The 57,400-nt window shown below is 65.0% G+C and carries 49 protein-coding genes, 1 tRNA gene and 1 pseudogene (2 of these 51 only partly in view); 20 read left to right on the top strand and 31 right to left on the bottom strand.

The features are described 5' to 3' along the window. Positions 1-487: the 3' portion of a LysR family transcriptional regulator gene (locus KHP16_RS23520; protein WP_109582494.1), read on the top strand. 458 nt of this gene lie to the left of the window's left edge; 487 of the gene's 945 nt are visible here — the last part of the coding sequence; the start codon falls outside the window, past its left edge; it ends in the stop codon at positions 485-487. Between the two features lie 10 nt (positions 488-497). Here KHP16_RS23520 and KHP16_RS23515 read toward each other — a convergent pair whose 3' ends face one another. The 4 genes from KHP16_RS23515 to KHP16_RS23500 form a co-directional block, all read right to left on the bottom strand. After that, positions 498-3,218: a DNA topoisomerase III gene (locus tag KHP16_RS23515; RefSeq protein ID WP_211961255.1), complete on the bottom strand. Its 2,721-nt coding sequence runs from the start codon at positions 3,216-3,218 to the stop codon at positions 498-500. Positions 3,219-3,391: 173 nt separating this feature from the next. Next, entirely contained in the window at positions 3,392-3,796 is a 405-nt protein-coding gene (locus tag KHP16_RS23510) for a thioredoxin family protein (RefSeq protein ID WP_211961254.1), read from the bottom strand. Between the two features lie 87 nt (positions 3,797-3,883). Then, positions 3,884-5,080, bottom strand: coding sequence for a DNA-processing protein DprA (gene dprA / locus KHP16_RS23505; RefSeq protein ID WP_415831280.1), 1,197 nt, complete (start codon positions 5,078-5,080; stop codon positions 3,884-3,886). Positions 5,081-5,189: 109 nt separating this feature from the next. Then, entirely contained in the window at positions 5,190-6,368 is a 1,179-nt protein-coding gene (locus KHP16_RS23500; RefSeq protein ID WP_109582496.1) for a LysM peptidoglycan-binding domain-containing protein, read from the bottom strand. A gap of 162 nt (positions 6,369-6,530) precedes the next feature. On the opposite strand from KHP16_RS23500, the gene def reads away from it, so the two are divergent. From def to KHP16_RS23455, 9 genes are all read left to right on the top strand, one after another. Further along, positions 6,531-7,037 (top strand): peptide deformylase, encoded by a 507-nt coding sequence (def, locus tag KHP16_RS23495; RefSeq protein WP_109582831.1) that lies wholly within the window; start codon positions 6,531-6,533, stop codon positions 7,035-7,037. Between the two features lie 11 nt (positions 7,038-7,048). Beyond that, complete coding sequence (fmt, locus tag KHP16_RS23490) at positions 7,049-8,053, top strand: methionyl-tRNA formyltransferase (RefSeq protein ID WP_115954108.1); 1,005 nt, start codon at positions 7,049-7,051, stop codon at positions 8,051-8,053. Positions 8,054-8,139: 86 nt separating this feature from the next. Then, a complete protein-coding gene (locus KHP16_RS23485) occupies positions 8,140-8,820 on the top strand; it encodes a LysE family translocator (RefSeq protein WP_211961253.1) in 681 nt (226 codons plus the stop codon). A gap of 108 nt (positions 8,821-8,928) precedes the next feature. Continuing rightward, on the top strand, positions 8,929-9,789 hold the full coding sequence (gene htpX / locus KHP16_RS23480) for a zinc metalloprotease HtpX (protein ID WP_211961252.1): 861 nt from the start codon (positions 8,929-8,931) through the stop codon (positions 9,787-9,789). Between the two features lie 166 nt (positions 9,790-9,955). Continuing rightward, complete coding sequence (gene rsmB, locus KHP16_RS23475) at positions 9,956-11,344, top strand: 16S rRNA (cytosine(967)-C(5))-methyltransferase RsmB (RefSeq protein ID WP_211961251.1); 1,389 nt, start codon at positions 9,956-9,958, stop codon at positions 11,342-11,344. A gap of 9 nt (positions 11,345-11,353) precedes the next feature. Beyond that, a complete protein-coding gene (locus tag KHP16_RS23470) occupies positions 11,354-12,277 on the top strand; it encodes a DUF4390 domain-containing protein (RefSeq protein ID WP_109582501.1) in 924 nt (307 codons plus the stop codon). After that, positions 12,274-14,736, top strand: a complete 2,463-nt coding sequence (locus KHP16_RS23465) for a sensor histidine kinase (protein WP_109582502.1) — start codon at positions 12,274-12,276, stop codon at positions 14,734-14,736. The genes KHP16_RS23470 and KHP16_RS23465 overlap by 4 nt, the downstream gene beginning before the upstream one ends. A 54-nt stretch (positions 14,737-14,790) precedes the next feature. After that, positions 14,791-15,504: a response regulator gene (locus KHP16_RS23460; RefSeq protein ID WP_211961250.1), complete on the top strand. Its 714-nt coding sequence runs from the start codon at positions 14,791-14,793 to the stop codon at positions 15,502-15,504. A gap of 52 nt (positions 15,505-15,556) precedes the next feature. Further along, positions 15,557-15,632 (top strand) — tRNA-Phe (locus KHP16_RS23455). Positions 15,633-15,704: 72 nt separating this feature from the next. On the opposite strand, the gene KHP16_RS23450 is transcribed toward KHP16_RS23455, so the two are convergent. Both KHP16_RS23450 and KHP16_RS23445 read right to left on the bottom strand, forming a co-directional pair. Further along, the gene (locus KHP16_RS23450) at positions 15,705-15,896 is read right to left on the bottom strand and encodes a hypothetical protein (protein ID WP_211961249.1); all 192 of its coding nucleotides are present in this window, start codon (positions 15,894-15,896) and stop codon (positions 15,705-15,707) included. Then, entirely contained in the window at positions 15,893-17,218 is a 1,326-nt protein-coding gene (locus KHP16_RS23445; RefSeq protein WP_211961248.1) for a hypothetical protein, read from the bottom strand. Before KHP16_RS23445 ends, KHP16_RS23450 begins: the two co-directional genes overlap by 4 nt. A gap of 409 nt (positions 17,219-17,627) precedes the next feature. Here KHP16_RS23445 and KHP16_RS23440 point away from each other — a divergent pair. Then, positions 17,628-18,589 (top strand): annotated as a pseudogene (locus KHP16_RS23440) (phage portal protein). Positions 18,590-18,625: 36 nt separating this feature from the next. On the opposite strand, the gene KHP16_RS23435 reads toward KHP16_RS23440, so the two are convergent. Then, positions 18,626-20,053, bottom strand: a complete 1,428-nt coding sequence (locus KHP16_RS23435) for an SEFIR domain-containing protein (RefSeq protein WP_211961247.1) — start codon at positions 20,051-20,053, stop codon at positions 18,626-18,628. Positions 20,054-20,905: 852 nt separating this feature from the next. Here KHP16_RS23435 and KHP16_RS23430 point away from each other — a divergent pair. Both KHP16_RS23430 and KHP16_RS23425 read left to right on the top strand, forming a co-directional pair. Next, complete coding sequence (locus KHP16_RS23430; protein ID WP_211961246.1) at positions 20,906-21,109, top strand: hypothetical protein; 204 nt, start codon at positions 20,906-20,908, stop codon at positions 21,107-21,109. A gap of 15 nt (positions 21,110-21,124) precedes the next feature. Then, positions 21,125-21,616 (top strand): SOS response-associated peptidase family protein, encoded by a 492-nt coding sequence (locus KHP16_RS23425; protein WP_211961245.1) that lies wholly within the window; start codon positions 21,125-21,127, stop codon positions 21,614-21,616. Positions 21,617-21,736: 120 nt separating this feature from the next. Here the strand turns inward: KHP16_RS23425 and KHP16_RS23420 are convergent, their stop codons facing one another. The 8 genes from KHP16_RS23420 to KHP16_RS23385 form a co-directional block, all read right to left on the bottom strand. Further along, positions 21,737-23,275 carry an HNH endonuclease family protein gene (locus tag KHP16_RS23420; protein ID WP_244835996.1) on the bottom strand — a complete coding sequence of 513 codons (1,539 nt, stop codon included), beginning with the start codon at positions 23,273-23,275 and terminating at the stop codon, positions 21,737-21,739. A gap of 303 nt (positions 23,276-23,578) precedes the next feature. Continuing rightward, positions 23,579-23,794, bottom strand: a complete 216-nt coding sequence (locus KHP16_RS23415; RefSeq protein ID WP_211961243.1) for a hypothetical protein — start codon at positions 23,792-23,794, stop codon at positions 23,579-23,581. An 83-nt stretch (positions 23,795-23,877) separates the two neighbouring features. Further along, complete coding sequence (locus tag KHP16_RS23410; protein WP_211961242.1) at positions 23,878-24,072, bottom strand: hypothetical protein; 195 nt, start codon at positions 24,070-24,072, stop codon at positions 23,878-23,880. A gap of 47 nt (positions 24,073-24,119) precedes the next feature. After that, positions 24,120-24,383 (bottom strand): hypothetical protein, encoded by a 264-nt coding sequence (locus KHP16_RS23405; protein WP_211961241.1) that lies wholly within the window; start codon positions 24,381-24,383, stop codon positions 24,120-24,122. Between the two features lie 155 nt (positions 24,384-24,538). After that, entirely contained in the window at positions 24,539-24,808 is a 270-nt protein-coding gene (locus KHP16_RS23400) for a hypothetical protein (protein ID WP_211961240.1), read from the bottom strand. A 644-nt stretch (positions 24,809-25,452) separates the two neighbouring features. After that, the gene (locus KHP16_RS23395; protein WP_211961239.1) at positions 25,453-26,808 is read right to left on the bottom strand and encodes a type II toxin-antitoxin system HipA family toxin; all 1,356 of its coding nucleotides are present in this window, start codon (positions 26,806-26,808) and stop codon (positions 25,453-25,455) included. A 4-nt stretch (positions 26,809-26,812) separates the two neighbouring features. Then, the gene (locus KHP16_RS23390; protein ID WP_179592615.1) at positions 26,813-27,088 is read right to left on the bottom strand and encodes a helix-turn-helix domain-containing protein; all 276 of its coding nucleotides are present in this window, start codon (positions 27,086-27,088) and stop codon (positions 26,813-26,815) included. A gap of 79 nt (positions 27,089-27,167) precedes the next feature. Beyond that, positions 27,168-28,127 carry a LysR family transcriptional regulator gene (locus KHP16_RS23385; protein WP_211961238.1) on the bottom strand — a complete coding sequence of 320 codons (960 nt, stop codon included), beginning with the start codon at positions 28,125-28,127 and terminating at the stop codon, positions 27,168-27,170. A gap of 162 nt (positions 28,128-28,289) precedes the next feature. Here KHP16_RS23385 and KHP16_RS23380 point away from each other — a divergent pair, with 162 nt between their 5' ends. Beyond that, complete coding sequence (locus tag KHP16_RS23380) at positions 28,290-29,423, top strand: alkene reductase (RefSeq protein WP_211961237.1); 1,134 nt, start codon at positions 28,290-28,292, stop codon at positions 29,421-29,423. A 39-nt stretch (positions 29,424-29,462) separates the two neighbouring features. On the opposite strand, the gene KHP16_RS23375 is transcribed toward KHP16_RS23380, so the two are convergent. From KHP16_RS23375 to KHP16_RS23350, 6 genes are all read right to left on the bottom strand, one after another. Beyond that, positions 29,463-30,374, bottom strand: coding sequence for a DMT family transporter (locus KHP16_RS23375; protein WP_211961236.1), 912 nt, complete (start codon positions 30,372-30,374; stop codon positions 29,463-29,465). Between the two features lie 117 nt (positions 30,375-30,491). Next, a complete protein-coding gene (locus tag KHP16_RS23370) occupies positions 30,492-31,961 on the bottom strand; it encodes a dihydrolipoyl dehydrogenase family protein (RefSeq protein WP_109582514.1) in 1,470 nt (489 codons plus the stop codon). Between the two features lie 28 nt (positions 31,962-31,989). Then, positions 31,990-32,919, bottom strand: coding sequence for a patatin-like phospholipase family protein (locus tag KHP16_RS23365; RefSeq protein WP_115954040.1), 930 nt, complete (start codon positions 32,917-32,919; stop codon positions 31,990-31,992). A gap of 100 nt (positions 32,920-33,019) precedes the next feature. Further along, complete coding sequence (locus KHP16_RS23360; RefSeq protein WP_109582516.1) at positions 33,020-34,534, bottom strand: tripartite tricarboxylate transporter permease; 1,515 nt, start codon at positions 34,532-34,534, stop codon at positions 33,020-33,022. Between the two features lie 18 nt (positions 34,535-34,552). Further along, positions 34,553-35,026, bottom strand: a complete 474-nt coding sequence (locus tag KHP16_RS23355; protein WP_109582517.1) for a tripartite tricarboxylate transporter TctB family protein — start codon at positions 35,024-35,026, stop codon at positions 34,553-34,555. 91 nt (positions 35,027-35,117) lie between these two features. Next, positions 35,118-36,116, bottom strand: a complete 999-nt coding sequence (locus KHP16_RS23350; RefSeq protein ID WP_115954041.1) for a Bug family tripartite tricarboxylate transporter substrate binding protein — start codon at positions 36,114-36,116, stop codon at positions 35,118-35,120. Between the two features lie 311 nt (positions 36,117-36,427). Here KHP16_RS23350 and KHP16_RS23345 point away from each other — a divergent pair, with 311 nt between their 5' ends. Further along, a complete protein-coding gene (locus tag KHP16_RS23345) occupies positions 36,428-36,934 on the top strand; it encodes a hypothetical protein (RefSeq protein ID WP_109582519.1) in 507 nt (168 codons plus the stop codon). 72 nt (positions 36,935-37,006) lie between these two features. On the opposite strand, the gene KHP16_RS23340 is transcribed toward KHP16_RS23345, so the two are convergent. From KHP16_RS23340 to KHP16_RS23330, 3 genes are all read right to left on the bottom strand, one after another. After that, positions 37,007-38,791, bottom strand: a complete 1,785-nt coding sequence (locus tag KHP16_RS23340; protein WP_211961235.1) for a diguanylate cyclase — start codon at positions 38,789-38,791, stop codon at positions 37,007-37,009. A 99-nt stretch (positions 38,792-38,890) separates the two neighbouring features. Next, entirely contained in the window at positions 38,891-40,123 is a 1,233-nt protein-coding gene (locus KHP16_RS23335; RefSeq protein WP_109582521.1) for an MFS transporter, read from the bottom strand. A 161-nt stretch (positions 40,124-40,284) separates the two neighbouring features. Next, a complete protein-coding gene (locus tag KHP16_RS23330) occupies positions 40,285-41,955 on the bottom strand; it encodes a carbohydrate porin (RefSeq protein ID WP_109582522.1) in 1,671 nt (556 codons plus the stop codon). Between the two features lie 328 nt (positions 41,956-42,283). Here KHP16_RS23330 and KHP16_RS23325 point away from each other — a divergent pair, with 328 nt between their 5' ends. From KHP16_RS23325 to dinB, 3 genes are all read left to right on the top strand, one after another. After that, positions 42,284-43,426, top strand: a complete 1,143-nt coding sequence (locus KHP16_RS23325; RefSeq protein WP_109582523.1) for a TRAP transporter substrate-binding protein — start codon at positions 42,284-42,286, stop codon at positions 43,424-43,426. Between the two features lie 133 nt (positions 43,427-43,559). Continuing rightward, positions 43,560-44,504: an EamA family transporter RarD gene (gene rarD / locus KHP16_RS23320; RefSeq protein WP_115954044.1), complete on the top strand. Its 945-nt coding sequence runs from the start codon at positions 43,560-43,562 to the stop codon at positions 44,502-44,504. A gap of 88 nt (positions 44,505-44,592) precedes the next feature. Further along, the gene (gene dinB / locus KHP16_RS23315) at positions 44,593-45,750 is read left to right on the top strand and encodes a DNA polymerase IV (protein ID WP_115954045.1); all 1,158 of its coding nucleotides are present in this window, start codon (positions 44,593-44,595) and stop codon (positions 45,748-45,750) included. An 18-nt stretch (positions 45,751-45,768) separates the two neighbouring features. Here the strand turns inward: dinB and KHP16_RS23310 are convergent, their stop codons facing one another. The 3 genes from KHP16_RS23310 to KHP16_RS23300 form a co-directional block, all read right to left on the bottom strand. Beyond that, positions 45,769-46,743 (bottom strand): 2-dehydropantoate 2-reductase, encoded by a 975-nt coding sequence (locus tag KHP16_RS23310; protein WP_211961234.1) that lies wholly within the window; start codon positions 46,741-46,743, stop codon positions 45,769-45,771. A gap of 88 nt (positions 46,744-46,831) precedes the next feature. Beyond that, positions 46,832-47,707: a DUF2272 domain-containing protein gene (locus KHP16_RS23305; protein WP_415831277.1), complete on the bottom strand. Its 876-nt coding sequence runs from the start codon at positions 47,705-47,707 to the stop codon at positions 46,832-46,834. A gap of 386 nt (positions 47,708-48,093) precedes the next feature. Further along, the gene (locus KHP16_RS23300) at positions 48,094-48,372 is read right to left on the bottom strand and encodes an HU family DNA-binding protein (protein ID WP_109582528.1); all 279 of its coding nucleotides are present in this window, start codon (positions 48,370-48,372) and stop codon (positions 48,094-48,096) included. 1,196 nt (positions 48,373-49,568) lie between these two features. On the opposite strand from KHP16_RS23300, the gene KHP16_RS23295 reads away from it, so the two are divergent. Beyond that, the gene (locus tag KHP16_RS23295; protein ID WP_211961232.1) at positions 49,569-53,192 is read left to right on the top strand and encodes an autotransporter outer membrane beta-barrel domain-containing protein; all 3,624 of its coding nucleotides are present in this window, start codon (positions 49,569-49,571) and stop codon (positions 53,190-53,192) included. 102 nt (positions 53,193-53,294) lie between these two features. Further along, positions 53,295-53,819 carry an SET domain-containing protein gene (locus KHP16_RS23290; protein WP_109582530.1) on the top strand — a complete coding sequence of 175 codons (525 nt, stop codon included), beginning with the start codon at positions 53,295-53,297 and terminating at the stop codon, positions 53,817-53,819. Between the two features lie 39 nt (positions 53,820-53,858). Here the strand turns inward: KHP16_RS23290 and KHP16_RS23285 are convergent, their stop codons facing one another. From KHP16_RS23285 to phhA, 4 genes are all read right to left on the bottom strand, one after another. Beyond that, positions 53,859-55,568: a sensor histidine kinase gene (locus KHP16_RS23285; protein ID WP_109582531.1), complete on the bottom strand. Its 1,710-nt coding sequence runs from the start codon at positions 55,566-55,568 to the stop codon at positions 53,859-53,861. 79 nt (positions 55,569-55,647) lie between these two features. Beyond that, entirely contained in the window at positions 55,648-56,352 is a 705-nt protein-coding gene (locus KHP16_RS23280; protein WP_109582532.1) for a response regulator transcription factor, read from the bottom strand. 87 nt (positions 56,353-56,439) lie between these two features. Then, a complete protein-coding gene (locus KHP16_RS23275) occupies positions 56,440-56,739 on the bottom strand; it encodes a 4a-hydroxytetrahydrobiopterin dehydratase (protein ID WP_211961231.1) in 300 nt (99 codons plus the stop codon). Between the two features lie 102 nt (positions 56,740-56,841). Continuing rightward, positions 56,842-57,400, bottom strand: partial view of a phenylalanine 4-monooxygenase gene (phhA, locus tag KHP16_RS23270; protein ID WP_211961230.1) — the 3' portion only. 332 nt of this gene lie beyond the right edge of the window; only the last 559 of its 891 coding nucleotides appear in the window; its start codon lies off the right edge, out of view; its stop codon occupies positions 56,842-56,844.

Raw genomic sequence — 57,400 nt, 5'->3', positions numbered from 1 at the left:
TCTCGTGGCGCGGCCGCTGATCTCCGCGGAAATCATCCTGTGCGCGTCGCCGGGTTACCTGCGCGAGCACGCGCCGCTACGGCACGCGCACGACCTCACTCATCACCGCTGCATCGCCATGCGCCTGCCCAACGCCGAGCACGAGTGGACATTGTCCGGTCCCGAAGGCGAGGTGACCGTGCCGATCCGCCCCGGCCTGCTGTGCAGCAACGCCGAACTGGCCCATCAGGCCGCGCTGGCCGACATGGGCATCGCGATGCTGTCGTCGTATCTGGCGCGCCCCAATATCGAGGCGGGCCTGCTGACCCATATCCTCCCGCAGTACCAGCTGCCGCGGCGCGATATCAGCGTGGTCTATCCCAGCCGCAAGTTCCTGCCGACGAAGGTCCGCGCGTTCATCGACTTCCTGCTCGAGGAAGGCAAGCAACGCGCGGTGGAAGCGGAAGCGCACAAGCGCGCTAGCGCGCTCTCCGGCGAGGGGCGATAAACCGTATCGCTTACTCGTCCACCTCGGCGGTGGCCTTGGCCTTCTTCGCGGCGGTCTTGGCGGGAGCCTTCTTGGCGGCGGTTTTAGGCGGGGCCTTCTTGGCGGCCGTCTTGGAAGCGGTCTTGCCCGCCGCCTTCACCGGTGCCTTCTCGGCGGGTGCCTCGTCATCGGTCTTCGCGGCGCTCTTGGCTGACGTCTTCGCGGCCGGTTTGGCCGCGGCACCCTTGGCACCCGCCTTCGGCTCGCGGGCCTCGAACTCGAAGCCGATCTTGCCGTCAGGCTGCTTGACGAGGAACGCCTTGAAGTTGCGGCCCGTGCGCGACGACTTGAAGCCCGTCAGCAGATCGGTGCGGCCGTCGGTCAGCAGCTTGCCGATCTGCTCGCGCGAGATCTCCTGCTGCAGGATGATCTTGCCGCTCGTGAAGTCGCAAGACTTTGCGCTGCCCACAGCGTTCTCGCACACGTACTTCATGCCGTGCTCGTAGACCGCGCCGGCGCACTTCGGGCAGGTGCCGACAGGCGTCTGCTCGCTGAAGTCGATCGGCTCGCCATCGCTGTCGTCGTCGTTCTGGCCGAAGTCGAATTCCATCTTCCAATGGCCTTCGTCGTCCTTCGCTAGCTTCAGGATGGCCGCGAACGGCCGGCCCATCTTGCTGCGGAATCCCTGCAGCGGACCAATCTCCTTCTTGAGCAGCAACTCCTCGACTTCTTCGATCTCGAACTGACGACCGCCGGGAATCTTGCTGATCGAGAAATCGCACGCGGTACATGCAAAGCGGCGATAGTTCTCCTTGACCTGGCCGCCGCACTGCGGGCATGGCGTGTCCAGCGTCGCGTAGTCGCCGGGGATCGTATCGCTGTCGTACTCCTTCGCGCGCTTGACGATCTGTTGCGTCATCTGCGCGATCTCGCGCATGAACTCATCGCGCTTGAGACGGCCGCGTTCGATCTGCGACAGCTTGTGTTCCCATTCGCCCGTCAGTTCGGCCTGCGTGAGTTCCTGCACGCCGAGGCCGCGTAGCAGCGTCATCAGCTGGAACGCCTTCGCGGTGGGGATCAACTCGCGGCCTTCGCGGACGAGGTATTTCTCCGTCAGCAGGCCTTCAATGATCGCCGCGCGCGTCGCCGGCGTGCCGAGGCCCTTGCCGGCCATGGCCTCGCGCAGCGCGTCGTCATCGACGAGCTTGCCCGCGCCTTCCATCGCCGACAGCAGCGTCGCTTCGTTGTAGCGCGCGGGCGGGCGCGTGGCCAGTCCCACGGACTCGACCTTGTCGGTACGGACCTTCTCGTCCTTGGCTACCGCCACCAGCGTCGCGTCCTTGCTGTCCTTCGCGTCGTCCTTGCCTTCCTTGCTGCCCTGCGCTTCGCGGCCGTAGATCTCGAGCCAGCCCGCGTTCACGAGCACCTTGCCCTCGGTCTTGAAGTGATGGCTCGCGACCTCGGTGACCCGCGTCGTCACCTGGAATTCGGCCGCCGGGAAGAACACCGCGAGGAAACGCCGCACGACGAGGTCGTACAGCTTCTGCTCGGGCTCCGACAGATTCTTCGGCGCCTGGAGCGTGGGGATGATGGCGAAGTGATCGCTGATCTTGCTGTTGTCGAAGATCTTCTTGTTCGGCTTGACCCAGCCGTTCTTCATGATCTTCTTGGCATGCGGGAAATAGTTCGGCGAACTCTCCGCGAGCATGTCCATGGTCTGCTTGACCGTATCGATATAGTCCTCGGGCAGCGCGCGCGCATCGGTACGCGGGTACGTCAGCACCTTGTGCTTCTCGTACAGCGCCTGCGCCAAACCCAGCGTGTTCTTGGCCGAGAAGCCGAAGCGTCCGTTCGCCTCACGCTGCAGCGTGGTCAGGTCGAACAGCGCGGGCGACTGCTGCGTGGACGGCCGGGATTCCTCGGTAACGGTGCCCGGCTTGTCGCGGCACGCGGCGACGATGCTCTTCGCCTCGGCCTCGCTCCACAGCCGCGACTCGCGCGCCTCCGGATCGAACTCGTTCTTCTTGAACTTGGGGTCGAACCAGCGGCCTTCGTACAGGCCCGCGGCGGCGATGAACTCCGCGTGGACTTCCCAGTAATCGCGCGACACGAAGTGTTTGATCTTCTCTTCGCGCTCCACGACGATGGACAGCGTCGGCGTCTGCACGCGGCCGACCGTCGTCAGGAAGAAGCCGCCGCCCTTGCTGTTGAATGCGGTCATCGCACGCGTGCCGTTGATGCCGACCAGCCAGTCCGCCTCGGACCGGCAACGGGCCGCATCGGCGAGCGGCATCATGTCGATGTCCTCGCGCAGGCTCGCAAACCCGTCGCGGATCGACTGCGGCGTCATCGACTGCAGCCACAGCCGGCGCACGGGCTGCTTCGCCTTGGCCTGCTGCGCGATCAGGCGGAAAATCAGTTCCCCTTCGCGCCCCGCGTCACAGGCGTTGATCAGCGCGGTCACGTCCTTGCGCTTGATCAGGCGGTTGAGCACCTTCAGGCGCGATTCGGTCTTGGGGATGGGGCGCAGGTCGAAATGGGGCGGAATCACCGGCAGATTGGTGAAACTCCACTTGCCGCGCTTGACTTCATACTCGTCGGGCGCTGCGATCTCGACCAGGTGACCCACGGCCGAGGACAGCACGTAGTCGTCGCTCTCGAAGTACTCGTCGTGCTTGGTAAAGCCCCCGAGGGCGCGCGCGATATCGGCGGCGACCGACGGCTTTTCCGCGATGATGAGGGCTTTTGACATTGAGCGGTCCTTGCGGGCATGGCCTCATGAATGAGAAGCCAGCACCTCTTGAAAATGCACTGCACACTATATATGTGGCGTGCCTGGGCTTTGAGGCGCCAATAATAAGCGCGACTCAGACGGCCGTGCAAGCCAGCCCAGGCCAGCCTCGAACACCCGTCGGGCCGCGCTTCCTAACGCGCGGCGTCCGTACCAAGCAACCACTCGAGCACTTCTGGCATGTCCGCGGCAGGGGCCGTCATGCGGGACCCGCGTGCGAGCATGCGCTCCAGAACTTCCAGGTGCGGCAGCACGGTACCGTAGAAATCCGGCTGCCCGCCTGCCACCCGCTGCACCAGCAGCGTCGGGAAATTCTCGATATCGACGTCTTCCCCCAGATAGTCCGCATGGGTTTCGATGTCGATCCAGACGAAACAGTCGGCCGGGTGGCGCGCGGCCAACGCCGCGAACCCAGCCTCGTACTCCTTGCAGGTGCCACACCACGCCGCGCACAGGCATGCGACGAGTCGTCCGTCCGGACGATCCTGAAGTGCCCGGCGAAGGGCGGCGGCATCCCGCTCGGGGAAGTAAACGGTCATGGCGATGTAAACATGAGCCTGCTGGCGCACACAATGCGAGACATTGTATCGGGGCTTGGCAAACTCGCTCCTTGATCCCGTCCCGCATCACCGTCCGATCTGGCTGCAACGCCGATAGCGATTTCCCGGTAGACGCTCCACGGCGCCCGCCAGTTCCAGTTCGAGCAGTGCGGTTGCCACGGTATCCGGGCGCATCCCGCTCCGGGCGCAGATGTCGTCCAGCGTCACCGGATCATAGGCCAGCGCGGCACCGAGCGTATCGCTGCACTGGGTACGCCCCGCCGCGTCACCTGCGGCCACTAGGGTGGTGCCAGCCGGGGGCAGATTCAAGTCGGTGAACTCTTCGAAGACGTCCGCCGGGGCCTCGACCAGCCGCGCGCCGTCGCGGATCAGGCGGTGCCCGCCGCGCGAAAGTGCCGAATGGATCGATCCGGGCACCGCCAGGACCTCGCGGCCAAGCTCGGCCGCTAGCCGCGCGGTGATGAGCGACCCCGACCGCTCGGCCGCTTCGATGACGAGCACGCCGCGCGACAGGGCGGCAATGATGCGGTTGCGCCGCGGAAAGTGATGACCCACTGCGCGCGTACCCAGCGGAAACTCGCTCACGATCACCCCGTGAGCGGCCACAGCGTGTGCGAGGTCGCGGTGCCGCGCCGGGTACACGATGTCCGCTCCCGTGCCGATGACCGCCACGGTACCGCCGGGGCCGCTCAAGCCGCCCGCGTGCGCGGCGGCATCCACGCCCAGCGCCAGCCCCGAGATTACCGCGAGCCCGACCCGCGAGAAGGCGGCCGCGAAGGACTCGGCGTCCTGGCGGCCTTGATCCGTGGCCTTGCGCGCGCCGACGATGGCCAGCGCGGGCCGTGCGAGGGTATCGAGGTGGCCGTTGACGTACAGCAGCGGCGGCGGATCGTTCAGATCGAACAGCCTTGCCGGGTACGCGGCATCGGCGAGCGTGAGCAGATGGTGGTGGGGCGCGTCGCGCCACGCGAGTGTGCGGTCGATCAGCACCGCCATCGCGTCGTCCGGCGGGGCCAGCAGCGCGCGCACGACGTCCGCGGGCACATGCGCCCCCAGGCGCGCGGCATCCTGCGCCAGCACGCGCTCGGGCAGACCGAAGGCGGCCAGAAGCCGCCGGGCCCCCACGGGACCGAGCCCCGGTGTCGCGGACAGTCGCAGCCACGCCGCGACCTCGGCGTCCGTCAGGGCGCCGGCGTCGGGATCGGGGGCGGAAGGTGCGAGAGGGGAGAGCGCGGGCAGGTCCGCGCGAAAGTCACGCGTCACGCAGGGGAGAAGCGGTTTACCGGTTGGCGGTCAATCCCGGCGGCGGTGTGCCCGCCGGGCGATCGCTGGGATGCTCATTGGGTGCTCAGCGAATGCTCAGCGGGGAGGCTCAGTGCGGTGTCTGTGCACGGTCGCCGACCATGATCGTGTTCGACGCGTCGGTGACCAGCGCATATGAAATGCCCGGGAACACACGGAACACGAAGGCGAGGCCGTAACGGTCGTCCGGGAGCGTGATCAGGCGGTTGTTCTCGGTCCTGTCCTTGACCTGGCCACCATCGCGCGACAGCGCCACCACGTGGCCGGGCTCGAGGCCGGCGTTGCCGCCGACGTTGAGCACCACCACCTGCTTGGCGCCGCCGTACTGCACGCCGCCATAGACCTTGGCCACGCGCGCGTCGATCTCGACCTCCGGCGCATGCGGGACATAGCGGACAAGCTCGCGCGGCGGCTGCGGGAGCATCAGCGTGCCGATGCCGATCTCCTGTTGCGCGGCCGTGGCCTCCACCGTCGTGACGGCATCGGGGCCTTGCGGACCCTGTGTCACGCGCAGGTTGCCCTGATACTCGGCTTCGTACCCGATGACCTTCTGCGTCACGGGATCCTTCACGGGCTGTACGGGACGAAAGGCCTGCCAGTCGCTGCCGACCCGGGCATCCTCGGCGCTGATGCCGCGTGCATAGGCCGAATCGCCGCGGCCCATGTAAACGCGCGACTCCGGCAATGCCACCAGGCGCGCGGACGTCGCGAGCGTGCCCTCGTCCACCACGAGCGGTCGAATCAGGAACGGCTCGATGTCCTTGGCCGCGATGGTCAGGATGGCGCCGCCCTCGGCGTCGTCGCCGCGCACGCGCGGGGACAGGCGCACGGTGTCGCTGTTCGCGCCGCCGGGTGCCGTCGTGGACAGGAACGCGCGGCCGTCGCGCTGAACCAGGTACAGGATCTGGCCCGGGAAGATCAGGTGGGGATTGCGAACCTGCTGCTTGTTCATCCCCCACAGCTCGGGCCAGCGCCACGGCTGGCGCAGGAAGCGGCCCGAGATGCCCCAGAGCGTGTCGCCGCGGCGTACCGTGTACTGCGACGGTGCGTCCTGTGCGAGTTCTGCGATGGGAATACCCTGTTGAGCGGTGCGGTCCGCTTCGGCCTGCTGCGTCGGCGTGACCGCGCGCTCGGCGGCGTTGACGCCCATGCTCGCTGTGGCTGTGACGCCCGCGGCACTCAGTATGGCGAAGGTGAACGCGTGCAGCCTGCGGCCGAACGCCGCCTGTTCTTTGGTAAGATCGCGCATTTTCCTGACCGGTCGGCGTGACGACCGGATTGACCCTGGATAGAGCGTGCCTGCTGCGGCGCGCCTTGAATTTTTGTACTAGCGCCCCGATTCTGCATGGAAACATCCGTCGCCGCAACGCGACGGCTCCGTTGCACGCAGCTGGCGTTGCGCCCGAGCATCATGGCAAAACTGGACATCCTGACCTACCCCGATCCCCGTCTCCACATCGTGGCAAAGCCCGTCGCAGTGGTAGACGATCGCATCCGCCAGCTCGTGAAAGACATGGCCGAAACCATGTACGAGGCCCCCGGTATCGGCCTCGCCGCGACGCAGGTGGACGTGCACGAGCAGGTGATCGTCATCGACCTGTCGGAGACGCGCGATGCGCTCCAGGTCTTCATCAATCCGGAGATCGTCTGGGCCAGCGATAACCGCAAGGTCTGGGAAGAGGGCTGCCTGTCGGTGCCCGAGGTCTACGACCGCGTGGAGCGGCCGGACCGCGTGCGCGTGCGCGCGCTGAACGAGAAGGGCGAAACCTTCGAACTCGATGCGGACGAACTGCTCGCTGTATGTATACAGCACGAGATGGACCACCTGAAGGGCAAGGTTTTCGTCGAGTACCTGTCGCCGCTCAAGCTCAACCGCATCAAGTCCAAGCTCCAGAAGCGCGGACGCGCGCGGATGTGAGCGCCGGCCGCATGACTCAGACCCAGCCCCTGCGCGTTGCCTTTGCGGGCACGCCCGAATTCGCACGCGTCGCCCTCGAGGCGATCCATGCCGCCGGCTTTCCGGTGGTGGCCGTGCTGACCCAGCCCGATCGTCCCGCCGGCCGGGGCATGCAGTTGCAGGCGAGCCCGGTCAAGCAGTTCGCCGTGGCCCACCAGCTTGGACCTGTCCTGCAGCCGCGTTCGCTCCGCCGTCAGGGCAAGTACCCCGAAGAAGCGGGCGCCGCGGTGAATACCCTCGCGGCGATCGCGCCCGACGTCATGGTCGTGGCCGCCTATGGCCTGATCCTGCCGGCCGAGGTGCTGGCGCTGCCGCGATACGGCTGCCTCAATATTCATGCGTCCTTGCTGCCGCGCTGGCGTGGCGCCGCGCCGATCCATCGTGCGATCGAGGCAGGCGATGCGGAGACGGGCATCACGCTGATGCAGATGGACGAAGGCCTCGACACGGGCGCGATGCTGTCGAGCGACACCGTGGCGATCGGGCCGCTGGACACGACGGGCACGCTGCACGACGCGCTGGCCGCGATGGGTGGCCGCCTGATCGTGGATGCCCTGCGCGAACTCGCCGCGGGACGCGCGCTCACCGCGACGCCGCAGCCCGAGGAAGGCATTACCTACGCCGAGAAGATCGGCAAGGACGAGGCGCCGCTCGATCTCACACGGCCAGCGGCCGCGCTGGCGCAACAGGTGCGCGCGTTCAACCCGTTCCCCGGCGCCACGGTGCAGGTGGGCGACACCGTGATCAAGTGCTGGCAGGCCGTGCCGCTTGCCGCGGGCGAGTCGCCGTCGCCGCATCCCCCCGGTACGGTGCTCTCCGCCGACGCGGCGGGCGTGATCATCGCCTGCGGCGATGGCACCGCGCTCCAGGTGACGGAGCTACAGAAGCCCGGCGGCCGCCGCCAGCCCGCGCAGCAGTTCCTGCAGGCGATGCCCCTTGTGCCCGGCACGCGCTGCGCGCTGCCTGCGCACGCCTAGAGGGTTCCGCCTAACCCGGCGCCACCCGCTCGCGGGCGGGACATAATCGCCGGACGCACCTTCATGGCCCACATGTAGCCTTCATCATGCTCGGCATCACTGACCTGCCGCTCTTCGTCGGCGCGGTATTCCTGCTCAATGTCACGCCCGGCCCGGATACCGCCTATATCGTCGGCCGCAGCGTCGCGCAAGGCCGCGCGGCCGGGGTGATGTCGTCGCTCGGTGTCAGCGCCGGCTGCTGCGTGCATGCCCTGGCGACGGCCTTCGGGCTCACCGCGCTGCTGGCCGCGTCACCGCTGGCGTTCTCCATCATCCAGTACGCCGGCGCTGCCTATCTGTGCTGGCTCGGCCTGCGCATGATCGCGGCCACATTTCGCGCCAATCGGGCCAATCTCGCCCAACGCGCGGCGGAGCACCCGGCACCCGCGACGGCCGGCGCCAGCCGCGCACGGGACGCTCGCAGCATGCGCGCGCTGTTCATGCAGGGCTTCCTGACCAACGTGCTGAACCCGAAGGTCATCCTGTTCTTCCTGTCGTTCTTCCCGCAGTTCGTGGACCCGAAAGCCGGGCATCAGGCGGCGGCGTTCCTCGTGCTCGGCGCGATCATGATCGTCATGAGCACAATCTGGAACACGCTCGTCGCCTGGCTCGCGGGCACCCTCACCCGGCGCGTCAGCGAGGCGCCACGTCTCAAGTGCTGGCTCGATCGCGTCGTGGGAGCCGCCTTTATCGGCCTGGGCGCGCGTCTCGCGCTGCTGCCCCGCTAAGCGGACGCGTAAAACCCTGCAAGGAACATTGAATTTCCCGGCGTCTGACCCTATCTAACGGGGGAACGCGTAATTGACGCGTTGACGATTTCCACGGAGCTCACTGCCATGTTCAACTGGGTCAAGACCTTCATGCTGATGGCCGCCATCACGGCGCTGTTCATCGTCATCGGCGGCATGATCGGCGGACGCAGCGGCATGATGATGGCGCTGCTGATCGCGCTGGGGATGAACTTCTTCTCGTACTGGTTTTCGGACAAGATGGTCCTGCGCATGTACAACGCGCAGGAAGTCGACGCGAGCACCGCCCCGCAGTTCTACGGCATGGTGCAGGACCTCGCGCAACGCGCGGGTTTGCCGATGCCGCGCGTGTACCTGATCAACGAGGACGCCCCCAATGCGTTCGCCACGGGCCGCAATCCCGAGAACGCCGCTGTGGCCGCCACGACGGGCATCCTGCGCGTACTGTCCGACCGCGAACTGCGCGGCGTGATGGCGCATGAGCTCGCGCACGTGCGTCACCGCGACATCCTGACGTCCACCATCGCCGCGACGATGGCCGGCGCGATTTCCGCGCTCGCCAACATGGCGATGTTCTTCGGCGGCCGCGACGAGCACGGCAACCGTACCAACCCGATCGCCAGCATCGCGGTGGCGATTCTCGCGCCGCTGGCCGCATCGCTGATCCAGATGGCGATCTCGCGCGCACGCGAGTTCGAGGCGGACCGTGGCGGTGCCGAGATCAGCGGCGATCCGCAGGCACTCGCGAGCGCGCTCGACAAGATCCATCGCTATGCGCAGGGCATTCCGTTCCAGGCGGCCGAGGAACATCCGGCCACCGCGCAGATGATGATCATGAACCCGCTGGCCGGCGGCGGCATCGCCAATCTGTTCTCGACGCACCCGGCGACGGAAGAGCGCATCGCGCGCCTGATGCAGATGGCGCAGACGGGGAGCTACCCCGCCTGATGCCAGCCCCGCTTCCGGGGCGTAAAATCCGGCGCATGCACGCCAACGGGTAAACTGCCCGCCGTGTTCCTTCGGACCGGCGGGCTTTTTGCCACCGGGCCCTCCGCTTTCACCCCGATCTCGCCGAGATGTCGCCGGGATTTCGCTTTTCAGAGTTTTCGTTCGTATGCGCCTGCAACCTGATTCACTCGCCTTCCAGATGCTTGGCGCCGCTGCCGCGGTACGCGGCGTCAACGAAGGCACCGCCTTGCCGCAGGCCATCGACGAGGCCGCCGCGCACCTGCGGCTCGACCGTGTGCGCGATGCCGCCACGCGCGGCGCCATTCAGGATCTTGCCTATCGCACGATGCGCCAGTTCGGTGCCACGCGCGCGCTGGTCACCCACCTCGTGACGCGGCCGCCCGGCGCGCTCGTCGATTCGCTGCTAGCCGTCGCGCTCGCGCTGCTGCTCGATGGCGAGCAGGCCGATGCCGATCAGCCGGGCCGCGGCTACAGCAATTTCACGGTAGTGGACCAGGCTGTGAGCGCGGCGGCCTCAGAACCCAAGACCGCGCACGCGCGGGGCCTTGTCAACGCGGTCCTGCGCCGATTCCTGCGCGAGCGCAAGCCCTTGCTCGCGCGCATCGCGCAGGAGGACGAAGCGCGCTGGAACCTGCCGGACTGGTGGCTCCGCATGCTGCGCGACGCGTATCCCGATCAATGGTCGTCGCTTGCGGCGGGCGTCAATGCGCGGCCGCCGATGACGTTGCGCGTGAACACCGCGCGCGGCACGGTCAGGGATTATCTGACGCGCCTCGCCAATGCGGGGCTCGCCGGGGTGCAGGTAGGCCCGCAGGCCGTGCGGCTCGTGCGCGCGTTTCCCGTCTCGCAGATTCCCGGGTTTGCGGAAGGCGACGTGTCGGTGCAGGACGCGGGCGCGCAGCTGGCCGCGCAGTTGCTCGAGGTCTCCGATGGCATGCGCGTGCTCGACGCCTGCGCGGCGCCCGGCGGCAAGACGGGCCATCTGCTGGAGCTCGCCGATATCGACCTGACGGCCGTGGAGAGCGACGGTCAGCGCGTCGCGCGCATCCACGACAACCTTGCCCGGCTCGGTCAGCAGGCCAACGTCATCACCGGCGATGCGAGCCGTCCGAAGGACTGGTGGGATGGCCAGCCGTTCGATCGCATTCTCGCGGATGTGCCATGTTCCGCGTCGGGCATCGTGCGCCGGCATCCCGATATTCGCTGGCTGCGGCGCGAATCAGATATCGGCAAGCTCGTCAACGAGCAACGTCGCATCGTTTCGCAGCTTTGGCCCCTGCTCAAGCCTGGCGGCATTCTCGTCTATGTAACCTGTTCGATTTTCCCAACGGAGGGTGAAGAGCAGGCGCTCTGGTTTGGTGCGCAGCTACCAGATGCGATACGATTGCAGGCGCCGGGGCAACTGCTGCCCGGCGTGAAGGCGCCTGAACCGGTCGGCGGCACCGCGGTGGATACCGCGACGGCTGCCGGCGAGGCAAGCCTGCCATCGGATCACGATGGCTTCTACTACGCCCGCTTCCAGAAACGCGCCTGACCCAGACCGATGCCGAGCTCGCCGCGCTTGTCCGTCCTCCGTGCCCATGGCGACGCAGCGCGCGAGCTTTCCGCGAGAGCGGGGGAGGCCGCCACGGCCACGTGTGCGCAGGCCCTGCGCTGGTGGCTCGTGGCGACGATGCTGCTGCTCGCCCTGCTGTGCCATCCCGGTCGTGGCGATGCGCAGCTGATCGAAACCACCGAGAATCGCATCGAATACCAGGACGGCGGCTTCGACCTCGCCGCGTCATTCGATTTCGATCTGCCCCCGGCACTCGAGGATGCGCTCCACAAGGGCATCTCGTTGTACTTCGTCGTCGAGTTCCAGCTCACGCGGCCTCGCTGGTACTGGTTCGACGACAAGCCCGTCAACACCACGCGCAGCGTGCGCCTGTCCTACCAGCCGCTGACGCGCCAGTACCGCGTCTCCACCGGCGGCCTGCAATTGCCGTTCACGCGGCTCAAGAGCGCGCTGCAGTTCATCCAGCAGGTGCGTGGATGGCGCGTGTTCGAACGCAATGCCGTGAAGCCGGGCGAAACCTATCAGGCGCAGGTGCGCATGCGTCTCGACCTGTCGCAATTGCCCAAGCCGTTCCAGATCAATGCGGTGAACACGCGCGAGTGGAACCTGTCGTCCGAATGGCGGCATTTCAACTACACCGTGCCGACGAATCCGGAGGCGCAGCCGGTAGTGCCCATCGCGCCGCCATCGCCGCCGCTTTCGCCACCGGCCTCGCCTCCCGCCTCTTCGGTGCCCCCGGCTTCGCTGCCGTCTTCGCCATCGCCGGGCTCGTCTCCGGCGCCCGCCTCGGTGCCGGCGTCGGCCTCCGCGCCGGCGGCCAGCAATAGCGATGCGCGCACGCCGTTCTCCCAAACCGTCTCCACCGTGCTGTCCCCGAGCCAGCTCGTCCAGCCGTCCGCGAGCCAGCCATGAAGGGGAGTCTCTGGGATAGCAAGTTCCGCCGCGTGCTGTATCGCATCGTGGCAAGCATCATCGTCTTTCTCGCGCTCGTGCTCGTGGGGCTGCTGGCTGGCGCGTCGGCCAACACCGAGTTCTTCGATCGCTATTTCACGCTGCTGTTCAAGATCAACCTCGTCGTCGGGGTGCTGCTGATCCTGACGATCGGCGCGCTCGCCTTCACGCTGTGGCTGCGCTATCGCCGGGGGAAGTTCGGCACCCGGCTGATGACCAAGCTCGCCGTGTTCTTTGGCGTGGTGGGGGTGCTGCCCGGCGTGCTGATCTACCTCGTCTCCCTGCAGTTCGTCTCGCGCAGTATCGAATCGTGGTTCGACGTGCGCGTGGAAACCGCGCTCGAAGCGGGGCTGAATCTGGGCCGCACCACCATCGACAGCACGCTCAGCGACGTGCAGAGCCGCGCGCGGTCGATGGCCGATCAGCTCACGGGCTCGTCGGGCATGGCCACGTCGCTCCAGCTCAACCGTCTGCGCGAGCAGTACGGCGTGCAGGAGGCCGCGATCTTCACCGGCAACGGCCGCGTGCTGGCCACCGCATCGAGCAGCTATGCGTCGCTGGTGCCGGACCTGCCGTCCGGTGCGCTGGCGGAGCAGGCGCGTCTCGCGGGCGGGTACGCGTCTGTGGAAGGCGGAACCGAGCCGGCCAGTGCGGGGACCCGTCACGTCGAAGGGACGCCGCTGTATCGGGTACGCGTGATCATTCCGCTCGGCGTCGCGCCGGTGCAGCAGCAGGATGCCTCCGGGACACAGGTCAACGGCGCGAGCGGCACGGCCGCGCAGCGGCCGCCGCGCGTCGCGCTCGGACCCACACGCGACAAGTGGGCCGGTTCGGGGCTGTCGGTCGAACGGCGGCCCGAGGATGCGCCGCCCGCGGGCTTCGGGCTCGTCGGCGACACCTTGCGCGAGGAGCGCTATCTGCAGGTCATCCAGCCTGTACCGGCCGCGCTCGCCCGCAATGCGGACGAAGTCCAGCGCGCCTATCAGGAGTATCAGGAGAAGGCGCTGGGCCGCACGGGCCTGCGCAAGATGTATATCGGCACGCTGACGCTCACGCTGTTCCTGGCCGTGTTCATCGCCGTGATGCTCGCACTGCTGCTCGGTGGGCAGCTCGCGCGGCCGCTGCTGATGCTGCTGCAGGGGACCAAGGAAGTGGCCGAGGGGGATCTGTCGCCGAAGCGCGAGCTCAAGAGCCGCGACGAACTCGGCATGCTCACGCAGCAGTTCAACCAGATGACGCGTCAGCTTGCCGATGCGCGGCTGGCGGTCGAGCAGAACCGCACCGCCCTGGAGCAATCGAAGGCGTACCTCGAAAGCGTATTGCAGAACCTGACGGCGGGGGTGCTCGTATTCGACCGCCGCTTCGTGCTGCTGACCGCGAACCCCGGCGCGGAACGCATCTTCCGGCAGCCTTTCGCGACCGTGCTCGGTCAGTGTTTCGATCAGATTCCAAATCTGGCTGAATTCGGCGAGATCGTCCGGCAGGCGTTTTCCGAGCAGAACACGAGCGAGGTGCTGGGCGGCGCGCAGCACTGGCAGAAGCAGATCGAGCTCCCGCAGGGCGACGAAGAGCAGCCGCTCACGCTGCTGGTGCGCGGCGCGCGGCTGCCCGCGGCCAATCGTGACGAACCTGGCTACGTGGTCGTCTTCGACGATATTTCCGACGTGATTTCGGCCCAGCGCTCGATCGCCTGGGGCGAGGTGGCCCGCCGGCTGGCGCACGAGATCAAGAATCCGCTGACGCCGATCCAGCTGTCCGCCGAGCGTCTCCAAATGAAATTGTCACCAAAACTTGCAGAAACCGACGCGGACGTCCTAAAGCGCGGGGCCGCGACGATCGTTAACCAGGTAGCGGCAATGAAACGCATGGTCGACGATTTCCGCGACTACGCGCGCACGCCGCCGGCCGTGGTGCAGTTGCTGCAGCTAAATGGGCTCGTGTCAGAGGTGCTGCATCTGTACGGCATCGACGATCCGGCCGTGCACGAACACCCCGTGATTCATCCGGCGCTGGGTCATGCATTACCTGAAATAAAGGGCGATCCGACACAACTGCGGCAGGTTATCCACAACCTGTTGCAGAATGCGCAGGATGCGGTCGCGGATAACGTCGCGGCGGGCAGGGCGGCGCCGTATATCACTCTCCGGACCGAGACTGTAGAATACAAAGATTCTGCCGGCGAAGACCGGCAGGCCGTCAAGCTCTCCATCGCGGACAACGGACCGGGTTTCGCGCCACGCATTTTGAGTCGCGCGTTCGAACCGTACGTGACCACCAAAGCCAAGGGCACTGGCCTTGGGCTTGCGATGGTGAAGAAGATCATTGACGAACATGGCGCCCGCATCGAGTTGCGGAACCGCATGGAAGGCGCCGAGATCGTCGGAGCACAGATCTCGATCCTGTTCGTTAAACTGGCATAGTCAATCAGGTTCCGCTCATCGTGGCGGCGCCATGGTGGGGTTAAGAGGGCAAGTATGGCAACCATCCTCGTAGTCGATGACGAAATGGGTATTCGGGAGTTGCTCTCGGAAATCCTGAGCGACGAAGGCCATGTGGTCGAACTGGCTGAGAACGCGCAACAGGCACGCGAGTATCGCGCGGGCAGCACGCCTGACCTCGTCCTGCTCGACATCTGGATGCCCGATACCGATGGCGTCAGCCTGCTCAAGGAGTGGTCGGCGCAGGGCTACCTCACGATGCCCGTCATCATGATGTCCGGGCACGCCACGATCGACACCGCCGTCGAGGCGACGAAGATCGGCGCGCTCAATTTCCTCGAGAAGCCGATCGCGCTGCAGAAGCTGCTGTCCGCCGTCGAGCAGGGCCTCGCCCGCGGCATCGAACGCCCGCGCGCGGCACCGGCCGCGGTCAGCGCCGCGCCCGCCACGACGGCAGCGCCCGACACCGCATCGCCTTCGGCCCCGGCTGAAGCGCCGACCGATGCCACGGCCAACGGCAACGCGACCCGCGTACCGGAAGCCGAGATGCACTTCTCGTTCGACATGCCCCTCCGCGAAGCCCGCGACCTCTTCGAGCGCGCCTACTTCGAATACCACCTGATGCGCGAACACGGCAGCATGACGCGCGTAGCCGAAAAAACCGGCCTCGAGCGAACCCACCTCTACCGCAAGCTCAAACAGCTCGGCGTCGAACTGGGCCGCAACAAGCCCGAGCCCACCGAACAGTGAAGCACGCAACGCTTGACCACCTCAAAAAGCGCTGATATAGTTTCGCTTCTTTGGCCCGGTAGCTCAGTCGGTAGAGCAGAGGATTGAAAATCCTTGTGTCGGCGGTTCGATTCCGTCCCAGGCCACCAGCATTAAAAAAACGGACGCTTCGGCGTCCGTTTTTGTTTTGGAAGTCTGGGGGCGTCTTGTGGCGTCTCGTATCACCACATCACGTAAGCGGGCTCCTCAGGCTCCACGCGAGTCGCGTCGTACTCGGCGATCCGTTGCTGGAAGTAGGCGCGCCGGCGCATCATTTCATCGTACTTCTCTGCTGGTGTTCTGGGTCTTCCCGGAGGGTTGGAAAGAGACTCGCCCGCGTTTTCCTGTTGATATGGGTTGTGGCCATAGCTCATGTCATCTGCTCCTCGAACTGTCGGTGGAAAAATCGGTAGTTGAGTGTGGAACCGAAGTAGTGTTTCCTCTTGATCCAGACCAAGCCCTCCGATCTTGTAATGACGGCAACGTCTACGGGACCTCCAACCGAATGAGTACGTCGCGTGGTACGTTCCTTGAACGCCTCGAGCATAACCAATGCCTCGGCCAGTTCGGCCAGCTGTTCCAGTGACATGCCCTCGACGACTGCGCGGAGTGGTTCGAGATTGCCACGAATCAGCTCTTCAGACCATTGGCGTTCGAAGTCGGCAGCGGAGCGGCCGACTAGTTCTTCAATATCGGAAGCGCCTCCGGTCGCATCCATGACCGCGTCGGCAAAACGGCCGACATGCTGGCGATATGCGCGACCAATAGTCTCCTTGATCTGATTGGTATAGCCTCCCACGAAGAATTCCACAGCGTCGGTCTGAGCGTATGCCTCTATGCAAACGCTATTTCGATGGTCCACTTTCTTCTTCACGCTTCCTCGACCAGCGGTGATGAGCTTGTCGAATCCAAGGCCGTAACATTGCAACTCCAGCACGCCAGGAAACGCATCTTCGTCGCCGAAACCTACCAGCACAACACCGGTCGGAGGCGCTCCAGATATGGTCCGGAAGTTGACATAAAGGTTTCGCACGGCTGCCTCGCATAGCTTGCCCAGAGGGAGCTCCCGCGCTACCAGCCGAAGCTCCTCGGTGTTCGCCGCCTCTTTTACGCAGTCTCCCGACAGCCACGCCATGTGGGTATCGATAGTCTTGCGCAAATCCATCTCCGAGCAACCGAACGGAAGCATGTGCCCCTGCAAGGTCTCCCTGATTTGAGCCAAGACCGCAGGTGGGCTGCTTCCGACCGCGCCTGTCTCCTGCTGACTTTGCACTTCGGCAAGAAGACTCCTGACAGATCTGACGGCCATCGCCCTGAACAACGCCAAGCGTTGTTCCGTCGGAAAGAGAGCGTCGTTACCCTCGACGAAGCGTACAAGGGCCGTCGCGTAGTCTTCAAGCGTGCACATCGTCGTGCGACGCAAGGAAGCTCTGAACGCTTTCACAATCAGTTCCCACGATACGCCGCATAGCTCAGCTGCTCCGAAGAACATGATGCCGACAGGCGCTACAAACGAGAGCTGTTGGATCTTGCACGCGCCAAAGGTGTACGTCTCCCTCCCCATCCCGTCCTGGTCCCTATCACTGAAAGTCGCCGCGCTATCCGCAGCCAGCGCAACACCCATCCGATTCGCCACCACCACTTCGCACGTCATGCTCACGCCCCACCAAAACAATTTCGGCGCATTGTGGAACATGAATTTTATAAAAGCAAAAGATGTGAAAATTGTGTGTCCGCATCGAGAAATTCATAGCACTTTCTATTGGATTTCGATGCGCGCGATAATTGCAAAGAGGCGGAGCAATCAATAGCAATGGCACGCGAGATCGATTGATTCGATAGGGTTCGCGGAGGGCTCCTCGCACGACGAGCGCTTCCCAGAGACCGGTCGAGCGGCATGCCTGAGAACGATGTTCTACGCAGAAGGAAAGAGGGCTGCGCCTCAGCATTTGTTGCCCTTGACACCATCGCATACGAACCGCTCGAAGGCGTGGCTACCGCCAATATCATGAGGGGGCTGTAGTGGCCCGCAAGAAGGGAGCAGCACGCCGGACGTGATCAGACACGCTCGGTCGGCGGCGACACCGGCCCCTGCTTCGGCACCGATGAGAGCGTTCAGCTTCGCCGCCTCCCGCGCGGTGCTCGATCGCCGCGAGCTGCCGGACGACACCGAGTCGTCAGCGTGGCGGCGAGCGATTGAAAACGGTCTGGCTGGCACCCTTTCCCGCCGCCTTGCATAACAGCTCGCCCATCTACGTAAAGCGCAACATCCTCGTGTCGACGTTCATAAGCGCAGTGGCTGCTGTCGCGCACGGCGTTCGCACGCTGGGTGCAGGACTTTATCGTCTTCGGCAGCGGGTATCTGGAGCGCCGTGACAATGCGCTAGGCCGACCGCTTTCGCTGGAGCCTGCCCTTGCAAAATACATGCGCCGTGGCATCGACCTCGATCGCTATTTCTTCGTGCAGAACTGGCAGGACACGCACGAGTTCAAGCGCGGCAGCGACTTTCATCTGATGGAGCCCGATATCAATCAGGAGGTGTACGGGCTGCCTGAATACCTTTCCGCCCTCCATGCGACGTGGCTCAACGAGTCGGCGACGCTGTTCCGCAGGCGCTACTACAAGAACGGCAGTCACGCCGGTTTCATCCTGTACATGACCAACGCCGCGCAGAAGCAGGAGTATGTCGATGCGCTTCGCGAGGCGTTGAAGAACAGCAAAGGTCCGAGCAATTCCGGCAACCTGTTCATGTACGCGCCTAACGGCAAGATGGAGGGCATTCAGCTGATTCCGGTGTCGGAAGTGGCAGCGAAGGACGACTTCTGGAACATCAAGAACGTGACGCGCGACGACCAGCTCGCCGCGCATCGTGTGCCGCCGCAGCTGATGGGCATCATCCCGCATAACACTGGTGGCTTCGGCGATGCAGCTCAGGCCGCACTAGCTTTTGCACGTAACGAAGTTAAGCCTCTTCAGGATCGTCTTATGGAACTGAACGACTGGCTTGGCGCACCAGTCGTTCGGTTCAGGAGCTACACCTTAAACGGCGCCGATGACAACCCGTAGTGTTGCTTGTCACCGCGGCACGTTCTTATAACGCTGCTATCGACTGGTACAGAGTTCATCGAAGCCGAGCAATGCAGATGGGTTGATCTCCGACCAGTCGAACCGAGGTAGGCGACGATCGCCTGTCTCGTATTTTTGAAGGAGGGCCTCGATATCCTGCTTCCGCGACACGCCTAAGATGACCTTCGCCCTATCAAAATAGGCGCTCGAGGCCGACCGAGCAAAGATCTCGAACGGGCCGTGGTGCCGCCCTAAGTAGACAAGCGTCACCGGCCACCAGCGCCTCCCGCCACCTACTATTTCGTTGCGCATGAATGCAACAAAGTCAGCTTGCATTAGATAGCGCAAGTCAAAGCCCGGCGCCACATGTTCCTGCAGCAGATCGGCGTGTAGTGAAATTCGATTGCTTTGCAGACGCCTCTTTCGATGCTCCAACGCTTCTACCGACTGATAAAACTCTGTGTACGAGTTCGCGGCACTCGCGGAGCGAAACTCGTCCGCGCGCAGATAGTACGGTTGCTCTAGAAGAACGTTTGCAAGGTGGAATCGCTCGTGACGAAGGAACACGGCCAGCGTATATAAGAACAGTTCGTGAATGATGTATTTATAATTTTGGAACTGCCAGGTGTTAAAGGCCACAGCACCAGCGGCTGGTTTCGTGTAGCTGTAGATACGTTCAAGAAATCGATGGACCTTCTCGCCGTTCGCATCGATTGGCGAGTACTGTGCGATCGTCTGAACGAGCGAAATATATTCATTCCTGTAAGGCATAAACTTCTCGATGCTTTCCACGACCGCATCATCTGTGCTATCACTCTCTAGTCGGATTCTCTCGAGGTTGACCGCGAAGATTTCAAAGTACTCGTCGATAGCTCCTGGCGCGAACGACTTTCCTTGCCTTAGCGCATCTAAGCATCTGCGGTAGACCGTAGTTGTACCCAGGCTTATTGAAGCAGGCTCGTCAATAAAGGACGGCCGGCTTCCTAGAGTTGGCTTGACGTAGAGTGGCTTATTAAAGACCCAGCGCAACAACTTTTCGAATTCGGATGCGTAGCGATCGTTATCACTTGGATCGATATAGATTCGCGAACTGTAATAAGTCGGGAGGTAGGGCTTCCCCTCCGCGTCCCGCGATGCGATTACCGCGACAAATTTCTCCTGCGTAGTCTTCTCATACACGCCTTTCGAAATAATTTGAGTCTCGGTGCCGACGCCCCCATCGCGCCCGTCCGCCTTCTGAGCATAAGTCTCGTCGCAAATGATCAGCACCTTTTGGATAGCAGGATCGGTGACCATTTGCTCCATGTATGCGATGGTGTCGTGTCCTTCGCGCAAGTCCCATTTGTCGAGCAGTACATCTACCCCAGACTCCACCAGGCTTTCAGCGAGTTGCACGACCCATTGCTCATGGAGAGCGTTAGACCAGCTGTATGAGATAAATAGCTTCGGCGCTGCGGTTGTCACTTCGGCATCTCCGGTGCAAGTTTGGTATTGGATATTATCGCCGGGCAAATGACTTCGCGGTATGCCCCGTCATGCGATATCGGAAACCGCACCGTTTCTCGAACGCAGGCGGGCATTGCACAAGTTGCCAGCGCTCAGCGCGGCGCTGTCAAAAGCTATGCAATCGGCTGCGAGAAGATCGCTAGAGCGCTAGGCGATGGCGCCCTAGCGGCTCGGCAAGTGACACCGTTCACCTAGTCGCCGATTGATCGTGCCGGAATCCCTCTAGAGGCGCTCAGAGCCCCTCTGTTCGTTTCCGCTTCCACAAGTCGCTCGGTCGCTGCCGCCACCTCCGCTAACTTTTCCGGCACGGCGCCCTGACCTTGACTCTCAGCGCGCGGTTGATACCCCGCCTCACCCGCCCGCTTCATTGAGTGGCGTTTATGCACCCGGCCAGACCCCCGTCCGGCCGCGCCAGTGCTGGTGCCGCGCCCGAAAAACGGAGCGCATGCATTTACGCGGATTTACGCACCGTGGAAGCACCTAGCAGGGGGTGGCAGCGCCCCTCGAGGCAACGCACGCGTCCAGCCGCTCTGTGACTCGCCGGGCTTCTATGGACGGGTGTCGGATCGGGAAAAAGGTAACTTCGGTAACCCGGCCTATAAATTCACTCTAAGCCGTTGATTTTAAGGGAAAAGGGAAGTTACCCCGCAAAGGTAATCTGAGGCTGGCCAGCAGGCCGATCCGCACTATCCGGCGCGGCCGTCGGCCGACGAGCTGCGCGCGCTGTACCGGCGCAATCGATCGCCCGAGGTGCGGGCGCTGTTGTGGGATATCGCGCGGCTACACAACATCGTTCGGCGCGCAGGTCGGTTGCTGTCATGCCTACCAGCGTCGGGCGGCAAGTCGACGGCGCTGGATATCGTGATTGGCGCGCTACGGCGCGAGCTGCGGGGCGAGCCTTGCCTCGAGGAAGAGCGGCGGCGGCGCGCGCAGAGTAACTCGCTGCCGACAAGGCTGGCCCTGCAGGATCCGTGGGCACTCAAGCGCGAAGCGCGGCGGCGCCGGAACAGCTGATGACAGGGAGAGACCATGTGCATGAACTACCGGCCCACGCAGCGGCAGCTGCTGCGCGACGTGTTTGGCGTCGAGCCGCCGCCTGACGTTGACTGGAAGCCGGAGACCTACCGCGACTACGCCGCGCCGACCGTGCGCGTGGATTCCACTGGCGCTCGAGAGAGCATTGTCGCCACATTCAGCATGGTGCCGCGCGCGCGCATTGTGGATAGCACGCCGGCCGGCACGAAGGCAAAGAACTTCGACACCATCAATGCTCGAGCTGAGACCGTGGGCGAGAAACGCAGCTTCAGCGGGGCGTGGAAGGCTGGCCAACTGTGCCTGGTGCCGGCGACGGCTGTCTATGAGCCGAACTACGAGGCGGAGCCAGCGAAGTCGATTCGTTACCGGATATGGGTTCGTGACGAGCCGGCGTTTGCCGTTGCCGGCTTATGGCGCGCATGGCCTGACGGGGCGTATTCAAAAGCCGCGCCCGCAGCCGATTTATTCGGCGTGGCCGACGCGTGAAGCGGGCAGGGGATAGCTCGCAAAAAGGGGCGGTACAACAGTTTGCGGACCGCTTTCAATGCGAATCAGAGCAAGCAGTCTTAGACGAAACGTACTGCCCGTAGACCCTATCGTTGACAACTAACCCTTAACGCTTTGGTTGCAATACGGATGAGTAAGCTGGCCGTTATCTGCATCTCCAAGACCGCCCTGTGCACGTCGGAGTTTGTGATCGTAAGAAACTGACTTGTTGGAATCCAGATATCCGTGACAGATCGGGCATTTGATTGCGCCTTGCAGCGCTGCTCGGAGGAATATCGCACTCTTGGTGTCGTCAGAGAAGCCGGCCGCTTTGGTCTTGGCATCGCCAATGAAGATTTTGCCGACACGCCCTGCGAATCGGACAATCTCCGCCTCGCCAACTGATTCGCCTCCGGCAATCGCATTAATGATTTGATCGAGGACATTCATGTATAGCGTGGCCCGCCCCCAGCTCACCGTTTTCTGCAACACCTGAGCGATCAGATCCTTATGCAACATCAACGTTTCTTCCAGCGTCTGGCGCACCCTCGTGAACTTTGGAAAAAACGACTGATCGTTATTGGTAAGCGCGCGGGCGAATAGCTCCGCCGTTCCCATGAATAGAGGAACATGGTGGCGACCAGTCGGCCCATAAAAGTAAATTGCCGGATGCAAGCCAAGACTTCCGTGCTCGTTCCCAGTGATGCGGCTGGCCAATCTCAATGCTCGCTCTAGCACGCCTTGTGTCGCAGTGCCGTCGATATCGTCATCCAATTCGCCTACCGTCTTCGGACTGCCTTGCTGGTTCCTGCTTGCGACAAGCATGAAGTCGATTAGAACTTGGAGCGCGGCGCGTACACCGGTCGAACCGCCGAGCGGGAGGTCCAGCGTCTTGACCGGGGAGCGCAGTTCTGGTTCGAACAGCGTCGCGTGTAGCGAATGAGCGTACAGCTCGATCAACGACGCAGTGTCTGCCGGAAACGCTGACCAATACTTATGCCCCATGCCGGCGCGGATGACCGCTCGTGCAGCGATAGGGATGGGCTTTCTACGATTTGATAGAAGCAATTCCTCAATATCATCAAGAGGAGTGCCCTTCATGTTGATACGGAAGAAGGAGTTCTCCGCCTTGTCGGCGTTTCCTTGGACCCATTGCACGGGCAGGGCCCGGGTTGCCATCGTATTGATCCGGCGTAGGTGCGCCTCACTTGCTACGCCGCTCGTGCCACCTCTGGTGTAATGCGCCCACGTTCCAATTTTCTCAGCTACGAGTTCCCGCGTCTGCTTTGCGATGCGCCTTTGCACATCCGAGATCGAGTAGCCGAAGTACTCTTGAGAAATAGGGCCGTCACCATAGTCATCCTCAATCCATGCCCGGAGCACGCTTAGTCGATGCCCCCCGTCAATGACGTAGAGGTGCATTGGCGAACGCCAGAGAATGACTGATGGAATCAGTTCCCCATTTATGAAGCACTCTAGAAGAGAGACAACCTGCTCGGGAGACCAGTGGTTTGTCTCGCGCTGAAAATCAGGCTTTCGGAGGCTAGATAGCAACAGGCTGCCGGGGGCGAGGTTGCTGAGGGATATGCCTTGAATCTGGTCGAAAGACTGTTGCTCTGTATCGTCGTCTTGGAGTGCGAAATCTGCCCGACGAATCATCGCGTCCAAGTTTACCAGTCTACGGCTCGCCATTTGTCCCTCCCGCTGTTAGTGCAACACATTCTAGCGTGATGGAACCTGCCTCCGTGCCGAAGATGTCCTCGGATGTGCCGTTGGTGTGACGGGTTGTGACGAGTCTTAGGCCGCCTTGCGTCTATTGATCAACCGCAAGGCCCTATCGGGCTTGGCCATTCGAATCAGCGGCACGTTCTGAAAATCCTTGTGTCGGCGGTTCGATTCCGTCCCAGGCCACCAGCACAAAAAAAAAAGACGCATCGGCGTCCGTTTTCGTTTTTAATGCCGTCAGAACCACGCGCCAATACCGGCGGAGCGCCGCAGGATTCTCTGGAGCAGCATCGCCTCTTCCATCTCTGCCACTTCCATCTGATCGGCCGCACGCTTCCGCGAGACTGGGAATTGCAGCACGACCGCGCTCTCCCTGTCGATGGTCGACACAAGGCCTTCCTCGCGGTCCGGGTGCAACGAAGGCTCCTGAGACATCCCGAAGTCCAGTGACATTTGGATCTGTTGGCTGAGCGGACGATTCGACATCCGCTCTTGTTCTCGGTGTCTCGCGTGCAGTGTCCCGCGGCGCCTGCTCGCTACCACATCGCGCAAGACTGCTCCTCAGGCTCTTCGCGACTCGCGTCGTACTCCGCAATCATTTGTCGAAAACATGCGCGGCGGCGCATCATCTCTTCATACTTCTCCTCCAATGTCGTGGGGACGGTCGGAGATTTCGGCACACCAAATGCGCTCACGTCATCCAGTTGGCGCGGGGTGTCGTAAAAGATCATGTCATCTGCTCTCGAACAGTGAACGAGATAAATGCGATGACGATGCATCATCGCATCCCATTCGCCGCCGCGACTTCTTCCGTCCATTTGATCGCATGATCAACGACACTCCGTGCCGCCTCAACCGTCGCCACGGCACGATGAGTTGGAATCGATTCTTGAAGGTAATAGTCCGAGTCTACGCGTGCTGCATAGGCCAGTCGCAGCGACTTCGACAATGCCACGGAGACCTTATATCGCTCGTTCTTCGTCGAAATGCCTGGATAAGCCAACTGGTTCAATAGCTGCTCGTGGCGGCCGCTGGCCGTCATGACACATCCGGGTGTGGCCAGGCTTTGGTGAAAGCGTCTGGCTGCATGATAGGCAGCATAGTAAGCCCGACTGATCGTAGCTCGGCGGACTGCGTCCTCGTCGCCAAGTGTGGCGATTCGCTGCGCACATGCAAGAAGTTGAGACGGCGTCGAGGTCATGCTGCAATGAACGTAATATCGAAGTAGGGATGCCGCTTGATGTTCGCGCGCACCTCGGCGTCCGCCAGTTCGCAGTTCATCTCAAAGACCTCATCTCGAGACTGGCGCACCGATAGCACGTACGTCACTGCCTTGAACAATCCGTCCACGCCATGCACGCACAGGCAAGGATGCCCGGACCACTTCAGCCGACGGTTGCGGAGGACCTCGCCTGCGAGGTCGAGATGCTTTGCTACATCCTCGTCGTCGAGCCCGGCCTCGGCCATCAATCTCGCAGCGATAGGAACATGACCGACATCGAGACCCCCTCACATCCAAACCGATCTCGGCAGCTCTCAAGAGGTGGGCGGCGACTGTCCGGAAGCCCCCCGCAACGATTAGCTCCGAGCAACGCTGTGTAAAGCGACCATACTCCGGGCTGCCTCGTTCCTTGCCTAGCTCAAGCGCATCGCTGAAGAATCCCAGAGCGATCTTGGACACCATGTAGTCCTCAATGATCGAGGGATCTGCGATGGCAAATGGCAGCGCGGCACGAAGAGCGCGATTTGTTTCTTCGATATCCCCTGCGAGCGTCATCACTGCAGCGTAGACGGACCATCCTACGCTCGGATCGACCTGTACGATTTTTTCGGCTTCACGCTTGAGCTTGCGCCATTGGAGTGTGTCGGTGTCAACGAATGCGCCGCCAGCCTGAGACAGCTGGTTGGTGGCTGCAAGAATTTCGTTGGCCTTCGTCAGAGGTAGAGCCTTCATTGATCGGCGGACATCGCTTGTCGCGGTGTAGTGGAGCGCGTGATAGTAGGTCTGCGAAGTGCACGGATAAACCGCAGATATCCTAAATCCGCCTTCTACGCCGTTGGTGGCGTGTCATGGCAACGTGCTGGTGCTCTCCCTCGCAACGCGGTCCACGTCAGCCGGCGAGCTTGTCGGCGGCCGCTGTTAATCCCTCGAGGATGCTGTTGGCCAACGTCGCAGGAAATCCCCTCGGCAATTTCCCACGCACGGCCCGCACCACCTCCGGTGTGCGCGCCACGAGTTCATCGAGTACGAACGATGCGCCTCGACCGTCGGAGGTCACGATGCCGTAGCGTTGGCCGATCGTCAGCCAATGTCGCCGTTGGATGTCCCGCATCCGCCAGTGCGCGTTCTTCGTGCCGACGGCCATGGCCAGTTTTGCTCTGAAGGGCGAAAGCTTACCCGGGCCTTCGCCGAGGAAGGGGTAGGCCGATAGCACATCGTACAGCGGCGTGAGTTCGTATGCGCCGCCGGGGCGAAGGAAGATGCTGAAGTTCTTCGCATGGCCATCGGGCGCGCAGAGCATCCAGAAGAGCACCTGTGCCTGGAAGAACGTGCGGCGATCGCGTTCGGGGGCGCGCGAAGTGGCGAGCAGGTCCATGATGCGGGACACGCCGGGGCCGCCGTCGGATTCGTATTTGAGATGCGGCGGGGTGGCCGTGGCCTGGCACATGTCTTCCTGCGGCCGACGAATGAGCCAGCGTCTGCCATCTTCGGCGTGCCACCACGCGCGATCGAATCGCTCGACGGCGAGCGCGCGGATGTCCTCGAAGCGTAGCGGCGCGGTACGGGCGACAGGCAGTCCGTATGCCGCCAGGATCTCCGCGCATAGCCACTCGTTCTCGATGGACTCGCTCAGGTCGAGCCGCATGTTGCCGACCAACCCCATTGGCAGCTTCAGGATGTGCGTGGTCGGCGTGGCGCCATGCGGCAGCCACCAGTTGCCATCGCGCCAGAGCAGGGCCGTCTTCTCCTGTGCGCCGGCAATCGAGAGCCGCAACTCGCCGTCGTCGCTCAGGTTGGCCCCAACCGGCGCGGGCGGGGCGACCGTACTGCGCAGAAGCTGGGCCACGTCCGCCTCGCTCAAAAGGCTGGCCTCGATGGATTGCACGTTCACGGGGATCTCGCCTGCAGGCAGTATCTGCAATGCGCCGACACAGTCGCGACCGACTTCGGTCAGCAGCGAGAACGCATCGGTCGATGCAGCATGGAAGCGACGCGCGACGCGATTGCGGATGTCCTTGCTGTCGGGCAACAGGTTTTCGAAGTACGCCCGCACAGCTTCGCCACGATGCGGGGCGTTGCCGGGCCTAAACGGCAGGGACAGCGACAGGGGACGTCCCTGCTCGCTCGCGATCCATTCGTCCGCATATTGCAGCATCTCGCCGGCATGAGGCTGAAGGCTCCACGTGCCGACGAAAGCGCCATTCATCCAGAGGCCGAGGGCCCGCGTGTGCGAACGTCGTCCCATGGGCTCACCACGTCGGACCGGACGACTCGTCTGGCGTCGGCCCGTTTTGCGCCGATTCGTCGGCGCGCGGACGCAGCACAAGCTCGACCCCGAGGATGCCGAGCAATTGCAGCAGCCTGTCGGCGCTGACCTTTTCGGCATTGCGCTCCAGCGAAGAGAGCGTCTGTTGCGTGACGCCCAGTCGCATGGCGGTGGCGGCCTGCGTCAGCCCTGCCTCTTTGCGAAAGGCCTGGAGCAACGCAGGAAGCTGCTCGGCCGTACGAACCGTAAATTCTGGCATACAAACCACAGGCTGTATTTTGGATTTACAAATCGTAGTTTGTAAAATGAGGATACGCAAGCTGGTCTGTATGCCTCGATTACTGACCGCCCCCGATACCATCCCCGATACCATCCCCGATACCATCCCAGTAAGGCGGCGCCCCAATGGCCTCGACGATGAATGCCGATACCTCGCGGACCTTTCGTGAGCGGAGGCGGTTTTCCGGGGAGAGCATCTGGATGTAGGTGGGGTCCGGAGACGCCGCGAACTCCCACTGGTCGAGCAGCGCGACGAGTTCGCCGGCCTTGAACATGTCGGCGCGATACACCCATGTCGGAAACACGACGATGCCGCGTCCGGCGACCGCCGCGGCGAGGAGGGCTTCGGCGTTGTTGCTGCGGAGCGGTCCGCTCACGTTCAGCGTCTGGAACGGATCGGCGTCCTGCATACGGTAGTACCACTTCTGCGCGCCGAGCTGGCCCTTGTAGACGAGGCAGCGGTGCGTGAGCAGGTCTCCCGGTGTCGCAGGTCTGCCGTGCGCGGCGATGTATGCAGGGCTCGCGGCGACGACGTGGCGTTGCGCGCCGATGACCTTGCCGATCAATCCGGAATCGAGCAACGGGCTCACGCGGATCGTGATGTCCGCGCCTTCCTGTACCGGGTCGATATACGCGTCCGTCAGCGTAAGCTCGACGATGAGCTCGGGATATCGCGCCTGCAAGGCATTGACGATGCCCGCGATATGCAAACGCCCGAGCGTCTCGGGCGCGTTGATGCGGACGAGGCCGTTGATGTCCGCATCGCGATGGACGAGTCCTTCGGCGGCTTGATCGAGGAGTTCCACCGCATCCCGCACCTGCAGAAAGAACTGCTCGCCCGCTTCGGTGAGGCGCACCGCGCGCGTATTCCGGTAGAGCAGTTGCTGGCCCAGCTCCTTCTCGAGCGCGGCCACGAAGCGCGAGACCGACGAGGCGGGCACCTGGAAGTGACGCGCGGTCGCCTGAAAGCTGCCCGTCGTCGAGACCATGAGGAAGTACCGGATCGCCTGCAGGTTCATGGAGGGCCTTATGGAGGGCCGTAAAGTGCCGCCAGGCACGCTTGATTGCGATTTGGACAAAATTGATTTGCCCGGCCGCTGGATTGTAGCGATTTTGGCATCTGCCTATGATGGTCCTCAATCAGTCGCCAAGACTGTCAACGATTGCAGCAAAGGATCCTCATGTCTCGCCTCTTCAAACCCTTCGACCTCGCCGGCCTGACGCTCAGCAACCGCGTCGTGATGGCACCCCTGACCCGCTCGCGCGCACCGGACGATGTGGCCGACGAACGCATCGCGCTCTATTACGCGCAGCGCGCCACCGCCGGCCTGATCGTGTCTGAAGGCACGCCCATCTCCCGCGAAGGGCAGGGCTATCTGTTCAACCCCGGCATCTTCACCGACGCGCAGATCGCCGGCTGGCGCCTGACGACCAACTCCGTGCACGCGGTTGGCGGCCACATGTTCGCCCAGATCTGGCACGTGGGCCGCGTCTCGCATCCGTCTATTCAGGAAGGTGGCAAGCTGCCCGTGAGCCCGAGCTCGAAGCAGCCCGTCGGGGCGCAGGCCTTCGGCTATGACACGGAGGGCGAACCCAACCTCGTCGCCCCGCCCGCGCCACGGCAACTCGCCACCGAAGAGATCCATCGCATCGTCGCAGAGTTCGCGCAGGCTGCGGACAACGCCATTGCAGCGGGGTTCGATGGCGTCGAGATCCACGGCGCGAATGGCTATCTGCACGAGCAGTTCCTGAACCCGCTCGTCAACGATCGCGACGACGAATTCTCCGCGCGTACCATGGAGAACCGCCTGCGATTCACGCTTGCCGTGATCGACGCCGTGGTCGCGCGCATCGGCGCATCCCGCGTGGGCATCCGCATCTCGCCCTACGGCCAGTTGTTCGACATGCCGCTGCATCCCGAGATCGACGCCACCTACACCGCGCTCGCGCAAGAGATCGGCAAGCGCAAGCTCGCCTACGTGCATCTGATGGATCAGTCGGGTTTCATTGTCGGCGAGACGAAAATCGACAGCGGCGCCGCATCGGGCTTTCAGGCGCTGCTCGGCAAGCTCAAAAGCTATCTGCCTGACACCGCGCTGATCCTCGCTGGCGGCATGACGCGCGAGCGCGCGGAACAACTGATCGAGGACGGCCTGATCGACCTCGCGGCGTTCGGCGCCAGCTTCATCAGCAACCCCGACCTCGTGGCGCGCCTCGAAAACGGCTGGGCGCTCACCCCTGCGGATCGCAGCACGTTCTATGGCGGCGGCGCGGAGGGGTATATCGATTACGCGCCGTACAAAGCGGCCGCGTAACGGTGTAGTTCGGCGTGGTTCGGCGGCGTGGTTGGATAGCTACCGACGCTGTGCGAACCAGATGCCCACGCCGATGGTCGCCATGCCGACAAAGTGATACCAGCGTGGCGGTTCCCCGAGCAGCAGCGAAGAGAGCAGGGCCGCGAAGATGGGCGTCAGGGTGATGAAAAACACCGGTAGCTGCGCGCCCGCGCGCGCGATGGCGCGGTCCCAGGCGAAGTAGGCCAGCAGGGATGGGACCGTGGCCACGTAGAGCAGGATGCCCGCCACCTTGGCGTTCCACGCGAGTTCGTGGTCCAGCATCGACAGCTCCCACCACGCGAACGGGATATTCACGATGACGCCGATGACGATCTGCGCGAAAAGCAGCGTCGGCAGCGGAATCTCCGGGCGGTGCTTGCGGAGGAGCCACGTGTAGCCGCTCCATGCGATGGTGGCGGTCAGCATGAAGAGATCGCCGGGCACGAAGTTCAGCTGGGCGAGGTGGACGATGTCGCCGCGCAGCAGCACGAAGGACACGCCCACGAGGCACAGCAGCGCGCCCGCGACGTGCCACGACTTGACGCGCTCGCGGAAGAACGTCGCGCCGATGATCAGCAGGAATAGCGGGGTCGAAGCACCGATCAGCGTCACGTTGATGGGTGTCGATGTCGTCAGCGCCAGATACTGGAACGAGTTGTAGCTCGCGATCGACAGCACACCCATCGCGCAGAGCACGCCCGCATGCCGGCGCAATGCGGCGCGATGCTCCACCACGCCGCGCCATGCATAAGGCGCGAGCAATAGTCCGGCGATGGCCCACCGCACCATGTTCAGCGTGATCGGTGGCACGACCCCTGATGCGATGCGTCCGACGATGGCGTTACCGGCCCAGGCGAGCGGCGGAAAGGTGAGCAGGAGCAGCGTAATCCCGTCGAGGCGTCTGGCACCGGCGCTGGCACTGGCTGGCATGAGGTCGAGAAGGGCGTGGGGGAGGTGGCATTATCCGGCAGATCGGCAACAGAAGAAGGTGTCCATATTGCCGACAATGCCATAGGGTCACAGCCATAGGGTCACGCCCGATAGGCTTTACCCGAACAACTCCTCCGCGACGGTCGGATGCAGCTGCAACGTCGTCTTCAGGTGCGATGCCTTGACCCCGAGCCGCATGGCGAGGGCAAACACCTGAATGATCTCGGGCGCCGCATTGTCCATCAGATGCGCGCCGAGCACGCGCCCGCTGCGCGCGTTGAACACCAGCTTGAACACGGACTGCCGCGCCACGCCCGCGAAGCGGTTCTCGAGCGAAACGAAGCGCCGGATCTCCGTGCGGATGCGTTCGGGCTTGCCCGCCGCCTCGATGGCCTCCGCTTCGGTCAGGCCCACCGCGCCAATGGCCGGTTCGCAGAACACCGCCGTCGGCACGACATCGAAGTCCGCCATGTCGCCACGCTTGCCGAACAGCCGATCGGCCAGCCACCGCCCCTGCGATACCGCAACCGGCGTCAACTGAATCCCCTCTGTGCAGTCGCCCACCGCATACACGCCGCGTACCGACGTGCGGAACTGCTTGTCCACGCGGATGCCGCGCTCCTCGCCGAGCGCCACGCCAACGTCTTGCAGACCGAGTCCATCGACATTGGGGTCGCGCCCGATGGCCGCGAGCACGGCTTGCGCACGCACGCTCTGCTTGCGCCCCTGCTGCGTGTAGCAGACCTCGTACGCGCCGTTGGCCTGAGACACCAGCGTGACGTCGGTGTTCAGGTGCACGCGCACGCCCTTGCTCGTAAGCGCGTCCGCAAGCGCGCGCGAAATGTCCGCGTCGAAGCGCTGCAGCAGGCGGTCTTCGCGCACGAGCAGATCCACCTTCACGCCGTAGCGCGACAGAATCGATGCCTGTTCCACCGCGATATAGCCGCCGCCGATCACCACGAGCGATCCCGGAAGCGACTGCCACGTGAACACGTCGTCGGACGTGCTCACGAGCTCGCCGCCGGGCACCGCCAGCGGGCGAGGATGCGCGCCTGTGGACAGCAGAATCTTGCGCGCGCGAATCGTCTCGTTGCCGATGCGGATTTCGCCGGGCGCCGACAGCTCGGCATCGCCATGCAGGATCTCGACACCGGACTCATGCAGCCGCTGCGAAAACGTCGTGGTCAGCCGCGCGACCTCTGCGTTGACGCGCACGATCGCGTCGCGCCAGTCTTCCTTGCCACCGGTGTTCGCGAGGCCCGTCGCCAGCATCGACGCCCATCCCGCACCGTACGACAGCATTTTCTTTGGCACGCAGCCGCGATGCACGCAGGTGCCGCCGATCGCATCGCGCTCCACCAGAATCGTGCGCGCGCCAAGCGATGCCGCGCGCCGCGCCGCCGCCACGCCGCCGGAGCCGCCGCCGATCACGACGAAGTCCACCTCTCGCGGCTTCGCGGGACGCCGCGCGCGCGTCCGGCGCGGCACGTTTTCGATCGGCGTTTCGGCACCGACCTCCCGTGCGCGGCGTTTCTCCCTGACGGGTGCGACGGCTGGCGTTTCAGCGGATGACTGACGCTTCGGCATGCATATCTCCCTGTTCTGATGGTTCGCTTCAGGACACCGGCAACAGCTCCTGTTCAACAATCGACGGCCAATCGCGCAGAAAAGTTTCCCCATCGCGACGACCGAGGTCATACGCCGCGCCCATCGCATCGGGGCGCGTGTAGTCCCAGCTAGAGATCGGCACGCGTTGCGACGGTTGCAGATACAGGCGGCGCTGCGTGCCACGTGCGACGGCATGATCGACCGTGAAACGTCGCGGACGCGGATACAGGCGCGTCACCAGTACGAGGACATTGCCCGGCGTGGCATCGAGCGCATCGACGGGGACGTTGTCCACAAGGCCGCCATCGAGCACCGCGCGGCCGTCCCGGCGCAGCACGGGCGTGAACGGTGGCGTGCAGGCCGATTGCAGCAGCAGATCGGCCAGCGCCTCCGGCGAAGGGCAATCCTGCGCGCGCACGAATTCCGGATGAAAACCGAGCTTGCGGCCGAGTCGCGGATGCAGCGTCTTGAAGACGTGTTTGTCCAGGTTGTATGCAAGCAGGCCCGCGGCGACGGCGAGGCGCGGCCCGCTCCAGCGCGGGATATGCGCGACGCCGATGCGAATCTCGGGCGCTTCGCGCAAGCGCGCGAAACGGTCCTCGCCAAGCAGCGACAGCAGCGCGCCGCGATAGATACCGTAATGAGGAAAGACACGCTCGCGGCCCAGCAGGTTCCCCCAATAGGCGTTGCGGCGATTGCCGGCGAGCACACGGCGGTAGTACGCCATGGTCTGATGCGAGTCGTGCGTGTAGACCATGCACGCGGTGGCCGCGCCGGCGGAGATGCCGGCGATGACGCGCGGCGCAAGCCGAAGTTCGGGCGCGACGACGTCCCACCATCCGGCCTGCCACCAGCAGCGGTTGCCGCCGCCGGCAAATACGATCTGATCGATCACGATCGGGTCAGGGGCGCCGCGGGATGCGGCGGTCGGTGTCATGGCGCGTCCTCGTCGGGAGCCGGGCTTGCGCCATCATACCGGAGTCTCCCAAAACGAACCGCCTAAACGAGCCCGAACCGCCGGGGGCTCGCAGGGTGCGTCACGCGGCGTTGTCGGCCTCCGCGCGTCCGGTCGTGCGGTTGGCATGCCAGCGGAGCAGACGCGGGATGACGACCACGGCCACCGTCATCGCGAGGATCGTCGCGGAGATCGGCTGCTTGATGAACAGGCTCCAGTCGCCCTGGCCGATCGACAGCGCATTGCGCAGCTGCTTCTCGGCAATCGGTCCGAGGATCAGGCCCACGATGACCGGTGCCGTCGGAAAGTCGAAGCGGCGCATCGCCATGCCGAGCAAGCCGATGACGAACAACAGCAGCAGGTCGAACCACGACTGGCGAATGCCATAGGCGCCGAGACCCGCGAAGATCAGGATGCCGCCATAGAGCAGCGGCGTCGGCACGCGCAGCATGCGGACCCACAGGCCGATTGCCGGCAGGTTCAGCACGAGCAGCATCACGTTGCCGATGTACAGCGACGCGAGCAGGCCCCACACGAGGTCGCCCGACGTCTGGAACAGCATCGGACCCGGCTGCAGGTTGTAGTTCTGGAACGCCGCAAGCAGGATGGCGGTGGTGTTCGAGGTCGGGATGCCGAGCGTGAGCAGCGGGGCGAGGGTCGCCGTCACGGCGGCGTTGTTCGCGGCTTCCGGACCCGCCACGCCTTCGATCGCGCCAACCTTGCCGAACTCTTCCTTGTGGTTCGACAGCTTCTTCTCGGTGGCATACGACAGGAACGTCGGAATCTCCGCGCCGCCCGCGGGAATCAGGCCGAACGGAAAACCGATGAGCGTGCCACGCAGCCAGGCCGGCACCGAACGGCGCCAGTCGGACTTGTTCATGTGGATCGAGCTCAGCTTGTTGAACGAGCCATCCGGCTGCGGGAAGAACGCGTTGAACAGCGCCTCGCCCACGGCGAACAGACCCACGGCGACCACGACGATGTCGACACCGTCGTACAGCTCCTGGACGTTCATCGAGTAACGCGTCTGGCCCGACAGCGAATCCATGCCGATGAGGCCGATACCGAGACCGAGGAACAGGCTCGTCATGCCGCGCAGCAGCGACGAACCGAGCACGGCCGACACTGTCGTGAACGCGAGCAGCATGATCATGAAGTACTCGCCGGGGCCGAACTGCAGCGCGACGTCCGCCGCCACGGGCGCGAACATCGACAGCAGCACCGTGGCGATCGTCCCGGCCACGAACGAGCCGATCGCGGCGGTGGCCAGCGCGGGACCCGCGCGGCCGTTCTTGGCCATGAGGTTGCCTTCCATCGCCGTGACCATCGTCGAGGACTCGCCCGGCGTGTTCATCAGGATGGACGTGGTGGAGCCGCCGTACATCGCGCCGTAGTAGATGCCCGCGAACATGATGAGCGCGGCCGTGGGTTCGACCTTCGCCGTCAGCGGCAGCAGCATCGCCACCGTCAACGCGGGCCCGATGCCCGGCAGCACGCCGATCGCGGTACCGAGGAAGCAGCCCACGAGGGCCCACAGCAGGTTGATGGGCGTGATCGCGACGGCAAAGCCGTGCATCAGCTGGTTCAGTGTGTCCATGTCAGTGTCCTCGTGCCCTCAGAAGCCGGCGACAGGCAGCAGCGGCAGGTTGATGCCGAGCAGGAAATCGAAAAGCGCCCACATGGGCAGCGTGATGAGGAGGCCGATCACCGCATCGCGCACGATGCGACGGCTGCCGTAGCCGCGCGCGACGCAGACCATCAGCAGCGTCGATGCGAGCACGAAGCCGAGCGTGCCGATCAGCGCCATGTTCAGCACGAGACCGGCCGACACCCACAGGAAGCCCTTGAAGTTGTGCGGCGCCGAGGGCAGCTCGGCATCTTCTTCCGGCATGTTGCGGAAGCCGCCGCGCACACCCTGCCAGGTCAGCAGCACGCCGCAGACGGCGAGGCCGATGCCGACCAGCGTGGGCACGAAGCGTGGGGAAAGGCCCGCGTAGCCTTCCTCGCCCGAGATGCCGGGAATGCCAGCAAAGAAGAACGCCGAGATGGCCAGCACGGCGATGCCGATGATGACGTGGGAGGGTTTCATGTGAGTTCCTGCGAAAGAGCGAGGAGAGCCCGGGAGCGAGGACAGCCCGGGCGATGCGGACGCCCGGGCTCGTACGACGGGGACGGACGAATTATTTGGCGACGCCCAGTTCGCGCAGCGTGGCGCCCAGGCGCGCGGACTCGGCGTCGACGAACTTGCCGAACTCGTCGCCGGTCAGCAGGAACGGCGTCCAGTCGTTCTTCTGCAGCGCGTCCTTCCACACGTTGTTCTCGGTGGCCTTGACCACCGCATCGATCAGCGCCTTGCGCTGGTCGGCCGTGATGCCCGGCGCGCCATACACACCGCGCCAGTTGTAGATTTCGACGTTGACGCCCTGTTCCTTCAGCGTCGGCAGGTCCGCCGTGCGATCCTTCGATGTCACGGCCAGCGCGCGCATCTTGCCGGTCTTGATGAACGGCAGGAATTCGGAAACGCCCGCGATGCCGACCGTCACGTGGCCGCCAAGAATCGACGCGGACGCTTCACCGCCGCCCGCGAACGGCACGTAATTGATTTTCTTCGGATCCACGCCGATGTCCTTCGCGATCAGACCCGCGAGGATGTGGTCGATCGAACCTTTGGAGCCGCCGCCCCAGCTCACGCTACCCGGGTTGGCCTTGAGCTGCGCCGTCAGGTCCTTGAGCGATTTGATCGGCGAATTGGCCGCGACGGTCAGCACCATCGTGTCCGCGAACAGACGCGCGACCGGCGTGGCGTTCTTGAGCGTGACCGGCGGATGGCTCGTTTCGATCGCGCCGACCATCACCGCCCCCGTCACCACGAGCGCGTTGGGGTTGCCCTTGTCGCTGTTCACGAACTGCGTGAGGCCGATGGTGCCGCCCGCTCCACCCTTGTTGTCATAGGACGCGCCCTTGGCCACGCCCGCGGCGATCATCGCCGCGCCGAGCGAACGGCCGGTCTGGTCGTAACCGCCGCCGGGGTTGGCGCCGATCATCACCTTGACGGTGTCGAGGGCGAATGCGGGAGACGCGGCGACGGCCATCGCGAACGTCGCGGAAGCGAGCGCGACATGGGCGATGCGTTTGAACGATTGCGGGAGGGAATGACGGTGATGCGGCGACTTTTCCATCGCGGTCTCCTGTGTCTTTTTTGATGGGGCGATTCGAATGGCCCGATTCTAGGAGGGGGTAACTGTCAAACACCTGTCAATTTGCTTGCAATGCGCTCGGGGTTTACCTGTGGTTGTCTCCTTTGTCTTGCCATGAACGCCACAGCGAGCGCTGGCAAGGCAGATCTAAACATCTTTGACTTGGCTACCGTTACACAAGTCACTACGATGGCTCGGTAGCTGGAACACTTGGTTACAGTTTCGGAACATCCGCAGCGCATGACAAAGCGGGTGGCCATCATGGATGTCATCGGATGTCATTAGGGGTCAATATGGATACGACGATCAGGGCCGCCGACGGCTGGCCGCCGGAGCTCGACGGGGCGGAGAGCGCGGACGGGGACCGTGGGATCTGGAAGAGCACGGTCGCCGCGGCGAGCCAGGCCATCGAGGCAGCCAAGGGGATGCACCAGACCGTCGGCCAGACGCTCAAGCTGCAGCGCAAGATCCTCGCGCTGCGCGAAGAGCTGCATCGCGCGGAAGCGGAACGCGACCTTTATCGCGATCTGCATGCGCGCACGGTCGACGAGCTGAACCAGACGCTCGACCTGAGCCCGGCCGAATGGCAGCGCCTGCGCGCCGAATCCGAAACGCTGCAGATTCGCCATCGTGCGTACAAGCTGCTAGTCCAGCATTACGCGCGGACCGGCGCGGTGATCGAACCCGCGCTATTCGCGGACCAGCGCAGCCGCGTGCAGCAGCACATCCTCTTTCAGCGGCGGAAGGGGATTCCCGTCGCCGTGATCACCGTCGACGATATCGCGTTCCTGCTGCGCTAATCTTCCTCGTTAAATCGCCACGCTGGTTAGCCACGGCGATATGCCGCGCCGGGCCGTTGCGATAGCCGTACTTCACGCCTGCGTCGCCATCGCATCGTCCGTGCTGACCGTCCGGTTGCGGCCGCTCGCCTTGGCCGCGTAGAGCCGGCGGTCGGCGTTCGCGAGCAACACGTCGAGCGTGGTGCCGTCTTCCGCGCCAGCCTCCACCACACCGATCGAAATCGTGAAATGGATCCGGCCGTCACCCTCGGCGCGCGCCGCCGCTGGCGCATCGGGCGCGGGCGCAACGGCCAATCCGGCAATGGCCACGCGCAGGCGCTCCGCCGCCTGCACGGCCTCCCGCAGCGTGGCGCCGGGCAGCAGCACCGCGAACTCCTCGCCACCGAGCCGCGCCGGCACGTCGATCGTGCGCAGCTGTTCGCGCATCAACGTCGCCATGCCAGCGAGCACGCGGTCGCCGCTCGCATGTCCCCACTTGTCGTTGACGCGCTTGAAGAAATCGATATCGACCATCATCAGCGCAAGCGGCCGCGCATGCCGCAGGCGCCGTTCGGTTTCCTGATCGAATAGCAGCTTGAAGTGACGCCGGTTGGCGAGTCCCGTGAGCGGATCGTACTCGGCAAGCTCCTGCAGCTTCTCGCCGAGCGCAAGGTAGTGGTCGAACACGTGCGTCACCACGAACAGCGTCACCCACAACAGCAGCGGCAGCAATAGCCATACCGCGACGAGGATCGGACTCATGCGCGCGATGGCGGCGTCGAACAACCGCTTCGGCGACACCGCTTCGAAGAGCACCCAGTTGCCATTCGCGCTCTGCTGGTACAGCAACGTATAGGCGCCCTGGCGCACCGTGCCGGCGCGGTCCTCGAACAGCCGCGCGGGCGGTATATCCCGCCAGTCTCCCGGTAGATCGGCGGGCCATCGCTGGCCGCTGGCCACCGCCCCCTGCGACGCGGAGACGAGCCTGCCGTCGCGCGTCATGAGGTACACCGTCTCGTCGGGTGCATTGCCCGCGTTGAGCAGCGCCTGCAGCCGCGTCTGCGCGACATCCACCGCGATCACGCCGCGAAACTCGCCTCTCACATGGATCGGAATGCTGAGCGTGCTGATCAGCTGTCCATCGCCAAACTGCGTGTAGTTGGCGATCCATCGCGGCTCGTCATTGGCAACCTCGCCAGCCCGGTCGGGCAGCAGGTCGCGGTAGTAAGGCATCGTGTCGAAGCGCTGCACGAGCGACGGGGCGAGTTCGCGATCCTTCTCCGGGTAGACCACGAACAAGCCGTTGCGCGAGATGAAGAGCACGTTGAGGTGCAGCTTGTCGGTACGTACGAGCAAGCCGAGCAGCGGGCTCAACGCGCGCGCCATGCGCAGGTCTTCGCGAAGCGTTTCGTCGCGACGCGCAAACCCGGCCAGCCCCGCAAGCCGCCGCGCGCCGACGCCGATGACGGGCGCGTTGTCCGGGCCTGTCGCGAGCGTCCACGTATCGTCGTTGCGCGCGGCGAATGCGGCTTCGATCTGTGCGTCGTTCTGTGCGTCGTTCTGTGCGTCGTTTTGTGCGTCGTTCTGTGCGAAGTCCTGCCCCACGCGGCCCGCGTAGAACGCCACCGCGTAATCGCGCAGGTAGGCGAGCCGCTGCCGCTCGGTCGCGAATACCGTGCCCACGCCGAGCGCGCGTAGCGCCAGGCTGTGCTGGTGCTGCTCCACGACGCGGTCATGGATTTTCCACACTTCGCGGACGCCGATGACGACCGTCAGCAGCATCACGATGGCGAAGCAGACGACGACGACGCGCTGCGGATACATGATCGCCGCGCGCGGCAGCCAGCGCGGCCGCGGCAGAAGCTTGCGCCAGACCATCGAGCGGACTCCCGATGCGGGCATCCCCGATGGACGCCCTGTGCGGATGCAACAAGCGCCGCGGGCGTCGGCGTTAGCGGCGCCGCCGGCGAGATCCGGTCAGCGCGTGCCCGTCGGCGTAGTGTAGGACACCGCACGCTCCGTGCGGAAGTAGAGGAGGGCAAGCATCGGCGGCACAAAGCCGATCCAGGCCGCGAGCGGCCAGCCGCCGTGCGCGAACGCCCATGCGCCGGCCCATGAGCCGATGGCGCCGCCGATGAAGAAGATCGCCATGAACAGGCCATTCAAACGGCTGCGATGTTCGGGGCTCAGCGAGAAGATCGCGCGCTGGCTGATGACGAGGTTCGACGACACGCCGAAGTCGAGCAGCACCGCGGCGGCCGTCAGCGCGAGCAGCGAGAGCAGCGAGCCTTCCGCGCCGACCAGGCTCAGCAGGAACGATCCACCTCCGATGGCCAGCGCAAGCGCGGTCATCTGCCGGCCATGCCCGCGATCCGCGTAACGGCCCGCCATCGGCGCGACGATCGCGCCGGCCACGCCCACGAGCGCGAACACCGCGATACCCGTTTGCGACATATGGAATGCGGGGCCCGCTAAATAAAGCGGCGCGGTCGTCCAGAAGAGGCTGAAGACCCCGAACAGGCTGGCCTGGTACAGCGCGCGACGGCGCAGCACGGGCTGCGTCCGTACGAGCGCCCACATCGACGCGAGCGTCGGCAGGTAGCCCGCCGAGGGCGGCGGCTGTCGGCGCGGCAGCTTGCGCGCCAGCACGATGGCGAGCAGCACCATGGCGACGGCCGACACGGCGAAGATCGCATGCCATCCGAAGGCATCGGCGAACAGGCTCGAGATGGGACGCGCCAGCATGATGCCCATCAGCAGGCCGCTCGTGACCTTACCCACCGCGTGGCCGCGCGCATGGTCGGGCGCGAGATGCGCGGCAAATGGCACAAGTACCTGCGCGGCCACCGAGCAGAGCCCGATCGCGGCGCCCGCCAGCAGGAAGACGCTAGCGTGCGTGGCGAACGCCGCGGCCACGAGCGCCACCGCATTCCCGCCGATCAGCGCGACGATCAGCTTGCGGTTCTCGACGATGTCGCCGAGCGGCACAAGCAGCAACAGGCCCGCGCAGTAGCCAATCTGTATCAGGGTCACGATCAGGCCCGCAATCTCGGGCGACAGCGCGAGCGCGTGCGCGATGGGACCGACCAGCGGCTGCGGGTAATAGAGATTGGCTACGACCATGCCGCATGCGACGGCAAGCAATGGCGTGATCCAGGCGGGCTGCGGGCCCGTGGCGGCAGCAGCGGTATGAGGCGTGGCGGTGGTCATCGACGACGTTGCGGAGAGAATTCCGGGCGATCTGTCGTCGCGCATCGGTACGGCCGCATCGGGAAGGGACTTGGAGCCGCGATTCTACGCGCGGACGACGTCCCGTGCTGAAGGGGGTTCCAAGGGGGGTTATTCGGCCCCCCCTGCGTGCCATGCGCGGGTTACCAGCGGCGGTTGAGCTGCACGCCGAAGATCGAGCCGCTGGCCTGCGAGGCCCACGCGTCCGCCGGCGCCGCGAAGGTGATGCCATCGACGTCGCTGGCCCGGCTGTACGTGTAAAACGCGCGCAGGTTCGCATTGCCCGCCGACTTGCCCAGCGTGAGTGTCGGTGCCACGGTCAGCGCGGTGCGCTGGCCGCCCACGCCGAACCCTGACGAGATCTGGTCGTGCGCGACCTCGAACGTCAGCTTGAACTGGTCGCTGGCCGTATAGGTCGGACGCAGGCGCGTGGCGGCCCACTGCAGCGTCCCCACGGCGGAACGGTCGAGCTGCACGCTCGACTCCACCTGGCCGCCGATACCCGACGCGGACTTCCATTCCATGGACTCGGCCAGCCGCACGCGCGACAGGTCGTTACCCATGCCGGTATAGCCCGTCATGGCCGAGCGCGAACCCTGCCCGTACTGCACCCCGAAGCGGTTGGTGCCGTACAGCACGCCCTTCTGTTCGTGCATGGCCGAGGCCCACCACGCGCTGCCCGTGTTCTCCATCGCGGAGAGTGGCTCGACGCGCGTGAAACCCACCTGCACCGCGCCCTTGTCGTTGGTACCGATCGGCGCCGTGCGCACCGTGTGATAACTCGGCAGGTTGGCGCCGTTGAAGTCGCTCCGCGCGGTGTACTGATAATTGAGGCCGAAGTCGCCGACCTTCGCGTTGTCCACGCCGAAACGCATGGACGGCGAGCTCGGCGGCAGCAGACCCGAGGACATCAGGAACGGGTTCGTGTCGCGCCGGCCAGCCCACACGCTGGCATCGTCGAGCACACGCAGGCCCCCGCGCGAGAAACCGCTGACGGACGTGTACACCTGCGGCAACAGCGCGTACGGATCCACGGCGGCGGGACGGCCGTTGACCGACGTCGCGTCGGTGCCTTTGGCCTGCGCAACCAGTTGCACCTGCGCGCCGCCGTCGAGATCGACGAGCGACTCGCGCACCTTGACTTCGCCGGTGCTGCTGCATGCGAGGCCGCCGTTGAGACCGGTGGAGGGCGTGCCGCCTCCGCTACAGGCGCGCGCGCTGCGCGGCTGATCCACTGCCGCCACGCGGCCGCTATAGCCGAGTCGCCAGACAGAATCGCCGGCTGGATCGTCGGCGGGCAGCTGGGAACGCAGTACGGGCGGTTTGTCCGAAGGCGTGGCGCTGGCTTCGCCCTCCGCGACGGTGGTGCCTGCCGCGGCGCTGTCGGCGTTGGCGGGAAATTCGCCAAGCCGGTTCGGGAACAGCACGAGCGGCGGCGGCGGGGGAGGCGGCGGCGCGAGTTCGTCCGGCGGACCGATAAAGTCGGGGTTGCCCACGTTGGCGATCGCGGGCGCAGCACTGGGTACGCTGCCGTCGGCCGCGGGGTCCGCCGCAGGGTGCTCTTCCTGCGATCCAATCAGCGCGCCCAGCGGGTCGGCGGTCGCGTCCATGTTGCCTGCGGGCAACGGCGGCTCGGCGGCCACCGACACCGAGGAAGCAGTCGCCACCGAAGGCACCGCCGATTGCACGACCTGTGGCGGCCGCGCGACTTCCGTGCCGGTCTGCGCGCACGCACCGACGCTCCACGCGGCCAGGATGGCCAACGTGAGGCGATTGGATCGCAAACGAGAGGGGAAACGTGCCGGATGCTGCATGAATTCGATGGGCGCCGCGCCCAGAACGTCAGGGCGGGGCTCAGTTTTTAACAGGCGACCGATTGGACCGCAAGCCGGGTTACAAAATCCATCGTTTGCCCGCCTTCTCACGATACGAAACCTTTGCGCGGTCGTGTGCGGCCGGTGCCCGGAAACGGTGCGCTGACGCGCGTCCCGGCGTGTGCCATGTAAGCGAAAACCCCCATCGTTACGGCGCTCCGTGCCCAAAAAGCCACCGCTATAATCGGCAGGCCCTGCCCGTCACGTGCCTTGGATGTCTCGTGCTGCGGACAGTCAGTCATACAGATCTATAACGAGGAGATATCTGATGGAACGTCGTTCCTTCCTTTTGAAGGCGGGCGCTGTTGCCGCCACCGGGGCCGGTCTTGCCGCATGCGGCAAAGAAGAAAAAGCGGTAGCGCCGGCAGCCGCGGCCAGCGGCCCGGCCGCACCGGCCGTCGTCGGCAGCAATCCGGCCGTGGAATGGCGCCTGGCTTCGAGCTTTCCGAAGTCGCTGGACACGATTTACGGCGCCTCCGAGACGCTGTCCGCGCGTGTGAAGGAGCTGACGGACGGCAAGTTCAACATCAAGGTCTTCGCCGCGGGCGAAATCGTGCCGGGCCTGCAGGTGCTGGATGCCGTGCAGAACCAGACCGTGCAGATCGGCCACACGGCCGGTTACTACTACTTCGGCAAGAATCCGACGCTGTGCTTCGACACGACGATCCCGTTCGGCCTGACCGCGCGCCAGCAGACAGCCTGGATGATGCAGGGCAACGGCATGAAGCTGATGCGGGAGTTCTTCAAGGAATACAACATCGTCAATTTCATGGGCGGCAACACCTGTGCCCAGATGGGCGGCTGGTTCCGCAAGGAGATCAAGTCGGTCGCGGACCTCCAGGGCCTGAAGTACCGCGTGGCCGGCTTCGCGGGCGTGGTGCTCTCGCGCCTGGGCGTGGTGCCGCAGCAGATCGCCGGCGGCGACATCTATCCGGCGCTGGAAAAGGGCACGATCGACGCGGCCGAATGGGTGGGCCCGTACGACGACGAAAAGCTCGGCTTCTACAAGGTTGCGCCGTACTACTACTACCCGGGCTGGTGGGAAGGCAGCGCGCAGCTGTCGTTCTACGTGTCGTCGCCCGAGTACGAGAAGCTGCCGAAGCTGTACAAGGCCGCGCTGGAAACCGCGACCATCGAAGCCCATACCTCGATGCAGGCCAAGTACGACACGGTGAACCCGCAGGCGCTCGCGCGTTTGCTGGAAAACGGCGTGAAGCTGCGTCCGTTCTCGCGCGAGATCCTGGAAGCCTGCTTCAAGGCCACGCAGGCCGCCTACGCCGACGAAACCGCCAAGAACCCGTCGTTCAAGAAGATCTACGACGACTGGCGCGTGTTCCGCAACAACGAGGCCCAGTGGTTCAACGTGGCCGAGCAGGCCTTCGCGCAGTTCAGCTTCAGCCACAAGCTGTAATCGGAGGCACGGGCTCCGCGGGTTAGGGGATGGCAAGACGGTGCACGCCTGCACCGTTTCTGGGCGACAATCGGGGCCGCACAGATACCATCCCCTCCACGACCTCGCGGGAGGGGAGAAAGCCCACCCCTCCATGCAACTCGGCATCCTTTACGCGCTGCTCGCGTACATCATCTGGGGCCTGCTGCCCCTCTACATCAAATCCGTTCACGGCGTGGCGCCGGTCGAGATCCTGCTGCACCGGATGGTGTGGTCGCTCGTCTTCATCGGCGCGATCCTGCTGTGGCGCCGGCACTTCGGCTGGCTGCGCGACGTCGCGCGCAACCCGAAGCTCATCCTCGGCTTTGCCGCGAGCGCGGCCCTGCTGTGCGGCAACTGGTTTATCTATATCTGGGCGGTCTCGGCGAATCGTGTCGTCGATGCCAGTCTGGGCTACTTCATCAACCCGCTGTTCAGCGTGCTGCTGGGCGTGATGTTCCTGCACGAGCGGCTGCGCCCCATTCAGTGGCTGTCCATCGCCGTGGCGGCCGCCGGCGTGCTGTGGCTGACCGTGAGCGCGGGCCAGTTGCCCTGGATCGCGCTCGCACTGGCGGGCACATTCGGCGGGTACGGGCTGCTGCGCAAGACCGGCGCGCTGGGGGCGCTTGAAGGCCTGTCGCTCGAGACGCTGATTCTCTTCCCGGTGGCCGCGATCGCGCTCGGCTATCTGATCCTGACCGGACAGGACACGACGGTAGCCGCCTCCCCGGGCACCAAATTCCTGCTGCTGATGGCGGGGCCGGTCACCGCCGTGCCGCTGCTGTTCTTCGCGGCCGGCGCGCGCCGCATTCCGTTGTCCCTGCTCGGCCTGCTGCAATACACGGGGCCGACGCTGCAACTGCTCCTCGGCATCTGGCTCTGGCACGAGCCGTTCCCCGCGCAGAAGCAGCTTGGGTACGCCCTCATCTGGATCTCGCTGGCAATCTACGCGGCGGAGAGCTTCTGGATGGCGCGACGGGGGTCCGCGGCCCCCGACAGCGTCGCTGGGGCAGCAGGGACCGCTGTGGCCGCAGACGCGGAATATCGACCGAAGGAATGACGCCGCGCGCGTCGGTTGCAAACCGATAGATCCCGGCGATATCATCGCGCCGACACTGTACACACATACAGTATTGGACGACTTGGTCATGACCCTTGGCAACCGGCGCATCGCACATCTCGACATGGACGCGTTCTACGCATCCGTCGAGCTGCTGCGCTATCCGGAACTCCGTGGCCAGCCCGTCGTCATCGGCGGCGGCCGCAATGCCGTGCCCGTGGACCTGCCTGACGGCTCTCGACGCTATGCGCGACTGCGCGACTATGTGGGCCGCGGCGTGGTGACGACGTCCACGTACGAAGCGCGCGCGCTGGGTGTGTTCTCGGCCATGGGAATGATGAAGGCGGCGCGCCTCGCACCCGATGCCATCCTGCTGCCGACCGACTTCGACGCCTACCGGCACTACTCCGGCCGGTTCAAGGCCGCCGTCCGAACATTTACGCAAGAAATCGAAGACAGGGGAATCGATGAGATCTATATCGATCTGACGAATATACCGGGCCAGGCGCGCGACGTCGCCGCGCAAATCAAAGCGGCGGTCCATGCCGCCACGGGCCTCACCTGCTCGATCTGCGTCGCGCCGAACAAGCTGCTGGCCAAAATCGGGTCCGAACTCGACAAGCCCGATGGCCTGACCATCCTCACGGCCGAGGATGTGCCCACGCGCATCTGGCCGCTCGCGGCGCGCAAGGTCAACGGCATCGGACCCAAGGCCGCGGATCGGCTGAGCGCGCTCGGCATCCACACGGTCGGCGATGTTGCGCAGGCTGACCCGAGCCTGCTGCAAACCCACTTTGGCCGCAATTACGCGGAATGGCTCGCCCGCGTGGCTCAGGGACACGACGAGCGGCTCGTGGTCGTACGGTCGGAACCCAAGTCGATGAGCCGCGAAACGACGTTCGAGCGCGACCTGCATCCCAGGCAAGACCGCCCGGCGTTATCGGAAGCCTTTACGAAGCTGTGTTTGCGCGTGGCCGACGATCTGCGACGCAAGGGGTACGTCGGCCGCACGGTCGGCATCAAGCTGCGCTTCGACGATTTCCAGACCGTGACGCGCGACCTCACGCTCCCCTCGCATACCGCGGACGGGGCGGCGATCCGGCGCGGCGCGACGGAATGCCTGAAGCGCATTGCGCTCGACCGGCGCATCCGGCTGCTCGGCGTGCGTGTCAGCGCGCTGTTGCCGGCAGGCACCGCCGGTCAGCAGCCGATACAGGAAGAATTGCCGTTCACCGCAGAGGATTGAACGGCCATCCGGGCTCGGCTAAACGAGCCCGTGAGTCTGCGCATGCATACGCACCAGCCCGAGCAGCGCATCGAGATTCGGCGTACGAATATCAACATGGCCGCCGATCTCGCGCACCGACGCGACGAGGGCATCGATCTCCAACCCGCGGCCAGCCTCCGCATCCTGCAGCATCGACGTCTTGAACGCGCCCAGCTTGCGCGTGACCGCCATGCGATCTTCGCCGCTCTGCGCGATGGGGCAGCCGATCGCCGCGCCGATCTGTCCCGCTTCCGCCATCACGTCGAGGCAGAAGCGGCTGACTAGCGGATCGTCGAGAATGCGGTCGCACGTGGCGCCCGTGAGCACGGAGACCGGGTTCATCGTCATGTTGCCCCACAGCTTGAACCAGGCGTCGCGCTGGATCGATGCGCTGCGCTCGATATCGAGCCCGCTCTGCGCCAACAGGTCGCCGACGCGGTCGACACGCGAATCGGTCCCTCCGGCGGGCGCGCCAAGAATCAGCTTCTGGCCGAACGCATGCCGCACCACGCCCGGCTCGGGGCTCGAGGCGGACAGGTGCACGACGGCGCCAATGACCTGCCGCGTGGGCAATGCCTCGGCGAGGCGGCCGTCGGGATCCACCGTCTTGAGGCGCAGCCCCGATAGCGGTCCTGGGCGTTCAAAGAACCACCAGGGCACGCCATTCATGGCAGGCACGATCACCGTCTCCGGACCGATCAGCGGCCCAAGGCGCGCGGCGAGGTCCGCCAGCGCGGGCGCCTTCACCGCGATGATCAGGATGTCCTGTACGCCAAGCCGCGCGGGGTCGGCTTCCGCATGGACGGGAAACGAGGCCTCGCCATCCTGATCGATCAGCGTGATACCCCGCGCCTGCAGGGCTTCCAGCGTCTTGCCACGGGCGACCACGTTGACAGTGTGGCCGGCGCGCGCGACACGGGCCGCGATGAATCCGCCGATGGCGCCGGCGCCGACGATGCAGAGGGATGCCATGGACGTTTTCCTCTCCAGGTGAGTATTCATGGGAATAATCGAACAGCGCGGTCAATACGCAGGGCGATTACTCAGGCGAATCTGGACCTCATTGCAAATCGTTCCGCATGATCAGCAGCCACGGCATATGCGAGTTGGTGAACGCATCGAGCTTGCCCGAATCGCCGAGCTCGACCACGTCCATCGACACCGACTGCTGCACGTTGCCACCAATCGCGCGGACCTCGCGCCCGGCGGGATCGACCTCCACCACGATATCGCAATGCATCGGCGTCGTGCCGAAACCGATCTCGGCGGGATTCTCGAGGTATTTGTCGCGGCCGCGCGCGGCGCAGATGATGTCGCCGGGGCGGGGCAGGGCGGGCACCGGCTCGATATGGAACGCGGGCGCGGGCAGGATGCCGTCGCGCGCGTCCACCACATACATCGAGTGCGACTGGCCGGTCAGGAACTGGCGCTCGTCGAGCCCGGCCTTGCGCATGACCCACGAGATGAAGACGGCCGACCAGGCCCAGGATCCCTGCGTGATCTGCCGGCAGTCCGGCGACTGGCCGACGATGTGCCAGTAGCGTTGCGCGAGCGCGCAGCCCTGCGCGGTGGCTTCCATGCCGGTTCCATCGGGAAAGCGCACGCAACTCGCATCGCCGGAGCCGTCGGCCTCCGTATCGGCCGAGACCTGGCCTGCGCCATCGCCACCGTTGCCCGATGCATCCGTCTGCGGCGGCACCGGTGGAGGCAGGGGACTGCGGGTCACGCAGGCCGTGTCGTCGCGGCCGATGCGCACGACCTGTCCTCCCCAGCGTTGCCACTCCTGCCGGGCAATCTCGACGATCCGCTCGCGCTGCGTCGCGCCGGGCGTGGTGGCCACGCGTTCGGTGTCCGGCAGTGCCGCGGCTTGCGGACGCGCGGGCTTGATTTCGGTGGCGCAGCCGGCAAGCACCGCGATCGCCAGCACGATGGTCATGCCCCGCAGAATGCCACGCGTACGGGGTGGCGGAAAGGCGCGAATCTGCGTCTGCCGAGCCTGTGGAGAAAGTTGTGGAAGGCGATGTGGAAAGCGCTGTGAATAACGCTGTGGAAATGTGGCTGTGGGACGGCGCGGGAGCATGGGAGGCACTTCTGGCGCGGCCCCCGGCTAGGCGTGTGCTGGCCTTGTCCGAGCGCCGTTTTCCGGCAATCTTTGGCAGCCATTCCAGCGCTGCTGCCACCTGTGCGGTAATCCTCGTGCGACGCACGGGCCACCACTGTGGATAACGTTCCCCCGCCTGGCGCGCACCCGCGCCGGAGACGCGTCCGGTGGCGGCATGGCGGGGTCAAGCGAATGGGCATGCCACGGCAGCCCAGACGCGATTACTGATTGACGGCGTCCTTGAACTTCTGGCCAGCCTTGAACTTCACGGTCTTTGCAGCTTCGACCTTGATTTCCTCGCCAGTACGCGGGTTGCGGGCCATGCGCTCGGCGCGCTCGCCCTGGCTGAACGTGCCAAAGCCAATCAGGCTCAGCGTATCGCCCTTGGCCACGGCTTCCATGATGGAGTTCAGGGTTACGTTCAGGGCCTGCTCGGCCTTGGCCTTGGTCAGACCGTCCACGCCTGCTGCGATTGCGTCGATCAGTTCGGTTTTCGTCATGCTTCACTCCGTATCGAGTTGAAAAAACACAGACGTCCCCGCGTGGGCGGATCCGGCTGGAACCCGCCTCGGCAAAGACGCCGCGGGCCACATCATACCGTGTCGGGCAAGGCGCACCGGGACGAGAATGTTACCGATTGGTATCGGGTGGTCGGATTTGGCGCGAAATTGGAGGGTGGGGAAGCCGTCTGAAGCGCCGTATACGCACCCGAGCGCACCCGAGCGCACCCAAGCGCCCCCTAGCGCCCCCCAAGCGCCCCACAGCGTCCCTGAGCACCCCTGACCGCTCCTGAGGCAATGGCGAGGGCGCTGGGGCACGGTAAGGGATGCTGGGACGTCTGGGGACGTATACGGGCCTATGAAGCTGTCCGCAGTGCTCTCCGGGCCGCTGATGTCCCTCGGCGCTGTGTCCCGCACTCCTCAGGACACCCAACGGGTATACGCGGCCCGTGGCCTCGCGAAGCGAAGTCCCGGGGCGGGCTTCCCAATTCCGCCGGCGCGACGCCCATGCCTTCGGGTTTACATCTTTCTTTCATGTATACAGATAGTAGTGATAGGTAAACGACCCCCTTTTCTGTGGATAACCACGTATACGTCAATTGAATCAGAGAGTTAGGTATACAGAAACCACAGGGATGAAGTGTTGGCGCGTGGGGATGACTCAACCTTTTGCATGAGGGCCCCCGACGTATACCTCCAACTTGTTCCGTATACGTCCCCATGTCAGCCCCAGCAAACCCACACCGTAAACGCAGCCTTATCCACCGCTGGAGGCGGGGTTATCCACAAAAGGCGGTCCGCGGCGCCATGTGCATCGTAAATATCTGAGAAATATGCATTGAATATCTGCTGATATTGGCGCGCATTACGATGGCACATCGAAACGGATTTCGTATTTAATATCTTCACGCCCCTGACGATTTTTCCGGTTACATCCCAATCGTGAAATCTCCGCGCGGGAGGTAGTGATGCGTATCAACGGTATGAGTGCAGGCATGATGCCGTGCCTTGGCGCCTGCCTGCTGGCTTCCACGGCATCCGCACAAGTCGCGATCCCGGTGGGGGAAGATATTGGCGGCTATTTGAATAGCGCTGTGGGCAGTATCCCGAATTGGAATGCCACACGATTCAGTTTCTCGTTGCAAAACGATGCGACATGGCAAATGGCGGTGCAATCAAATTCGGGCGAACGTCAGATGCTCGATATTCGGGGAAACGGTCATACGGTGACACGGGGATCGACTGCCGCGTTCTACTACGACGGCACCACCGTCGCGGGCAGCGTCGTGTCGTGGTCCGGTCTGCGGCTCACACAGGCCGGCGGGCCCGGGGATGCGGTGTTCCACGATCTTGGCAGCGGCCGGACCTCCGAGGTCCGGCTTGCCGACGTCACGTTTTCCGGATTGACCGGCGCCAACGGTACGGCATTCGCCCTGGCCGGCGCCATCGACGGCACCGCCATGCGCATCACCGCCGGCGCGGGCGGTGTCATGTTCTCTGGCAATACCGCCACGGGACGAGGGGGCGCGGCCTTCGTGCGCGCGGGGACGCTCGAGCTCGACGCGCAGGGCGGAAGCATCGCGTTCAGCGGCAACCAGGACCGCGCAGCCTCGGGTTCAGCCCAGCCGAATGCCATCCATTTCGCCGGGAATGCGAACCTGACGCTGCGTGCCGCGGCGGGGCAGCGCATCGTGTTTCGGGATCCGATCGATTCGGCCGACACCGCGCTCGTCACCGTGACCAAGACCGGGGCCGGCGAGGTCGTCTTCCATGGCAACGCAGGGCAGCCGGCGTTCGACTCGGCGATCCATGCAGATACTTCGGTGGTTGGCGGCACCTTCACGCTGGCCGACGGCGCCCGCTATGGAAGACACTACGGTCCAGGCGTTGCCGCCGGCGGAGCGTTCACGGTGAATCCGTCGGCGACGCTGCGCGCGGGCGCCGACGCAGCGTTGCGCGCGCGGCAATTGATCGTTCGGGATGGCGGCACGCTCGCGGTATCCGGCGGGCGGTTCGCCCTCGACGCGCTCGGCACCGAACTGCAAGGCGGTGCCCACATCGCGGGAGAGGGCACCCTGGCGTCGGCCCGCAATGTCGCACTGACGGGCGCGGTAACCGCCGATATCGCCTCCGGTGCCACGCTCGAGCTGGCGAGTCCAATGACGGGGAGCGGATCGCTGCAGAAGAGCGGGGCGGGCACGCTGGCCATCACGCGCGCGGCGGGCTACAGCGGTGGCACCACGATCTCGGCGGGCACCTTGCGTATCGGCGATGGCGCGATGTCCGGCAGCCTGTCAGGTCCCATCGCCAACGCCGGCGCGCTCGTGTTCGATCGCGGCGACGCGGTGACCTTTGGCGGCGTGATCAGTGGCCATGGCACGCTGACCAAGCGCGGGGCGGGCGAGTTGCGGCTGACGGCGGCGAATACCTATACCGGCCTGACCATCATCGAGGGCGGAACGCTCGCGTTTTCCGATCCGAATAACCTGGGCACGCTCGGCAACGGCATTGTGTTCGATGGGGGCACGCTGCGTTATCTGAATGGATCGTTCGGTTTCATCGGGCGGCCCATCTCCGTGCGCGCGGGAGGGGGGACCTTCGACAGCAACGGCTTATCGACCGAACTGCGAAGCGTGATGACGGGCGTCGGAGGCATCACGAAGCGGGGCGCCGGTACGCTGACGCTGACCGGCAACAGCCATTACACGGGTGGCACGACGATCCTCGGTGGCGTGCTTCAGCTGGGGAATGGCGGTACGAGTGGCAGTGTGGCCGGGCCGATCGTCAACGATGCGTCGCTCGTGTACCGGCGCGCGGATACGCTGGTACAGACGGGCGTCGTCAGCGGCAGCGGCTCGGTGACGCAGGCCGGGACGGGCAAGCTCGTGTTCCAGGGGACGCATCCATATGGTGGAGGGACGACGGTCGAGGCGGGGACGCTGGTGGTGGGAGATCGGCCGGACGTGCCGGCGGAACTCTCCGGCGGTGGACCGGTGGTCGTCGGGGTGAATGGCGCGCTGGGCGGGTACGGCAAGGTGACCGGTCCCGTGGTCAGCGCGGGACTGATCGGTGTTGGCAATGCTTTGCCGGCGCTGGCCGGCGGGCCCGATGCGGTGTTCACGATCGCGGGTTCGCTTGATCATCGCGGCATGGTCACGATGATCAACGGGGTGGCCGAAGACCGGCTTGTGGTGAGCGGCGGGCCGTATATCGCCAATGGCGGGACGATGCGCATCGAGACCGTGCTCGATGGGGGCGGCGCGGGGGCGCGCAGCGACATGCTGGTGGCCGACGCGACGGCGCTTGGCGGCGTTGGGGCGACACGTCTTGGCGTGGTGCCCGTGAGCGGGGCGATGGGCGCGGGCGCCGTGACGCCGGGCGATGGCATCCGCGTCGTGGCCGTGACAAGGCGCGAGCGGTCAGCAGCGGGTGCGTTCGTGCTCGAGGGCCGGGTGGTGGCCGGGCCGTACGAGTACCTGCTGTATCAGGGCGGCGTGGCCGATCCGGCGGACGGTCAGTGGTACCTGCGCTCGATGCGGCCGGCGCCCGTACCCACGCCTGCGCCCGCGCCAGCCCCAGCCCCAGCCCCTACGCCGACCCCAACCCCTGCGCCCGCGCCGGCTCCAGCGCCCGGACCCTCGCCCGCGCCGACACCCGTACCCGCGCCCACCCCTGCGCCCGCGCCAGCACCGAGCCCGGCGCCCGTGCCCACCCCTGCGCCCACCCCACCGGCGCCATCCCGCGTGCTCGAGCCTGCGGCGGCGCCGCTGCCGCTCTACCGGCCCGAGGTCGGCGCGTACCTCGCCAACCACCGCGTGGCAGGCCTGATGTTCGTTCACGGTCTACACGACCGGCCCACCGAGACCGGCCGGGCAGCGCCATGGCCGATGGTCGCCGCTTCGGACGCGACAGGGGTGTCTTCCACAGCAGGCACAGCAGGCACGGTGGGCGCATCGGCCACGCCCCTCGACCCCGCATCGTCCCGGCGCGGTCCCGTCTGGCTCCGGGCCGTTGGCCAGTGGTCCGGCAGCACCAGCGGCGACGACAGCCTCCATGTCTCCACCGATGGCTTCCTGCTGCACGGCGGCGCCGAGATCGCGCGATGGCCGGTGTCCCAGCGTGACGATGCCGGCGCGGTGCACGCAGGCATCATGGGCGCCTACGGTCAGGCCACGAGCCATGCCGACGCGGCCGGCAACGCGGCGCATGCGCGGGGCAATGTGGAAGGCTGGCAAGCCGGTGCCTACGGCACGTGGTACCAGCACGACGAGAGCCGCCTCGGTGGCTACGTCGACATCTGGTTCGGCCGCGGCTGGTTCCGACAGCGCGTGGACGGCGATGGATTGCCGTCGGTCCACTACGACGGCAGCAGCTGGAACGTCTCGGCGGAAGCGGGCTACGCCGTGCCATTGCCGAAAGGGTGGATCGTGCAGCCGCAGATCCAATGGCTCTACGCCAACGTTACCGATGACGACATCACCGAGCCCAACGGCACGCGCGTACAGGGCACGGGCAGCGATGGCACGATCACGCGCGTCGGCGTGCGCATCGCGCGGCCCATCGCGATGCCGGACGACAACGCACGCAGGATCGAACCCTCGCTCACGCTCAACTGGTGGCATGGGAGCACCGACGGCAGCGTGTCGTTCAACCAGGTGCCGATCGGCAACCTGTTCCCCGCAAACCGTTACGAGGTCAAGCTTGGCCTCGACGCCGCGCTCGGCCGACGATGGACGGGATGGACCCATGTGTCCGGCAGCTGGGGCGCGAACGATTTTCACCAGTACGCCGTGCGGGCGGGCATCACGTACACCTGGTGATCGTGGACAAATCGCGACGATCGAATGCGGTCGTTGTCACGACACGCAGGTATCATTCCGTTCGCGCCGGAACTCCCGGCATTTCTCCATTCGGGAAGGAACATGGCGGACAACGCGAAGGTGAAGAAAGCCGACAAGAAGGCCGGCGGGAAGAAGAAGACCGCGAGCGATCGTATCGAGGTCCGGCAATCGGGCGTGCATGGCCGCGGCGTCTATGCGATCGGCGATATCGCCGAGGACGAGCGCATCATCGAATACAAGGGCGAGCACATTTCGTGGAAGGAAGCGCTCAAGCGTCATCCGCACGATCCGGACGATCCCAATCACACGTTCTACTTCAGCCTCGATGACGGCAGCGTGATCGACGCCAAGTTCGGCGGGAACCGCGCCCGCTGGATCAATCATGCGTGCGAACCGAACTGCGAGGCCCGCGAGAAGAAGGGCCGCGTGTTCATCCACGCGCTGCGCGATATCGCTGAGGGCGAAGAGCTGTTCTACGACTACGGCCTCGTGCTCGACGCGCCGTACACGAAGAAGCTCAAGAAAGAGTTCGAATGCCGTTGCGGCAGCCCCGAGTGCCGCGGCACGATGCTCGCGCCGAAAGAAAAGCGCGGCAAGAAAAAGTAAGGGCAGCGAGTAAGACCGGCGCGGCCCGGGGGCGTGCCCTCAGCCGCGCTGCGTGACCTGCGAGAACGGCAGGCCGGACGGCGCGGGCGCGGGCTCGCAAGGGATGCGAATCACGAACCGCATCGACGGCCGGCGTGGCGCCGCGTCCGCGGGAACGCTGGCTTCCGCGCCTGCCCCCTCGTGCACGGCGGCGGGCACTGGCACGGGCGCGGGGACATCCTCGATGCGGATCGTGCCCTGATGCAGCGTCACGATCTCGTGCACGATGGCGAGGCCGAGGCCCGCGCCGCTCGGCGCGGCCTGCCGCGCGACACCGGGCGTATCGTCGCCGCGGAAGAAGCGCTTGAACACCTCGTCGCGGCGCGCCGGCGGAATGCCCGGCCCGTTGTCCTCGATCATCACCACGGCCATGCCGCGATGGCCCATGGTTTCGCCGCCGGCACGCACCGTGATGCGGCCGCCGGCCGGCACATACTTCACCGCGTTATCGATCAGGTTGCTCAGCGCCTCGCGCATGAGCAATCGATTGCCGCGCACCTGCGCGGGCGCGCCGCCCGTGAACGTCGGCCCCGGCAATACCTCGAAGCCCAGATCGATACGACGCGCCAACGCTTGCGGCACCCATTCCGCGCCGATCTCGAACGCGAGCTCCGCCAGATCGAAATGCTCGACGGGCCCGAGCCGCTCGAGCGATAGACCGGGCTCCGCGCGCGCCAGCGACAGCAACTGGTTAGAGAGCCGCACCGCGCGATCGGCGGCCGTCTGGACTTCCCGCAAGGCATGACGCGCCACGTCGAGCGTGTCCGCTTCCATCGCGCGGTCGGCATGCAGCTTGACGGCGGTGAGCGGCGTGCGCAGCTGGTGCGCGGCATCCGCAATGAACTTGCGCTGCGCATCGAGCGCATCGCGCAATCGAGACAGCAGCGCATTGAGGCCGCGAATCAGCGGCTCCACTTCCGCGGGCACCTGCGTCTCATCGAGCGCGGCCAGCGAACGCGCGGTCTGGCGATTGAGCTTGTCGGTCAGGATCTGCAGCGGCACGAGCTCTTCCTTGAGCACGTGCGAGAGGATCAGGCTGCCGAGCAGCAGCAACAGCAGCAGCGGCACCGACACGGAGAGCAGGATCTCGTTGGCGGCCGTCTCGCGGCGATCGAGCAGCTCCGCGACCTCGACCACGATCGGGCCTCGCGGCACGGTGACCTCGGGCGTGCCCGGGGCGGACGCATTCGTCGACGTGCCGTATTCATCGTTCGCCGGACTCGGCAGCGTCACCGGCAGCCGCACCGCGCGCACCTGACGGCCGCTGAACCACGCATAGAACAGCCGCGCGTCATGCAGCGACGTCTGTCCCGTGCCGTACCCGAGCCATGTATCCATCCCGCCGATGAGCCCATCGGGACCATGGATGCGCCAGTAGATGCGATCGCTGCCCTCGGCCTCGACGAGCGTCTGCGCGATCATCGGAATGTCCTGCTCGAGCCGCGGCCCGGCGATGCGGATCTGCTGCGCGATGTTGTTGGCCACGCCATAGAGCGCGCGATCGAATACCTGCGTGGTGTAGTGCGCGGCCAGCCAGTACGACAGCGAGCCGCTGGTGAGCACGAGCGCGAACAGCGGCGTGGCCAGCGCGCGGAGCAGATGAATGCGCAGGCTCGGGTTGGTCGCGCCCCGCGCCCCACCGCGCGCCCGCGACCCGGCCGCCGGCGGCGTGGCTGGCGAGGGAGGAGGCGGTTGATGGCGGGGCCACATGGCGATCGATGAGGACGGACGCAGGGCTCAGCCGAAGCGGAAGGAGACGGTCATGTTGACCGCGCGCGGCGCCGTGGCATCAATGTCCGGCGCGGATCTGCAGCAGGTAGCCAAAGCCGCGTACCGTGACGATTTCCACATCGCTGTCCTCGAGCTTCTTGCGGACGCGGTGGACATAGACCTCGATCGCCGTGTCGCCCACCGTATCGCCGCCCTCGCCGGCGGGATGCGCGAACGTCGCGAGGTGATCCTGCATCTGCGCCTTGCTGACCACGCGGCCCTGGCGCTGCAGCAGCAGCTCGAGCACCGCGAATTCGCGCGGCGACAGTTCCAGCGGGCGGCCATCGACGAACATGCGACGATCGTTCCCCGAAAGCCGCAGACGCCCCAGGCGCACATCGCGTTCGGGTGCGGCCTCGCCATGCTGGCTGCGGCGCAGCAACACGCGCACGCGCGCTTCGAGCTCGGGCAGCGCAAAGGGCTTGACGAGGTAGTCGTCGGCCCCGGCATTGAGCCCGGAGAGCTTGTCCTCGAGTTCGTCGCGCGCGGTCAGGATCAACACTGGCGTGGTGCGATTGCGCGCGCGGTAGCGGGCCAGCAGCGTCATGCCGTCAATACCGGGCAGGCCGAGGTCGAGGATCACGAGGTCGTGCTGGTCGCGCAGCAGATGGTCGGTGGCATAGACGCCGTCATGCACGACGCGGACCTGATGGCCAGCACGCGACAGGCCAGCTTCCACGCCACTGGCGATTTGACGGTCGTCCTCGATCAGCAGGATACGCATGGCTCTGTACGGGAAATTGGCATCGGTCGGCAATGTTGCCGATTGTACAGGGCCATGCCTTTCAGCGACCTAACAGGTGTCCGCGCATCAGCGCGTGAGGCCCGCAGCGGCCTTCTCGATGAACGTGGCCAGGTCGATATCGCGCTGGGTCACCCCATCGGCGTCGTGCGTGGACAGCGTGATGTCTACACGGTTGTACACGTTGAACCATTCCGGGTGATGGTCGGCCTTGTCCGCGTACAGCGCCACGCGCGTCATGAAGCCGAACGCGGCGTTGAAGTCGGCGAACCGGAACGATTTCTGAATGGCGTCGCGGCCGGATACGGGCGTCCAGCCGGGCAGGCCGGCGAGCAGGCTCGCGCGCGCCTCTTGCGAAAGTGGGGTCATGATCGGCTCGTCAGGGGCAGGGTTGGGATTGTTCCACAATAGGCCGGGATGGCGCATTGGGGGCGCATCGGGGGCGCATACGGGCAAGATAGCGGCGGCGTGTCAGATGTCGTCGCTGTCGCCCCACCCCTCGCGCGTTCCCGCATGGATCACGGTGTCGCCCTCGGCGATATCGCCCGCACCCATCGTCGGCTGCGCGCGCAGCGCGTCGTACAGCGGCGTGAAGTCGGGTCCTGTCGCCTCGAACAGCTGTTCGAAGCTGTCGATGACAAAGTAGGTCTTCTGGAACGTGTCGATGCGATAGCGCGTGCGCATGATGCGCCGCACATCGAAGCCGATCCGGTTCGGACTGGCCGCGTCGAGGCTGTAGATCGATTCGCCCTGACTCGACACGATGCCGGCGCCGTAGATGCGCAGGCCCTCGGGCGTGCGGATGAGCCCGAATTCCACCGTGTACCAGTAGAGCCGCGCGAGCATGTCGAGCGCCCCGAGCCCATGCGCTTTCAGGCCGCCCTTGCCGTACGCCTCCATATAGTCGGCGAACACGGGATTGATCAGCAGCGGCACATGGCCGAACACGTCGTGAAAGCAGTCGGGCTCCTGCAGGTAATCGAGCTGCTCGGGCTTGCGCATCCACCAGCTGGCCGGAAAGCGGCGGTTG

Origin of the sequence: Cupriavidus plantarum, assembly GCF_905397285.1 — a bacterium.
GTDB classification, from domain to species: domain Bacteria; phylum Pseudomonadota; class Gammaproteobacteria; order Burkholderiales; family Burkholderiaceae; genus Cupriavidus; species Cupriavidus plantarum.
Note: the sequence above shows the minus strand (reverse complement) of the source record. Positions and strands in the feature narration are given on the sequence as shown.

What these genes read in the sequence shown, in the direction of transcription:
- KHP16_RS23515 (WP_211961255.1), bottom strand. Translation starts at nt 3,218, where the DNA reads ATGTCAAAAGCCCTCATCATCGCGGAAAAGCCGTCGGTCGCCGCCGAT.
- KHP16_RS23510 (WP_211961254.1), bottom strand. Translation starts at nt 3,796, where the DNA reads ATGACCGTTTACTTCCCCGAGCGGGATGCCGCCGCCCTTCGCCGGGCA.
- KHP16_RS23500 (WP_109582496.1), bottom strand. Translation starts at nt 6,368, where the DNA reads ATGCGCGATCTTACCAAAGAACAGGCGGCGTTCGGCCGCAGGCTGCAC.
- def (WP_109582831.1), top strand. Translation starts at nt 6,531, where the DNA reads ATGGCAAAACTGGACATCCTGACCTACCCCGATCCCCGTCTCCACATC.
- fmt (WP_115954108.1), top strand. Translation starts at nt 7,049, where the DNA reads ATGACTCAGACCCAGCCCCTGCGCGTTGCCTTTGCGGGCACGCCCGAA.
- KHP16_RS23485 (WP_211961253.1), top strand. Translation starts at nt 8,140, where the DNA reads ATGCTCGGCATCACTGACCTGCCGCTCTTCGTCGGCGCGGTATTCCTG.
- htpX (WP_211961252.1), top strand. Translation starts at nt 8,929, where the DNA reads ATGTTCAACTGGGTCAAGACCTTCATGCTGATGGCCGCCATCACGGCG.
- rsmB (WP_211961251.1), top strand. Translation starts at nt 9,956, where the DNA reads ATGCGCCTGCAACCTGATTCACTCGCCTTCCAGATGCTTGGCGCCGCT.
- KHP16_RS23470 (WP_109582501.1), top strand. Translation starts at nt 11,354, where the DNA reads ATGCCGAGCTCGCCGCGCTTGTCCGTCCTCCGTGCCCATGGCGACGCA.
- KHP16_RS23465 (WP_109582502.1), top strand. Translation starts at nt 12,274, where the DNA reads ATGAAGGGGAGTCTCTGGGATAGCAAGTTCCGCCGCGTGCTGTATCGC.
- KHP16_RS23460 (WP_211961250.1), top strand. Translation starts at nt 14,791, where the DNA reads ATGGCAACCATCCTCGTAGTCGATGACGAAATGGGTATTCGGGAGTTG.
- KHP16_RS23450 (WP_211961249.1), bottom strand. Translation starts at nt 15,896, where the DNA reads ATGAGCTATGGCCACAACCCATATCAACAGGAAAACGCGGGCGAGTCT.
- KHP16_RS23445 (WP_211961248.1), bottom strand. Translation starts at nt 17,218, where the DNA reads ATGTTCCACAATGCGCCGAAATTGTTTTGGTGGGGCGTGAGCATGACG.
- KHP16_RS23425 (WP_211961245.1), top strand. Translation starts at nt 21,125, where the DNA reads ATGTGCATGAACTACCGGCCCACGCAGCGGCAGCTGCTGCGCGACGTG.
- KHP16_RS23420 (WP_244835996.1), bottom strand. Translation starts at nt 23,275, where the DNA reads ATGATTCGTCGGGCAGATTTCGCACTCCAAGACGACGATACAGAGCAA.
- KHP16_RS23415 (WP_211961243.1), bottom strand. Translation starts at nt 23,794, where the DNA reads ATGTCACTGGACTTCGGGATGTCTCAGGAGCCTTCGTTGCACCCGGAC.
- KHP16_RS23410 (WP_211961242.1), bottom strand. Translation starts at nt 24,072, where the DNA reads ATGATCTTTTACGACACCCCGCGCCAACTGGATGACGTGAGCGCATTT.
- KHP16_RS23405 (WP_211961241.1), bottom strand. Translation starts at nt 24,383, where the DNA reads ATGACGGCCAGCGGCCGCCACGAGCAGCTATTGAACCAGTTGGCTTAT.
- KHP16_RS23400 (WP_211961240.1), bottom strand. Translation starts at nt 24,808, where the DNA reads ATGGCCGAGGCCGGGCTCGACGACGAGGATGTAGCAAAGCATCTCGAC.
- KHP16_RS23395 (WP_211961239.1), bottom strand. Translation starts at nt 26,808, where the DNA reads ATGGGACGACGTTCGCACACGCGGGCCCTCGGCCTCTGGATGAATGGC.
- KHP16_RS23390 (WP_179592615.1), bottom strand. Translation starts at nt 27,088, where the DNA reads ATGCCAGAATTTACGGTTCGTACGGCCGAGCAGCTTCCTGCGTTGCTC.
- KHP16_RS23385 (WP_211961238.1), bottom strand. Translation starts at nt 28,127, where the DNA reads ATGAACCTGCAGGCGATCCGGTACTTCCTCATGGTCTCGACGACGGGC.
- KHP16_RS23380 (WP_211961237.1), top strand. Translation starts at nt 28,290, where the DNA reads ATGTCTCGCCTCTTCAAACCCTTCGACCTCGCCGGCCTGACGCTCAGC.
- KHP16_RS23375 (WP_211961236.1), bottom strand. Translation starts at nt 30,374, where the DNA reads ATGCCAGCCAGTGCCAGCGCCGGTGCCAGACGCCTCGACGGGATTACG.
- KHP16_RS23370 (WP_109582514.1), bottom strand. Translation starts at nt 31,961, where the DNA reads ATGCCGAAGCGTCAGTCATCCGCTGAAACGCCAGCCGTCGCACCCGTC.
- KHP16_RS23365 (WP_115954040.1), bottom strand. Translation starts at nt 32,919, where the DNA reads ATGACACCGACCGCCGCATCCCGCGGCGCCCCTGACCCGATCGTGATC.
- KHP16_RS23360 (WP_109582516.1), bottom strand. Translation starts at nt 34,534, where the DNA reads ATGGACACACTGAACCAGCTGATGCACGGCTTTGCCGTCGCGATCACG.
- KHP16_RS23355 (WP_109582517.1), bottom strand. Translation starts at nt 35,026, where the DNA reads ATGAAACCCTCCCACGTCATCATCGGCATCGCCGTGCTGGCCATCTCG.
- KHP16_RS23350 (WP_115954041.1), bottom strand. Translation starts at nt 36,116, where the DNA reads ATGGAAAAGTCGCCGCATCACCGTCATTCCCTCCCGCAATCGTTCAAA.
- KHP16_RS23345 (WP_109582519.1), top strand. Translation starts at nt 36,428, where the DNA reads ATGGATACGACGATCAGGGCCGCCGACGGCTGGCCGCCGGAGCTCGAC.
- KHP16_RS23340 (WP_211961235.1), bottom strand. Translation starts at nt 38,791, where the DNA reads ATGGTCTGGCGCAAGCTTCTGCCGCGGCCGCGCTGGCTGCCGCGCGCG.
- KHP16_RS23335 (WP_109582521.1), bottom strand. Translation starts at nt 40,123, where the DNA reads ATGACCACCGCCACGCCTCATACCGCTGCTGCCGCCACGGGCCCGCAG.
- KHP16_RS23330 (WP_109582522.1), bottom strand. Translation starts at nt 41,955, where the DNA reads ATGCAGCATCCGGCACGTTTCCCCTCTCGTTTGCGATCCAATCGCCTC.
- KHP16_RS23325 (WP_109582523.1), top strand. Translation starts at nt 42,284, where the DNA reads ATGGAACGTCGTTCCTTCCTTTTGAAGGCGGGCGCTGTTGCCGCCACC.
- rarD (WP_115954044.1), top strand. Translation starts at nt 43,560, where the DNA reads ATGCAACTCGGCATCCTTTACGCGCTGCTCGCGTACATCATCTGGGGC.
- dinB (WP_115954045.1), top strand. Translation starts at nt 44,593, where the DNA reads ATGACCCTTGGCAACCGGCGCATCGCACATCTCGACATGGACGCGTTC.
- KHP16_RS23310 (WP_211961234.1), bottom strand. Translation starts at nt 46,743, where the DNA reads ATGGCATCCCTCTGCATCGTCGGCGCCGGCGCCATCGGCGGATTCATC.
- KHP16_RS23305 (WP_415831277.1), bottom strand. Translation starts at nt 47,707, where the DNA reads ATGACCATCGTGCTGGCGATCGCGGTGCTTGCCGGCTGCGCCACCGAA.
- KHP16_RS23300 (WP_109582528.1), bottom strand. Translation starts at nt 48,372, where the DNA reads ATGACGAAAACCGAACTGATCGACGCAATCGCAGCAGGCGTGGACGGT.
- KHP16_RS23295 (WP_211961232.1), top strand. Translation starts at nt 49,569, where the DNA reads ATGCTCGATATTCGGGGAAACGGTCATACGGTGACACGGGGATCGACT.
- KHP16_RS23290 (WP_109582530.1), top strand. Translation starts at nt 53,295, where the DNA reads ATGGCGGACAACGCGAAGGTGAAGAAAGCCGACAAGAAGGCCGGCGGG.
- KHP16_RS23285 (WP_109582531.1), bottom strand. Translation starts at nt 55,568, where the DNA reads ATGTGGCCCCGCCATCAACCGCCTCCTCCCTCGCCAGCCACGCCGCCG.
- KHP16_RS23280 (WP_109582532.1), bottom strand. Translation starts at nt 56,352, where the DNA reads ATGCGTATCCTGCTGATCGAGGACGACCGTCAAATCGCCAGTGGCGTG.
- KHP16_RS23275 (WP_211961231.1), bottom strand. Translation starts at nt 56,739, where the DNA reads ATGACCCCACTTTCGCAAGAGGCGCGCGCGAGCCTGCTCGCCGGCCTG.